The following is a 56,882-nucleotide window of genomic DNA, read 5'->3' as shown; positions in this document are numbered from 1 at the left end:
AGTGCTTATTTCAGAACTGTTTTTATATGATGTAATGACTTGTTGAGCAGAAGGTGTGGTATTAAATGCTGTGACAGGACGCCACAGGTCATCATCTTTTAGCGTAATTTTATCAGTATTTAGTGGGTATGCATGTACTAGCGGGCTAAACAAAATGCAAAAGAACAACACTGTTAATTTACCAATCCGCACCATACCTAAACTCACTTAAAAAAACCGCTAAGTGATTATAATCAAACTCTTAATAAATAGTATATAAATCAATCAAAATTAGTACCCTAAAGTAACTGGTTTATTTGGCATTAAAGAGCAAGCTGCATTAATTCATACGCAATACGGCGACATATATATTTAAACAATTTTATACTTACTGTAAGTATTTTTTCGAAGGGGGAGTAGTTTTGGTGCCATCGTTCTCGGTGTGGGTTACAGAGAATAAGTAGTGCTAACCAAATGAGCTACAGTCGTAAAAATATATATTTATTCAAAAGGAAGAATAGTTTTGGTACGACTGAGTGGATTCGAACCACCGACCTCTACCATGTCAAGGTAGCGCTCTAACCAACTGAGCTACAGTCGTATAAATAATAACTTAATTATATTTATTCATAGGGAAGAATAAATTTGGTACGACCGAGTGGATTCGAACCACCGACCTCTACCATGTCAAGGTAGCGCTCTAACCAACTGAGCTACGGTCGTATTACCTAATTAAGATGCGGTGAATATAATTTACCAGCGGCCGCTAATATATAGCGTGGTGAGTGGTGAATCAAGCAAGTTTGTTGCTTTTAGGTTTATTTGCCGTTTTTTTATTCATATTGGGCTGATTTCACACGTTTTATAAAAGTTTTGCCACCAGGTTACGTGTTTTTTGGCTGAGCCTTTAAGCTGGTTTAATAGATTATTTTGCGAATTCTGCGCTATCAAAATGTTTATTTGGCTATTTGTTATGGGTTCGTCAAGCCAAAGTTGGCTATACAGAGGTAATAGTGTTTCAAGGTAGCCTGCTAAATTAGCCTGATAAGGCTGTATTTCTTTGAGGTAAAACTTTTGGAAGACGTTGCTAACTATTGTCGCTACTTTTTTATTTTTTCCTGCTGGGCATATCTCATCAATTGATTGCGACTGAATAAATTGCGTTGCTGAATTATTAAATGCTATTTGCAAACGCGCAGAGTAAATAAGTAATTGGTTAAAACGGTACTTGTTAAGCTGCTCTAACGCGTTAAATATGTCTGCGGAGTTGATTTTTAAATAGTGTTTATTGAGTATGTGGCGCTTTAACTGTACAAGCTTCTGCATGGCCGCTACGGTGTCGCTATACCCAGCCGGCGCCACAGCAAGCTCTGCGCTGCTAGCTTGCCACGTGTTTTTAAGCTCTAATTCGTTATACAGCATTAAATTAAAGTAGTGGTTTAGTGTTTGCTCTTTTTGCGCTTTTGCATTTAATAGGGTTTTGTAAATGTTTGAGTCAGGCTTAAGTGTGCTTAAGCACTGCTGCGCATTTTGCACAAACTCTATTTGATACTTTAAAACACTGGCATAGCCTGCCGTTTTGCCTAGCTGATTATTATGCTCGCTAATAAGTAAGCTGAGTTTACAATGGCCTAGACTGGCAAGTTCGACCAAGCTGATAGTGCTGCCTTTAGTAAGCGTATTTGGGGGTAATAGCGGGCTAATTGGAGCAGGCTTACTTAAGCTTGGGGCCTGGATTTCAAGGGTATTACTTAAGCGTTCTGTGTATGTTTGATACGTGGTGCTGGGCGCTTTTGAACACCCAGCAAGCACGGCGCAACACACAGCTAATAAATAGCTTAACCATGTTTTGCTAGATAATAATGTAAGGGGTTTTTTATACAAATGGCGCCTGCTTTAATCGCTTATTAACGGTGAACATAAGCCACACAGCAGCAACGGTTAAACCAAAAATAATACCTATCCAAAAACCGTGCGGCCCCATGGCGGGCACAATTAAATCTGTTCTTCCTAATACGTAACCTAAAGCAAAACCGATTAACCAGTACGATATAAACGTTATATACGATATAGGCTGAGTATGCTTTAAACCCCTTAATATGCCATTGGCAGCGACTTGCAGTGCATCAGGAATTTGATAAATACAGGCTAAAATCATAATAGAGCTAGCTAAGGCAATAACAGCTGGGCTGTCGGTGTATAGTTGGCTTATTAAATTGCGGCCAATAAAGGTTATAAATGCTAAAAACAACGCTATAGCAATGGCTAATATGTAGCTGGTCGATATGGCAGTTTTTAATTGGCTTAAATGGTTTTGACCAAATAAATTACCAATACGAATACTAATGGCGATAGATAAGCTCAGTGGCATCATAAATAATAATGCAGTTACGCTTCCTGCAATTTGATGGCCCGACACTGCAACAGCACCTAAGTGTGCAATAAACAAAGGTATGCACGCAAATAGCGTAATTTCAAAGAAGGTGGCCAACGAAATGGGTATACCTAATTTGGTAATAATGCCAATGGTTTTAATATTGGGCTTTTCAAAATTTGCCAGCAGGGCTTTTGCATCTATTTTTTTACTAAACTGGCAATAGGTTACTTGTGCAGCAGCCATTACCGTTAGCACCAATGCTGTAGCAATGCCACACCCCGCACCGCCTAAAGCTGGTAAGCCAAATAAACCATTTATAAAAATATAGTTAGCCGGAATGTTAACGCCAAGGCCCAGCAAGCTGATATAAAAAGCCGGTTTTGTCATCCCCATGCCTTCGGTCATATTGCGATAAACGGTAAAAATTAAAAAACCAAAGGCGCCCCATTTCACAAAATGAATATAGTCATGCGCAAGGCTTGCAATAGCGGGGGTTGTATCGAGTTTTAAAATAACAATATCGGCTAGGTTGGCGATACCAAAACCAATTGTGCTTAAAATTGCGGTTAAATACAGTGCTTGCTGAAAATAATGGCTAATGCCTTTTTTATCATTAGCACCTGCAAATTGGGCAATAATCCCAGTTAACGCGAGCAAAATACCTTGCAGCGCTAGTAATAACGGGTTCCATATACCGGTTGCAATCGATAGTGCAGCTAAATCTGTGGGGCTTACTTGGCCTGCCATAATAGTGTCGACCACCGACATTAAAACGAGTGTTACTTGTGCTAAAAATACAGGTACGGCAAGGGTAATTAAACGTTTGGCTTCCCAGCTACTAAAGGTCATAAAAACAGCTATTTGATAAAACAGGGCGCAATTGTAATCGATTGTGTTTCAAATAAAAATCACTGTAGTGAATGATTTTACCCGTTGATACGTTAAACTAGCACTTTGTAATAATTTTAAGTGATTTTATGTTTACAGGAATCGTTCAAACTCAAGCCACTGTTGTATCTACCACACACACTGAAGGGGTTTTACGCTTGGTTGTATCGGTAGGTGATGAATACGTTAAACACCTTGATTTAGGGGCCAGTATTGCAATTAATGGCTGTTGCCTAACAGTGGTTAAAGTAGAATTAAGTAACCATGATGTAGTGGCACAAGTGCACTTTGATGTAATCGATGAAACATTATTACTTACCAATTTAGGCAAGCTTGCAGTAGGTAGTTTAGTCAATTACGAGCGTTCAGTCACTTTTGGTACTGAACTAGGTGGCCATATTGTATCTGGGCACATTCACTGTACTGCCCAAATCAAGCAAATAGTCAAAGAGCAAAACAACTGTAAAATTCAGTTAAGCCTACCGTCTAAATGGCAAAAGTATGTTTTATACAAAGGCTTTGTAGCAATAAATGGCGCAAGTTTAACCGTGGGCGAAATTGACGAGCAGGGGTTTTGGTTACACTTGATCCCCGAAACGCTGGCCATTACAAATTTAGGTAACGCACAAGAGGGTGATGAACTAAATATAGAAGTTGATCAACAAACTTATACCATTGTTAACACGGTAGAAAATTACTTACGCCACCAGGGCTAAAAAATTTGCTCATCGTCGCTGTCTATGTGTAACTCTAATTTTTTATGAGCATGGTCTATATGCATATTTAAATGAATAGGGTTACAACAGGCACTGCATTCTTCAATGTAGTCTTGATCTCCCATGCTTGCGTCGATATCTAGGTGTATGTGGTTGCCACAGTGAGGGCAGGTGATACGTTGTGATAAAAAATCTTTCATAATCACTCCAATAGTACCAAGGTAAGAATTAACTTGTTGATACGCATTAATTAAGTTGTGCGGTTATCCTAGCAACAACTTGATGGCTCAAAACTGAACTAAACAACAAGGTATTGAGCCTTAATTACATCCTTTTAACTATAGTGCTGAAGCGACGTTTATGACAGTAACTTTACGCCTTAGAGGCATTATTATTTAAAGCGATAGCAGCGTATCAATATGTTGCTTAGCTTGAGTAAGGTAATGCCCTGCAAAAATATTTGCGTGATTTAAAATAGGGTAAAGCTGGTATATCGCTTTACGCTTATTATAGTTATCGCTTAGTGGGTATTGCGCGTTATAGGCGTTATAAAAATCATCTGGTAAGGGGGCAAATAGCTCACTCATTGCGATATCGACCTCGCGGTCACCGTAATAGCATGCTGGGTTAAACAAGGTGGGTACATTTTTAATAAAACCCATATTTCCACGCCAAAAATCACCATGTACTAAAGAGGGCTGAACTACATGGCTATGTAGTTGCTCTTTTACCAAGTTAATTAATAGCTCAGGCTCTACAAGCTCAATACCTTTCTCGGCTAATAGTTGAAGTTGCCAGCCTATACGCTCTTCTGCGTAAAATAAATCCCACTTTTTATGCCATTGGTTTGGTTGCACGGTTGTGGCTAGGTAGTTATCTTCGTCAAATCCAAACATTGCTTGGTCGTGCTTTTGATGCAGCATAGCCAGTTGCTTACCCATATCGTGCCAATGAGTGTGGGGCTGTTTATCAAGTAGTAACCACTCAAGTACAATAAACGAAAATTCAATATTAGCACCTGTTACAATGCAGTCAGGCACCATAAAAACACTATTTTGTGTAAGCTGTTTAAGCCCAATCGCTTCGCTTTCTAGACGATCTAGCTCGTTTTTAAGGGCTATTTTAACCAGGTAATTGTGCTTACCATCAGTTAATTGATAGAGTTTATCGGTATTTGTACTTTGCAGCTGGCGTTTGTAAGTATGTTTAAAGTCATAATGAATGGCTTGGCTAATGTGCTCGTTTACTGTTTTCCACATATCAATTGCTCGCCTTTTAAACAGATACTTAAACTATGGCAAAAAAGTATTAATTAAACAAACTAATCGTTGTAAAATTAACGATATAAAAAATGCTAATGGAGTAACAATGAACAAAAGTTTTATCACCAATTTGCTTGCGGTTTTGTGTGTCGTGATAGGCTACTTTTTTAACCAGGCCATTGTATTATCGGTGGGGTTATTTGCGCTATCTGGTGCTGTCACAAACTTATTGGCTGTTCATATGTTATTTGAAAAGGTCCCTTTGTTATATGGCTCGGGCGTTATTGCTCTAAAATTTGAAAGTTTTAAAGTGGCTATTCGTAATTTAATTTTGACTGAGTTTTTCTCAGAGCAAAAAATTAATAATCTACTTAACAAAGCACAACCTAATATCGACTTTGAAGGCATTATTACTAAGGTTGATTTAAACCCTGCGTTCGACAACCTACTGCACGTGATAGAGCAATCACAGTTTGGTAGCATGCTAGGTATGTTTGGCGGCACAGAGGCAATAGAGCCAATGCGAGAAAAGTTTATTGAAAAAATGCAGCTATCACTTGCGCAAATTAGCCAAACAGACGATTTTAAAGCGCTAGTAAACGATACGTTGTCGCAAGGCAATAGCGCACAAAGCTTACATGCTACGGTACTTAAATTAGTTGATGAGCGTTTAAATGAACTCACCCCTAAAATGGTTAAAGACATTATTCAAACGATGATACGTGAGCATTTAGGTTGGCTAGTTGTGTGGGGCGGTGTGTTTGGCGGTTTATTTGGCTTAATTGCGGCCATTATTTAATAAACTAAGCCTGCTTGCAAAGCAGACTTAGTTTTGTGTTAACACCATACTATTTTGGCCCTGTGATGATGACTTTTTCTGGGTTGTACGATTTAGCTAAATCTTTAATTGATGTGCGCGTGCTGGTATCAATATTTAAATAATTAGCGCTTTTATCAAGGTTATACAAACTAACAAAGTCGCCCATTGATAAGTTATTACAGTGCAGTTTTTTGCTCATTACCGCTTTGCTTATATTTAAATCGCGTAACGCTTTACGCAAACTGTACGATTTATTCGCTGCAACAGCCATACAAGCCTGTGTACCTGGCGAAGAATCAGCCGCGATAAACTGCGTTGCTAATGCTGGTTTTGCGATTAATAAAGTTGCCCCTAGTACCATAGTTGTGCAAAAAGTCGCTTTTAACGTGTTCATAATTAGTCCTCATTGTTTGTGGTTCAGCTTCATTATTGAGCGATTTAAACTAAAAAGCTGTTAACCAAACGCAACAAGGTGTAAGCAGGTATGTTTAAAAATACACATTTAACCTAGGTGACTGAATTTAAGCCCTAATAAGTGTGTTTTTTGACACACTTAGGTAAAATTATTTTACAGCTACTGACATATTTTCTCAGCCTGCTATCATCGCCCCCAATATTTACGCGCTTAATTTTTAGGAGAACCAGTGAGCAAAACGTTAGCCAGCTATTACCAGCAAGCGTATGCCTGCGAGCACAAACATTTTAACCAATGTTTTTATTGTGGGTGCGAAGCCACAGAGCGCGACCATTGCCCGCCCCTGCACATGTTACAGAGCATTATTGATTTAGGCGAAGAGGCCGATTTTATATCAATTGCAGCATGTTACGAGTGCCATGCCTTATTACATAATGAAAGGCTAATGACAATAGATGAGCGCTTTACAAAACTTAAAAAAAAGCTCTCTAATAAGTATGCTAAAGCGCTGCGTGTTTATAACATGTGGGAAGAAAACGAATTAAGCGAAATGAGCGATGAATTTGCGCACAGCATTCAAGCGGGTATGAAATTAGGTAAAGAGGCATCTGAGCGTTTAGCATTTACAGGCTTTACATATGCCACCGAAGAAGCCCGTGTAACCGTACGCGAAAAAACCAAAGAGTTTGATGTAGAAGGCACCGTTTTTACCGACTTTAAAGAGGCATTAAATTACTGTATTAACGTGCTTAAAGTTCAAAAAAGTGATTTTTATAAAATACTGGTTGAGGATTATAATGGCGATTTTAACAGGGCGCTTAGCCAGTATCGTCATCGCCATAATAAAGTAACAACAGCAAGCGATGGCAATAGTTTAATTAAGGATTTTGCTAAGCAACATAAGCAAAATTCAGACTTTGTGACACGCACGGTTAAACACTTTATAAACAAAGATCCTTCCCTTACTACCGAAGCCGCGCTAGAAAAGTTGTATAACAATTATATAAAAAAATAATGACAGCCGTTTAACTCAATTAATCGCTTTTTTACCTGTTTTTTTAGCTTTATTACGCCGCTTTAGCTAAAGTAGCAAAAAAACAGGAGAACCTAACAACATGCAAAAATTTGCACCCTCTTTGTTAGCAGTTGGTTTAGCTGCTGCGCTTGTTGGTTGCCAAGAAAACGGCCCGCAAGATGCAAAAATCACCATTAATAAAAACCCATACCCAAGCACTTACACACCGCTGGCAAGTAAAAGCACTTTAATTACCAATGCAACCGTACTTACCGGTACAGGCGAGCGTTTAAATGATGCTGATGTACTACTTGTTGATGGTAAAGTACAACAAGTAGGTAAAGACTTATCGGCCAATGCAGATATAACCATTGATGCACAGGGTAAATGGGTTACCCCAGGTATTATTGATGTACACTCTCACTTAGGTGCCTACCCAAGCCCATCAGTTGAGTCTCATCAAGATGGTAACGAAATGACCAGCCCAAATACTGCCGAGGTGTGGGTAGAGCATTCTGTATGGCCTCAAGATCCAGGCTTTAACCGCGCCCGCGAAGGTGGTATTACTTCACTACAAATTTTACCAGGTTCAGCTAACCTATTTGGCGGGCGTGGCGTAACACTCAAAAACATTCCTGCGCATACAATGCAAGCAATGAAATTTCCTGATGCACCTAATGGCTTAAAAATGGCCTGTGGTGAAAACCCAAAACGCGTATATGGCCGCCAAGGTACTTTACCTTCAACCCGTATGGGTAACATGGCCGGCTACAGAATGGCATGGGCAGAAGCACAAGAGTACAAACGTGCATGGGACAAGTACGACGCTGATTACGAAGCAGGCTTAAACCCACAAGCACCGGCTCGCGACATTAAGCACGATACACTAAAAGCGGTTATTGAAGGTGAAGTGTTAATTCATAATCATTGTTATAAAGCTGAAGAAATGGCAATGATGATCGATCTGTCAAAAGAATTTGGCTATCACGCAGGTACTTTCCATCACGGTGTAGAAGCTTATAAAATTGCAGATTTACTGGCTGAAAATGGTTCGTGTGCTGCACTTTGGCCAGATTGGTGGGGCTTTAAAATGGAAGCCTACGACATGGTTCAAGAAAACGTAGCTATTGTTGATGCGGTAAAAAATTCGTGCGCTATTGTGCACTCTGACTCAGACACCACTATTCAGCGCTTAAACCAAGAAGCGGGTAAAGTAATGTACCGTGCAAACGAAAATGGTTTTGATATTTCGGAGCAGCACGCAATTAAGTGGATCACTTCTAACGCGGCTAAATCATTGGGTATTGAAGATAAAACGGGTTCGCTTGAAGCAGGTAAGCAAGGCGATGTTGTTATTTGGAACCAAAACCCATTTAGCGTTTACGCAAAAGCTGAACAAGTATTTATTGATGGCGCAAAAGTTTACGATAGAAACGACAGCGCATTTCAGGCACAAAGTGATTTTATGTTAGGCCAACAATAAGGAGCCCAGAATGAAAAATTTATCACGTTCGTTTTCGCTATCTCTGGTTGCTGCCGGATTGTTAGCCTCAGCTACAGTGGATGCTCGCTCGCTTGCCATTGTGAATGCAACGCTTCATACCGCTACTGAGCAAGGTGTGCTAGAGAACGCAAGTATTATAATGGATAACGGTAAAATTACCGCTATTAACCCGCAACAAGTATATGCAGACCAAGTTATCGATGCTCAAGGCCGCATTGTTACGCCAGGGTTTATTGCCAGTATTAACCAACTTGGCTTAGTAGAAGTCAGCGCGGTTGCAGGCTCACGTGATGCTGGCGAAGAAAAAGCAGGTATTGATTTTGACGTAAGCCTTGCTTACAACGCTCACTCAAGCCTTATCCCTTATGCACGTAAAGGTGGTGTAACTCGCGATGTTATTACCCCACATGGGGGCGATAGTATTTTTGCAGGCCTAGCAAGTGTTGTTGATTTAAGCGGAGATTTACAAAGCGATATACAAAAGCAAGCTGCTTTAGTGGTTTATTTGGGTGAGCGCAGCAAGGGGTCGCGCGCATTTACATTGCAAACCCTCATTAATAAGCTTGAAGAGCACCAAACAAAAGCAGCTAAAAAGCCTAAAAAAGACGACGACAGCAAGCCTAGCACTGAAGATAAAGTCATGCGTAAAGTACTTAGCGGCGATATGCCAATGGTAGTTGGCGTATCTCGTGCGGCCGATATTATTGAACTCCTTAAAGTTAAAGCGCAATTTGGTATTAATTTAGTGCTCAATGGCGCACAAGATGCGGTTGTTGTTAAAGAGCAGATTGCTAAAGCGCAAGTACCCGTAATTATGAGTGCTATGGATAGCTTACCCTCAAGCTTTGACTCGTTACATGCCAGTTTAGATAACGCAGCCGTGCTAGAAAAAGCAGGGGTTAAGGTTATTTTAACCGTGGGCGGCGATGCCAGTCATAATATTTACCAACTTCGTTTTGATGCAGGCAATGCTGTTTCATATGGCATGAGCCAACAAGGCGCATTAAAGGCCGTTACATCTAATGTAGCAAGTGTGTTTAATATTAATGCTGGCAGTATTGAAGTTGGAAAAGCCGCTGATGTAGTGATGTGGAGCAATGACCCGTTTGAGTTAAGCAGTCATGTAAGCAAAATGATTATTAATGGTGAAGAGGTATCTACACAGTCTCGCCAAGATAAACTACGTGAGCGCTACACTACTGAGTCACCTATGCCTAGAGCTTATACAAAGTAATTAAAATAGCTTTAATTGTTTACAGGCCGCTATTTTATAAATAGCGGATTTTTTATACAAAAGCTAGGCACAAAAAAAACCGCTTACTTTTTTCGTAAGCGGTTTTTTAATTTAATCTAAAATTATACTAATTTAGATAAAATTTCGTTAAAGGTTGCGCTTGGGCGCATTGCTTTAAACGCTGCCTCATCATTTGGTTGGAAGTAACCACCAATATCCATTGAAGGACCTTGCGCATCGTTAAGCTCGTTTACAATTTGCTCTTTTTGCGTTTCTAAATCGTTGGCAATTTGCGTAAATTGCGCTTTAAGCTCGCTGTCTTCGTCTTGCTTAGCCAGCTCTTGTGCCCAGAATAGAGATAAGAAGAAGTGAGAACCACGGTTATCAATTTCTTTTACTTTACGTGAAGGCGACTTGTTTTCAGCTAAGAACGTACCGGTTGCTTTATCTAGTGTGTCAGCAAGTACTTGGGCTTTTTTGTTGCCTGTATTCACACTTAGGTGCTCAAGCGAAGCCGCTAATGCTAAAAACTCGCCTAACGAATCCCAACGTAAGTGGTTTTCTTTTTCGAACTGTTGAACATGCTTAGGTGCTGAACCACCTGCACCAGTTTCAAATAAGCCACCGCCGTTCATAAGAGGTACAATTGAAAGCATTTTAGCACTAGTACCCAGCTCTAAAATTGGGAATAAATCTGTTAGGTAGTCACGTAATACGTTACCTGTTACAGAAATAGTGTCTTTACCTTCTTTAATACGCGCTAATGAGAATAAAGTTGCTTCAAGCGGCGCTAAAATTTGAATGTCTAGACCATCTGTATCGTGATCTGGTAAGTATTTGTTTACCTTTTTAATAAGCTGAGCATCGTGAGCGCGATTTTCATCTAACCAGAAAACAGCAGGTACGCCCGTTGCACGTGCACGGTTTACCGCCAGTTTAACCCAATCTTGGATTGGTGCGTCTTTAACCTGACACATTCTCCAAATATCGCCTTGCTCAACAGTGTGCTCAAGTAGCGTAGTGCCATTTGCATCAACAACACGGATTGAGCCATCCGCTTTTGCTTCAAACGTTTTATCGTGAGAACCGTATTCTTCTGCTTTTTGAGCCATTAAGCCTACGTTTGGAACGCTACCCATAGTGGTAGGATCAAATGCGCCATTTTCTTTACAAAAATCAATAGTCGCTTGGTAAACGCTTGAGTAGCTACGATCTGGGATCACAAAGCTAGTGTCTTGTAGTTTACCGTCGTTGTTCCACATTTGACCGCTTGAACGAATAGCAGCAGGCATAGATGCATCAATGATCACATCGCTTGGTACGTGTAAATTAGTAATACCACGGTCAGAGTCAACCATTGCAATGGCAGGACGATCAGCATAAACCGCTTGAATGTCTGCTTCAATTTCTTCGCGCTTAGCATCATCTAATGATTGAATTTTAGAATAAACGTCGCCTAAACCGTTATTTACATCAACACCTAGCTCTTCAAAAAGCTCGCCGTGTTTAGCAAATACGTCTTTGTAGAAAACTTTTACCGCGTGACCAAAAATAATAGGGTCAGATACTTTCATCATTGTCGCTTTCATGTGAAGCGAAAATAATACGCCTTTTTCTTTCGCGGCATCAATTTCTGCTGCTAAAAACGCTTGTAATTTAGCTGCGCTAATGCGTGACGCATCTATTACTTCGCCAGCGATTAGCGGAGTGCTTTGCTTAAGTACAGTTACTTCGCCATTAGTCGCTACGTGTTCAATACGTACATCAGTTGCTGCATCAACGGTTACTGATTGCTCAGAACCAAAGAAATCGCCTTCGCTCATGCTCGCAACGTATGATTGTGAATCTTTGCTCCACGCACCCATTGAATGCGGGTTATTACGTGCATATTCTTTAACAGAGCCAGGCGCACGACGATCTGAGTTACCTTCACGCAATACTGGGTTTACAGCGCTGCCTTTAATTTTGTCGTAAGTTGCTTTAATTTTAGCTTCTTCATCATTTTTAGGCTCAGCAGGGTATTCTGGTAGTGCGTAACCTTTTTCTTGAAGCTCTTTAATCACAGCGCGTAATTGCGGTACAGACGCACTGATATTTGGTAATTTGATGATGTTTGCTTCTGGTGTTTTTGCAAGTTCGCCAAGTTCTGCAAGCGCATCGCCAATGCGTTGCTCTTCAGTAAGGTAATCAGCGAAGTTTGCAATTACACGACCTGCTAATGAGATATCGCGAGTTTCAACTTCAACACCTGCCGCATTTGTATAGGCTTGGATAATTGGTAGCAACGAGTAGGTTGCTAGCGCCGGAGCTTCGTCCGTTTTAGTGTAGATAATTTTTGATGTCATCATCATTCCTAGATAGTAGGCCGCAGTGGCCGTATTCAACAATGCAAAAAAACTCATTAGCGCATGACTGCGTTAATAAGCAGTTTGTTAGGTGTCGGTACTCTTAATATGCCATAAGGCAGAATAGTCACACCTGACTAACTGATTTTTATAGGTTGCAAAGTACACGTATTTAGCAGCGTAAACGCATTAGCTAAAATGTAACCGCGTAATTTAGCAACAAGAGTGTAACAAGCTTGTTTAAAAAGGGCTAGGGCTTGCGCTTTTGTACAGCCTAAATTAGCAGGTAACTGTTATAACATTGGGGTATATAAAATAAAATCAAGGAAAAGGGTTGAATTTAGTGTGTATAGGAGCAATTTAGTAATAAGGAGAGTGTTGAATGGTAAGTGGGAAATTAAGCGAGGATCTAAATTAGGTCGCTCGCTTTAGTCGAACAAATTTTGTTCACTCTAAAATGTCGCCGTTAGGGGCTATGTTTTTAGCGTGTAAGCCCTTAGGGCCTTGTTCTAGCTCGAATGTTACATCTTGACCAGCTTTAAGTGTCTTATAACCGTCCATTACAATCGTTGAGTAATGAGCGAAAATATCATTCTCGCAGCCGTCTTCTACGATGAAACCAAAACCTTTGGCGTTGTTGAACCATTTGACTTTACCACAAGCCATACTTCTACATCCTTCTATAAGTTGACTAATTTAGTTATTCTAAACCGTATAATTTGCTAGACTGACTAAGGATTAATCAATCTACTTCTGACTGTAGTTTATTTGGCCAGTCAGTCAAGTGTTTTGTGTTATTTTTTTAACATTTAATTTATTTTTTATTCAAGTTTGCTTGAGTTCTAAAGACAAGACTATATTTAATTATGAGTGGTATGAAAGATTCAGGTGTCATAGACACAGTTCGCGATAGTGAAAAGCAAAAGCTGCAACCACCGCGAAAATACAAAGTTGTTTTAAATAACGACGACTACACGCCAATGGACTTTGTAATAGAAGTCCTGATGACGTTTTTCAATATGGATAGCGATAGAGCAACTGATGTGATGCTACAAGTTCACGAAAAAGGGAAGGGGATATGCGGTGTATTTAGCGCCGATGTAGCCCATACCAAAGCGGAACAAGTTAACCGTTATGCACGGGATAACGAGCATCCACTGCTTTGTAGTTGTGAGCAGGAATAAATACCAATTAGGTGATCAATCATCTCATTGTTGTGGTATAAAATAATTATCTCAGTAAGGGGTTGCCAATGCTAAACAAAGACTTAGAACTAACGTTAAACGCCGCGTTTCGTGAAGCGCGTACACGCCGCCATGAGTTTATGACGGTAGAACACCTTTTACTTGCGCTTTTAGATAATCCTTCAGCAGGCGAAGCGTTAAACGCCTGTGGGGTGGATATTTCAGGTTTAAAAACCGAGCTATTAGAATTTATAGACGAAACCACACCGGTTATTCCCGACTTAGAAGAAGAACGCGAAACCCAACCAACACTGGGCTTTCAGCGCGTGCTTCAGCGTGCAGTTTTTCATGTTCAATCATCAGGTAAAAACGAAGTGACGGGAGTAAACGTCCTTGTTGCTATTTTTTCTGAACAGGAAAGCCAAGCAGTTTATCTACTTAAGAAAAGCGATATTTCTCGCTTAGATATAGTGAATTTTATTTCTCATGGTATTTCTAAATCCGATGATGAGTTAGGTGATGACACTGACGATATTCATGAAGAAGTACAAGAGGTTCAAAACGAAGAAGCAAGTAAGTTAGATAGCTTTACCACTAACTTAAATGCGCAAGCTAAAGACGGCAACATAGACCCATTAGTAGGTCGCGACAGCGAAGTAGAGCGTACGGTGCAGGTTTTATGTCGCCGTAAAAAGAATAACCCATTGCTTGTTGGTGAAGCCGGCGTTGGTAAAACAGCCATTGCAGAGGGCCTTGCGTATCGTATTGTTAACGAGCAAGTGCCTGAAGTGATTGCCGATGCTGTTGTTTACTCGCTTGATATGGGCGCATTGCTTGCTGGCACTAAATACCGCGGCGACTTTGAAAAACGCTTTAAGAGCCTGTTAAAAGAGTTACAAGCTAAACCTAACTCAATATTATTTATTGATGAAATACACACTATTATTGGTGCAGGTGCTGCATCGGGTGGTGTTATGGATGCATCTAACTTACTTAAACCGCTACTTTCGAGCGGGCAGTTACGTTGTATGGGCTCAACCACTTACAATGAGTACAAAAATATTTTTGAAAAAGACCGTGCGTTAGTTCGCCGTTTCCAAAAAATTGATGTACTTGAACCGAGTGTGGCTGATACCACTAAAATTTTAAATGGTTTAAAAGAGCGTTATGAAGAACACCATGGCATTCGTTACACACAAAAAGCACTAAAAGCAGCTGCAGAGCTAAGTGCTAAATACATTAATGAGCGTCACTTACCTGATAAAGCCATTGATGTAATAGACGAAGCCGGTGCCAATCAACGTTTGCAGCCAAGCTCTAAGCGCAAAAAAACCATTGGTGTATCAGATATTGAATCGATTATTGCTAAAATGGCGCGTATCCCAGCTCAAAGCGTGTCATCGACCGATAAAGAAACGCTTAAAAATCTTGATCGTAATCTTAAAATGTTAGTGTTTGGGCAAGATCAGTCTATCGACGCGCTAACATCTGCGATTCGTTTATCTCGCTCGGGGCTTGCAAACGAAGACAAGCCAGTAGGCTCGTTCTTATTTGCTGGACCTACAGGTGTAGGTAAAACAGAGGTGACTAAACAGCTGGCTAAGTGTATGGGCGTAGAGTTTATTCGCTTTGATATGTCAGAGTACGTTGAGCGCCATGCAGTGAGCCGTCTAATTGGTGCGCCTCCTGGGTATGTTGGTTTTGAACAAGGCGGCTTACTTACCGAAGCTGTTATTAAAAACCCGCATGCAGTTGTATTATTGGATGAAATTGAAAAAGCTCATCCAGATATTTACAACATACTACTGCAAGTAATGGATCACGGTACGTTAACCGATAATAATGGTCGTAAAGCTGACTTTAGAAACGTCGTGGTGGTTATGACAACCAATGCCGGTGTGCAAGAAACCACACGTAAATCGATTGGCTTTACCGAGCAAGATCATACGCATGATGCAATGAGCGAAATTAACAAGGTATTTTCACCCGAATTTAGAAACCGCTTAGATAATATTATTTGGTTTAACCACCTTCAAAAAGACGTTATCTTGCAAGTGGTCGATAAATTTGTAGTTGAGCTGCAAGCTCAATTAGATAAGAAGTCAGTTAATCTTGAGCTGACCTCTAAGGCCCGAGAGTGGTTAGCAGACAAAGGCTACGATAAAGCAATGGGGGCGCGCCCAATGGCACGTGTTATTCAAGACGAGCTTAAAAAGCCATTGGCTAACGAAATACTCTTTGGTGAACTGGTTGATGGCGGTACTGTTAAAGTGTCAGTTAAAGATAAGAAAATTAACTTTGACTATGAAAGTAATTTAACACCCGCTTAAATCAGTGTATTTACTTATAATACCCATCCGCAAAATAGATAACTTAATTATGTGAATGGGTATATAAACTAGCCTGCGCCATACGCGTGGGCTTTTTTGTGCTTTTTTTAGGCAACAAAAAACCCAGCAAAAGCTGGGTTTTTTGTTTATTAAATGTAATTGCTAGTCAGCACCATCAATTACATTTAATAAACGCTTTAAGCTAGTTATTCACTAGCCAAAAACTAAATCTCGTTTACGCACTTAGCGAGCACGGAATACGATACGACCTTTCGATAAATCGTAAGGCGTCATTTCTACCGTTACTTTATCGCCGGTTAAAATACGGATGTAGTTTTTGCGCATTTTACCTGAAATATGAGCCACAACTACGTGACCATTTTCTAGCTCAACTCGGAACATTGTATTTGGTAAAGTATCAAGGACAGTCCCTTGCATTTCGATTACGTCTTCTTTCGCCATGTTTAGCGTAACACCTCTTTAATAGTTAAACGCTGCAGATTTTGCCCAAAATACGCCAATAAGTAAAGGCGCAGCGGGCATTTTTGCAAATTAAATAGCCAACCACTGGTCATTAACGTGTTTTTGCGCGGGTAAAAACTGAGTTTTGTATTTCATTTTGGTGCATTCATCGATTTGGTAGCCCAAATACACAAATTCTTTATTTTGTTGTTTGGCAAATTCGAGCTGCTGTAAAATCATCACAGTGCCTAAACTGTAGTGCTCAAAGTCGGGATCGAAAAACGTATAAATAGCTGAAACAGCATTATCCATACAATCGGTTACGGCTACTGCAACTAAAGTGTCTTGGTGCCAAAGTTCAATAAACGTTATTTCTAGCCAGCTACAAAATAAAAAACTTTGAAATTGCTCTATATTAGGGGGGAACATAGTGCCATCGCTGTGACGTAATGAAATGTATTTACTATAAAGCGGGTAATATTCTTCGCGCTTAGCCTGAGTGTATTTAACTTCAAAGTGTGCTTTTACTTTATTGAGTTTTCGTTTTTGGGATTTTGACGGGTCAAACTCTTGAGCTAACACGCGTACAGAATTACAGGCACTACACGACGGGCAATGAGGTCGGTAAATTTGGTTACCGCTACGCCTAAAGCCGAGCGATAAAAGCATCTCAAATTTTTGCGTGCTGTAACAGGTAGGGTCAAGTATTACCAATAATTGTTCTTGCCTGTCAGGTAAATAGCTACAAGCAAACTCTTGGCTAAGGCCTACGCGAGAAGGTATGTGCTCACTCATAAATTGCTATTAACTCCTGTGGCTGCCACATCATCGGGTTGAGGCTGTAAGAATCTGCTAATTTAAGTCTAGTCAAAAATTCTGAGCGAGGGATCACTTTTGCACCTAAAGAGCTTAAATAGGGGTTTTCTAGTTGGCAGTCAATAAAATGTGCGTTATGTCGTTTTAACCAATTTACTAACGCCCACATGGCGAGTTTTGAGCAATTAGTTTGGTGATGAAACATCGACTCGCCACAAAAAATGCCATTTTGCATAATGCCATAAAGCCCACCGGCAAGTTCGCCGTTTTGCCATACCTCAACACTATGCGCAATATTAGCGTCATGTGCAGCAATATAAGCGCTTAACATCTCGTTTGTTATCCACGTGCCTTCGGTGTCTATTCGTTGCTCACAGCACGCTTCTATCACCTCAGCAAAGGCATTGTTAACAGTTACTTTAACAGGGTGCTTTTTTAAATGTTTACGCAAGCTTTTACTTATATGAAAGTCATTTAGCTCTACAATGCCGCGTTCACTTGGCGACCACCACATAATGGGCTCACCATCGCTAAACCACGGAAAAATCCCCATTTTATAGGCGTTACTTAATCGCTTTACAGATAAATCCCCGCCTATGGCAAGCAGGCCATCGGGGGAGGTGAGTGCATATTCGGGGTTTGGAAATGCTATATCGGTTTCACTGAGTTGGTATAGCTGGTTTCTCATAGAGGGCTTAACTTATTAATTATCATAAAAGTGTAACTACATTTTAGGCATAAAAAAAGGCTGAATTATCAGCCTCTTTTAAAATATTTAGCGTGATTACAGATTATCTAAGAAACGCTCTGCATCTAGGGCTGCCATACAGCCGGTACCAGCAGATGTAATTGCTTGACGGTAAATGTGATCAGACACGTCACCTGCGGCAAATACGCCAGGTACGCTTGTTTGTGTAGCGTTACCGTTAAGACCAGACTCAACCACTAAATAGCCGTCTTTCATCTCTAGTTGGCCTTCAAACATGTCGGTATTTGGCTTATGGCCGATAGCAATAAACACACCGGCTAAGTCAAGCTCTTCGGTTGAATCAGATTGCGTATCTTTAATACGAACGCCAGTTACGCCCATGTCATCGCCAAGAACTTCGTCTAGCGTTCGGTTGTAATGCAATACTACGTTACCATTTTGCGCTTTTTCGTTAAGGCGATCAGCAAGAATTTTTTCACTGCGGAAGCTATCACGACGGTGAATAACGTGTACTTCATCGGCAATGTTAGATAAGTAAAGCGCTTCTTCTACTGCTGTGTTACCACCCCCTACAACGGCAACTTTACGCCCTTTATAGAAAAAACCATCACACGTAGCACACGCTGATACACCACGACCTTGAAAATTAGTTTCAGACTCTAAGCCTAAGTATTTAGCCGATGCACCTGTGGCAATAATTAATGCATCACACGTGTAAGTACCTTGGTCGCCAGTAAGCGTGAAAGGGCGCTTAGACACATCGACTTTATTAATGTGGTCAAACACAATTTCCGTTTCAAAGCGCTCAGCGTGCTCTTTCATACGATCCATTAATGCAGGGCCTGTTAAACCATGCGCATCGCCTGGCCAGTTTTCAACTTCAGTTGTGGTCGTTAATTGGCCACCTTGTTGAATACCAGTAATTAAAACCGGGTTTAAATTTGCACGCGCTGCGTAAACCGCGGCAGTGTAACCCGCAGGGCCTGAGCCTAAAATTAGTAACTTAGAGTGTTTTGCTTCAGTCATGATCTTTTCCTAAACGTTTAATACTGAACTTAATGGCTTCGATTCTAAGAAAAACAAGGCACAAGTAAACAAATTATGTGAATATTTTTTTCTGACAAAATTAAAAGCTGTGCAATATTATGTACTGACCTTGCAGTAAATGATAAAAAAGCCTGCATTGAGGTTAAAAAACAAACAGATGAGCAACAAAGCTTCGTTAATTCATGACCCGTTAGTATTTTTTTGATATGTTTTACTTAATTTTATTTGTCACTGATAGATTATGTGACCTTAGTGAATAGGCAACTATGTTATTTTGGCAGGAAAAACCCGCATTTGGGTTGACTTCAAAAGACGTTAACGTCTTAACCAACGCACAAGAGTACCGTACGCAATTGCTACGCTTAATTAGCAATGCAAAACAAAGAATCTACATTACGGCACTGTACTTACAAGATGATGAAGCAGGGCGTGAAATACTCGAAGCGCTGCATCGTGTGTCGTTGGCGAACCCCGACCTTGAAATAAAAGTGTTGGTTGATTTTCATCGTGCTCAACGTGGTCTTATTGGGGCAGCAAAATCAGACGGTAACGCAAGTTTATATTGTGACTATTTAGAAAAATTTAAATCAAACGTTCAAGTTTACGGTGTACCCGTTAAGGCAAAAGAGCTCTTTGGTGTATTACATTTAAAAGGCTTTGTGGTCGATAACACGCTTTTGTATAGCGGTGCTAGCTTAAATAATGTGTACTTACAATACAACGAACGCTACAGGCTCGACCGCTACTTTTTAATTAACCAAGCAGCGCTATGTGACTCTGTGGTTGATTTTATTGAGTCTAAGCTCATTGGCTCCCAAGCCGTACCACGCATTGATACACGCCCGCTTAAGCGCTTAATAGACTTTAAATTTGAACAAAAGCAATTAATGCGCGAGCTAAAGTCGGCCAGTTATGCAAACCCAACTACGCCCAATACCGACCCACTCGGTGTGCGTTTGTTTTTAGGTTTAGGGCGTCGTAATAATAGCCTTAACCGATTAATTAAAAATTTGTTTGATACCACAGAGCAAGAGCTTGTACTTTACACACCGTATTTTAATTTTCCGGCGCCGCTTATGCGCTCGCTTCGTAGATTATTAAAACAAGGTAAGCAGGTAACCATTGTAGTAGGTGATAAAACGGCGAACGATTTTTACCTGCCGCCAAATGAGCCGTTTAGTAAAATTGGTGCATTACCGTATTTATACGAAACCATTTTGCATAAATTTGTAAAATCGCAAAAGCGCCATATAGATAACGGCAATTTAAACGTGTACTTATGGAAGCACGATAGTAACTCGTTTCACTTAAAAGGTATTTGCGCAGACCGACAACGCCACTTATTAAGCGGCCACAATCTTAATCCGCGGGCGTGGGGGCTTGATATTGAAAACGGTATTTTAATTGAAGACCCACAGCAAAGTATTATGCAAGCCATAGATAACGAAAAGCAGGAAATTTTAAAACACTGCCGCCGTTTAACTGGTCCAAATGATTTAGAAACAGTAGAAGATTACCCACAGCCGGTTAAAAAGCTACTTGGTCAGGCTAAACGCGTAAAAGTGGATTTTATAATTAAGCGTTTTATATAAATTAATTCATATAGTCGAAATTTAGATAAAAAAAAGCAGCTAATTAGCTGCTTTTTTATTGTTTGTAGTTAGGTAACTATTTTATTCAATAACACCTAACAACTAAACGCAAAATTATGCGTTTTCTACTGCAGTACGTGGATCAACATATTCCATGTTGAACGCTTCTGCTACTTCTTTGTAAGTTACTTGGCCTTTAATTACGTTTAAGCCTTTTAAGAAGTGCGCGTCATCAAGTAGTGCCTTTTTGTAACCTTTGTTTGCAAGGTTAATAATAAACGGCAATGTTGCATTATTAAGTGCAAACGTAGAGGTGCGTGGTACTGCACCTGGCATGTTAGCTACACAGTAGTGCACAACGTCATCAACAATGTATGTTGGATCAGCGTGTGTAGTCGCTTTAGACGTTGCAATACAACCACCTTGGTCAATAGCAACATCCACAATTGCAGCGCCTGGCTTCATGGCTTTAATGTGTTCGGCTGTAACAAGCTTAGGTGCTGCTGCACCAGGAATTAGTACGCCACCAATTACTAGGTCTGCTTCTAGTACATGTTTTTCAAGTGCATCGGCAGTTGAGTAAATCGCTTTAACTTTGTTACCAAATTGCGCGTCTAGTGCACGAAGTACATCGATGTTGCGGTCAAGTACTACAACGTCTGCGCCCATGCCAACAGCCATTTGCGCTGCACTACGACCCACCATGCCGCCGCCAATAACAACAACTTTTGCAGCTTCAACACCTGGTACGCCGCCAAGTAGCATGCCACGGCCGTGGTTAGATTTTTCAAGCGCTTGTGCACCGGCCTGAATAGACATACGACCTGCTACTTCACTCATTGGTGCAAGAAGCGGTAAGCCGCCACGCGCATCAGTCACTGTTTCGTAAGCAATACAAATCGCTTTGCTTTTAACAAGGTCTTCAGTTTGTGGAAGATCAGGTGCAAGGTGAAGGTAAGTAAATAAAATTTGGTCTTCGCGTAGCATTGCACGCTCAACAGCTTGTGGCTCTTTTACTTTTACGATCATGTCTGCTTTTGCAAAAACATCAGCTGCAGTGGCTAAAATTTCAGCGCCAGCTTGAGTGTAATCTTCGTTAGTAAAACCAATGCCCATACCTGCATCTGTTTCAACAATCACTTGGTGGCCGTGATTTACTAATTCACGAACACTCGCAGGAACCATACCTACACGGTATTCATGGTTTTTAATTTCTTTAGGTACACCAATAATCATAAAATTTGCCTTATTAAGAACGGATTAACATTTTTCACTATTATATTCATCATAAGGCAGTGTGTCTCACCTTTTTTAAAAGGGTAACCAGTGTTATTATCTAAATAATAAAAATAAACAGAACATTAAACTAGTTGGGTGTATGCATCAGTTATTAGATAGAATTGACCGTAAAATTTTAATGGAATTACAGCACGATGGACGCCTTTCTAATGTAGAACTGGCCCGACGAGTTGGCCTGAGCGCCACGCCCTCTCTGGAACGCGTAAAAAAGTTAGAACGTGAAGGTTATATACTTGGCTACAAAGCGGTGGTAGATCCAGCAAAGCTTGGCCAAGGCTTATCTGTATATGTTGAGGTAACCATTACCAAAACATCGCCCGACGTATTTGATGAGTTTAGTGCGGCGGTTAAACAGCACGAAGAGATAATAGAGTGTCATTTGGTATCGGGTAATTTTGATTTTTTATTAAAAACACGCGTAAACGATATGTCAGAATACCGCGGAGTACTAGGCGACATTCTTTTAAAGCTGCCAAACGTGAGTGAAAGCCGCACCTATGTAGTAATGGAAGAAGTAAAAGGTGAAGACGGCGTAATTATTCGCCCTTACATAGCGTAAATTTAACCGCAAAAGATAAACACACTTTAATTTATAAAAACTTGTTCATAATCAGGCCATACACATTAAGATAAAGTGCATCAAATTGCATTTCCTGCTAAGGTATTTGATTGCAAGCAAGTGCCAATAGAACAATAAAGAGGGATAGGAAGTTATGCGCCTAAATGGTGTGCAAAGACTATTAGAAACAGGGCTGATCATCAGCACCTTTGCGGCAATATTCATTTTATGTGCTTTAATCAGCTTTGATCCTGCAGACCCCGCGTGGTCGCAAACGGGTGAATTTAGAAACGTAAAAAATATTACAGGCACTGCTGGTGCTTGGGTGGCCGATATATTATTACTTTCATTTGGCTGGCTTGCTTATTTAGTGCCGGCCGCTATTCAGCTATTTGGCTATTTATTATTTAAACAACCTCATCGTATTTTACAGCTCGACTACACCACACTTGCCTTGCGTGTTATTGGCTTTGCTTTGTTTATTACCTCAGCAACGGCAATCAGCAGCATTAACTTTGATGATATTTATAACTTTTCATCCGGCGGGGTAGTGGGTGATGTGATTGCATCGGCCATGATGCCAGCATTTAACTTTACCGGTACCTCTATTTTATTATTGTGCTTCTTTTTTGCTGGGCTTACTTTATTAACCGGCGTGTCATGGGTTGAATTTGTAGACTACCTCGGTGATTTAGTGGTTAGAGGCTACCGCTATGCTTTTAATTACGCCCAAGGTTGGATGCAACGAGAGCGCATTGCGGCAAGCCCTGTACAGGCCGATGCCCAATTTAATGATGACGCTGATAATTATGAGCAAAGCGATACCATACACGAGCAATCATCAGAATTTGAACAAGCGCCTGCAAAAAGTAAAAAACCAGCTAAACAAAAAGCCATTACTAAAGAGCAGCCAACCTTTAGCGAGCCGCAAATTAGTGATGACTACAGCCCATTTGATGAGCTAGACGATATACTCGACCAAGAAATTGGCTTTAGCGCCATAGACGATGAGCCTATGGATACAGCGGCCGCGTTAAATGCACTGGATCAAAGCCAAGTTGTTGAGCCTGAAAAACCGGTGACCACGGTGGTATCGCCAGCAAGGCCAATGCCTAAGCCAAAACCTGCGTATCAGCCACCGCCAACAGCTAAAGAAAAGTTTGAAGAGTTACTTGATAAAGAGCCACCACCAGGGCCATTACCGTCGCTTGATTTACTCGACAGACCCGACAAAGCAAAAAACCCGATATCACAAGAAGAGCTTGAAAGTGTATCGCGCCTTGTTGAAACAAAATTACTCGACTTTAACGTACAAGCCACTGTAGTAGGGGTGTACCCAGGGCCTGTAGTAACGCGTTTTGAGCTTGATTTAGCGCCAGGTATTAAGGTGTCTAAAATTACGGGCTTATCAAAAGATTTAGCCCGTTCGCTTTCTGCTATTAGCGTACGTGTGGTTGAGGTGATCCCAGGTAAAACATATATAGGGATAGAGCTGCCTAATAAATACCGCGAAATCGTACGTTTATCTGAGGTCATTAACGCCCCTAAATTTGAGCAAAATCCATCGCCTCTAACCATGGTATTAGGTAAAGATATTGCAGGGCAACCTGTGTGTGCCGATTTAGGTAAAATGCCCCATTTACTGGTAGCCGGTACCACAGGTTCAGGTAAGTCAGTGGGCGTTAATGTAATGATATTAAGCTTACTGTACAAATCGGGCCCTGATGATGTTCGTATGATCATGATTGACCCAAAAATGCTTGAGCTTTCGGTTTACGAAGGTATTCCGCACCTATTGTGTGAAGTTGTTACCGATATGAAAGAAGCGGCCAACGCGCTGCGTTGGTGTGTAGGCGAAATGGAGCGCCGTTATAAATTAATGTCGGCGTTGGGCGTGCGTAACTTAAAAGGTTACAACCAAAAAGTAATGGAAGCCAAAGAGGCGGGTTACCCAATTCTTGACCCATTATTTAAAGACACCGACGGCATGAGAGAAGGCCCCGATGAGCTAGACAAACTACCAAGCATAGTGGTAGTAATAGACGAATTTGCCGACATGATGATGATTGTAGGTAAAAAAGTTGAAGAGCTAATTGCCCGTATTGCGCAAAAAGCACGTGCCGCAGGTATACATTTAGTACTTGCAACACAGCGCCCATCGGTAGATGTAATTACCGGCTTAATTAAAGCCAATATACCTACGCGTATGGCGTTTCAGGTGTCGAGCAAAATAGACTCGCGTACCATATTGGATCAACAAGGCGCTGAAAACCTATTAGGTATGGGTGATATGCTTTACTTACCGCCAGGCACAAGCGTACCAGAGCGTGTGCATGGCGCATTTGTAGACGACCATGAAGTACATGCGGTAGTAAACGATTGGAAAGCACGCGGTAAACCTAATTACATTGATGAAATTTTAAATGGTGATGCAACAGAAGATGTTTTATTACCAGGTGAAACCAGTGAAAATGCAGATGAAGAGTCAGATCCGCTATACGACGAAGCCGTTGCGTTTGTAATCGAAACCGGCAAAGTATCGGTATCATCAGTACAACGTAAATTACGTGTTGGCTATAACCGCGCAGCACGACTAGTAGAACAAATGGAAACATCGGGTATCGTGAGTTCACCAGGCCATAACGGCGCTCGCGATGTATTAGTACCTAATGGAGCAAATTAATGAAAAAATTAAACAGTTTATTATTAGTGCTTGGCAGTTTAATTGCCACGCCTAGCTTTGCTGATGACAGCCAAGCACTGCAAGACAAACTCGCAACCCTTAAAAGTTTTAAAGCGCAGTTTTCTCAAAACGTAACCGATCCGCAAGGCCAAGCGGTTATGCAAGGCGAGGGCACAATTGCCCTTAAACAACCTATGATGATCCGCTGGCAGCAAACAAACCCAGACGATACCTTATTTGTATCCAATGGTGACAAAACCTATTACTTCGACAGCTTTGCTGAGCAAGTAACTATTATGGATACCCATAGCCTTATAGATTCAACACCGTTTGTACTGCTTACTTCAAAAGATCCCGCACAATGGGAAAAATACAGTGTTCAAGCCACAGACTCTGGCTTTAGTGTAACGCCAAATAAAGGCGTAGAAAGCCAAGTAGAGCAACTTGATATTACCTTTGCAGGTAACGAGCAAGGCCTTGCTAAGTTAGTTGTGACGGATAATTCTGGTCAGCTTTCGTCGTTTAGTTTTAACAATGCACAAGTAAATACCTCGCTTGATACAAGCACCTTTGAATTTACCCCACCAGAGGGTGTAGAAATAGACGATCAGAGTAACGGTGAATAATTTAGGCTTTAACTTTGGGCCCGATGTACGCCCACTTGCGGCGCGCATGCGCCCAACAACGCTTGACGAATACATAGGTCAGCAGCATTTACTAAGTAGCGACAAGCCCTTGCACCAAGCCATTGTTGCAGGGCGTTGCCACAGCTTAATTTTATGGGGGCCGCCTGGGGTAGGTAAAACCACTCTTGCGCAAATTATTGCAAATCACGCCGATGCCGAACTTATACAAATGTCGGCTGTGACTGCAGGCGTAAAAGATATTCGCGACAGCGTAACGCAAGCGCACGATAACCTACAAAGCCGCGGGCAACGCACTTTAATGTTTGTGGATGAAGTACACCGTTTTAATAAATCGCAGCAAGATGCATTTTTACCTCACATAGAAGACGGCACTTTTATATTTGTAGGTGCGACAACCGAAAACCCTTCATTTGCACTTAATAATGCGATTTTATCGCGTGCACGCGTGTATGTTTTAAAGTCGCTAGCCGATACCGACCTATACACAGTGATAGAGCGCGCACTTAAGCAAGATGAGCAACTAAACCAAAAAAATATTGTTATTGCCGATAACGCCAAACAGGCGCTTTGCCAAGCAAGCGGCGGCGATGCCCGTAAAGTGTTAAACCTGCTTGAGCAAGCGGTTGATTTAACGAGTGAGCAAAACGGCACATACAACGTAGATGAGCACGTATTAAGCCAAGTACTGCCAACCCATTTAGCTAAATACGATAAAGGCGGCGATGAATTTTACGATTTAATATCGGCTTTTCATAAATCAGTACGAGGCAGCTCACCCGATGGCGCGCTGTATTGGTATTGCCGTATTTTAGCCGGCGGCGGCGACCCACTTTATGTAGCAAGGCGTTTACTTGCCATTGCCACAGAAGACATAGGTAATGCCGACCCACGGGCAATGGAAGTGGCGTTAAACGCATGGGATATATTTCAGCGTGTAGGCCCAAGCGAGGGCGAACGCGCCATTGCTCAAGCCACTTTATATTTAGCCAGCGCACCTAAAAGTAATGCCGTTTATATGGCATTTAACCAAGCAAAGACTGATGCCAAAAACGAGCCAAGTTACCCAGTGCCAGAGCATTTACGAAACGCGCCTACAAACCTAATGAAAGATTTAGGCTATGGTGCCGAGTATCGCTACGCACATAACGAAGAGGGTGCCTTTGCCGCTGGTGAAAAATATTTACCGCCAGAAATTCAAGACAAACACTATTATTTACCGAGCGATCGTGGCCTTGAGCAAAAAATTAAGCAAAAGCTTGATTACTTAAAAGATCGCGACGCGCAAAGCCCACTTAAACGATACGAAAATGATTAAACTTTATATGATGATCGCCCTTGGCGGCGCCTCAGGGGCCTGTTTACGTTTTTTTATTAGCGAAACCATGCTAAAACTCCTTGGTAGGGGATTCCCTTTTGGTACGTTGACGGTTAATATTCTGGGTTCATTGTTAATGGGCATTTTGTACGGTTTGATAGAGAAAGAAATTATCGCCACAAGCCCCGCTAAAACCCTTATTGGTATTGGCTTTTTAGGTGCGTTAACCACCTTTTCAACATTCTCAATGGACTCGTTGTTGTTATTACAACAAGGTCACTTTATTAAAATGGCCCTCAATATCATCTTAAATGTGATGATCTGTATTTTTATGGCTTGGCTGGGCCTTCAGCTGGTAATGCAAAAAGGTTAAAAAACTAACATGTTAGATTCTAAATATTTACGACAAGACGTTGAGCAAACTGCAGCACGATTAGCGGCTCGTGGCTACGAGCTTGATGTTGCAAAAGTGACAGAACTTGAAGAACAACGCAAAACATTACAAGTAAAAACGCAAGAGCTTCAAAGTCAACGTAACGCCAGTGCTAAAGCCATTGGCCAAGCAAAAGCAAAAGGCGAAGACGCACAACCACTACTAGACGCAGTGGCAAATTTAGGCAGCGAATTAGACGCAACTAAAAAAGCGCAAGACGAAGTACTCAACGCCATTAACGACATTGCATTAGCAATTCCAAACTTGCCAGACGAATCAGTACCAGAAGGCGCTGATGAAGACGACAACGTTGAAATACTTACCTGGGGCACGCCTAAAAAGTACGACTTTGAAGTAAAAGATCACGTAGACGTAGGCCAAGACCTAAACGGCCTAGACTTTGAAATGGGCGTTAAAATTAGTGGCGCACGTTTTACAGTAATGCGCGGCCAAGTAGCGCGTATGCACCGTGCACTTACGCAATACATGCTAGATACCCACACAGATAAAAACGGCTATACAGAAATGTATGTACCGTACTTAGTAAATAGCGCAAGCCTTTACGGCACAAGCCAATTACCTAAGTTTGCAGGCGATTTATTCCATACATTAGGCCTAGTAAACGACGACGGTGAACAACAAGCTGGCTTTAGCTTAATCCCAACAGCAGAAGTACCGCTTACTAATAGCGCACGCGATGAGATTTACGAAGAAAGCGATTTACCGATTCGCTTAACTGCGCACACACCGTGTTTTAGAAGTGAAGCGGGCAGCTACGGTCGCGATACACGCGGCTTAATTCGCCAGCACCAGTTTGATAAAGTTGAACTAGTACAACTAGTAAAACCAGAAGATTCAATGCAAGCGCTTGAAGAGCTAACAGGCCACGCAGAGCAAATTTTACAAGCGCTAGAACTACCATACCGTAAAGTAATTTTATGTATGGGCGATATGGGCTTTGGCGCAGCTAAAACATACGACTTAGAAGTATGGTTACCGGCCCAAGATACCTACCGCGAAATTTCGTCTTGTTCAAATATGGTCGACTTCCAAGCGCGCCGTATGCAAGCACGCTTTCGCCGTGAAGGTGCTAAAAAGCCAGAGTTACTACATACATTGAATGGCTCAGGTTTAGCCGTTGGCCGTACACTCGTAGCCATACTAGAAAACTACCAACAAGCCGATGGTTCAGTAGTTGTACCAGAAGTATTACGCCCATACATGGGTGGACTTGAAGTGATTGGGAAAGTTTAAAGTACTAGCTGTCATTTTTTAGCTGTAAGCTTTAGAAAGAAAGCCGCTGTTTTAACGAACAGCGGTTTTTTTGTTTTAGGAAAAGGTTCGAGGTTAAAGGTAAAAGCTGAGATATTAATTCGCAGTGAAATTCATTGTGTAAGAATCGGCTTCATACATATCGGCGCTATTTTTGTATAAGGCGTACTTTAACGCGTGACACACAATTAAAAACTTTTGCTGGTTTTATAATCTCGAAAATGGGCTTACAACACCATTGGCTCCTTGTTGTAAAACATGAGTATATATTTGGGTTGTTCGCACATCACTATGGCCTAATTGTGCCTGTACCGTGCGAATATCAGCGCCACTTTGCAATAGGTGCGTTGCAAATGAATGGCGTAAGGTATGTGGTGTAACGTGTTTCCTAATTTTTGCATCGTCAGCAGCCTGTTTAACAGCGCGTTGTAATTGCTTTTCATCAATATGATGACGCCTCAGCTGCTTACTCTCAGGATCAATGCTTAATTTATGTGATGAAAATAAATATTGCCACCCTAATTGTTTGTTATGGTTTGGATATTTTTTACGTAACAAATGCGGCATGTAAGCGCCGCTATATAAGGGGTTTTTCAGATCTAATTGCAGGTAACTATCAACTAATTGTATTTGAGAACTTAATTGCGGCATGAGCTCTACTGCAAGCGTTACAACACGATTTTTACCTCCTTTGCCATCCCAAATTCGAATGCAGTTATAGTCAAAGTCAATATCGTGTACTCGTAAACGCAGTACCTCAATTAATCGCATACCACTGCCATAAAGTAGTCCACAGGGTAAATAATGCTTCGCAGAGCACACTTTAAAAAAATTATTTATTTCCTGCTGCGTTAAAACTACCGGTAGTTTAGTTGCTCGTTTGCTCTTAATAAAACCTAATGATAATGAGAGTGGCTTTTTAATCACTTCTTTAAATAAAAAGCTCAACGCATTTAAGGCTTGTGTTTGAGTATTAGGAGCAACATTTTGTTGGTTGACTAAATGATTTAAAAAAAGTTCGACCTCATTATCTCCCATCGTTGTTGGGTGCCTCATAGAGTTAAAACGAATAAACGAAGCTATCCAGTATAAATACGCTTTAATGGTACTTTTAGCATAACGCTTTAGATACATTTGTTCGGCTATCATAGTTAAAAAAGGTGATTTCATGATATGAATCTCTAGTAAAATTTAACTGTGTATATAGACAGTGCATATTGTTTTGTCCAATATTACTGATCTCCACCATTTCGGTGTATTTTCGCACTGATTAAAAATAATTTTCAGTTAACTAATTGTTTACAGGTGTTTATTTGATGGTTAAGATAAATGCATTGTAATATATGGACATTTGTCGGTTTATAAAACGACAAATGTCGTAGACAAAATTGTTAGCAGTACAAGGAAAGTTTCATGGATTCATCTTATTTCAGAGATAAAATGCTTTCTCAGATCATCATTGGATATGATTGGGATACATCGAATAACTTCGCTGAAATTACGCTTGTTTCAAACGATGGAATTATTTCTTCATTTAAAATTTGTCAGCTTGCTGAGTATTCACTTTACGAAGACTTTTCAGCTAGTTACATTAGTCAGTGTAAACTCATCGTAAATAACTCTATGGTTTATTTAAGTTTGGATCCATACGATGAATTATCTAACGAAATAGATTTAGACAATGATTGTTTATGGTTTAAGGGTAGTAACATTACTACAGTGTAATGTACTGCTAACAAGCTGTTCAAGCGGGACAAATTACAGTTGGCTGGTTCCACTCCGCTTCACATTTTAGCCAACTACAATTTGCCCCTTAACAGGGCGTTAGAGGCACTATGAAGTTAGCAACCATTTTTCTAGCCCTATTCTTGCTATCAGGATGTGGTACAGAAGGTGTTGATATGGAAATCAGTGATGTTGATGACTGGTTTAAGGTAAATGAAACTGAAATAACTTCTATCGTTGAATTATTTAAGAGCGACAAATGTTTACGTAGAGTTGAACTCGGCTCAATGAAATATATCAGTCAAAACTGTGAAAACAGTTCGTCTCAAGAAACCAAAATAAAAGAAATACAAAGTAAGATAACAAGCCTTGGTGTTGTTCTAGCTGTTGCGCATACATTCGATGATGGAAATTTTGTTGCGAGTATATTGATAAACAGGAGAGGTATTGCAGTATCTGGTGGAGGTCTTGAAATTAGTTACTGGGAAAAATTTCCTGTTTATTTAAATGATGAACTCGAGTGTGGTGCAATTGAAGCTCTCTACAAAGAAAAGTGGTACGCAGAGATTTTAAGCTCTGAAGATCCGTGCCTCTAACAAGTCAATTCAGCGGGACAAAAAACAGTTGGTTTTGCTCCTGCGTCGCTAATTTTAACCAACTATTTTTTGCCTTTGATTGAGGCGTTAAGCATCCAATATACCTAGTTTGAGTATTTTCCATGAAGATGAATTATTTTGTGTTTGGAACAAATGATAAAGAGAAGGCAGTAGCCTTTTATGATGAGTTGTTCGACGGATGTGGGCTAAATAAACTTCAAGGCGAGGGTCGAATGACTCTATGGGGAGGCGAAGAGTTTATGTTTGCCCTAGCAGAGCCATTCGATGAAAATCCAGCTTCAAACGGCAATGGGACTATGCTCGGCCTCCATGTGGATTCAATTAAAGAGGTTGATCGACTACATAAAAAGGCTCTTGATTTAGGCGGCGTGAGTGAAGGTGAGCCTAGAATACGTTCTAGTATGCATTCGGCCTACATAAGGGATTTAGATAACAATAAGATATGTTTCTATACGAGTAATGCTTAACAAGTTTATCCAGCCGACGTTTTGTTCTTCGCTCCTTTTTGTGCATGGCCTTTGGCCATTTTTGCACAAAAATCCACTACAACAAAAACGCGGCTGACAAAGGCGTTAGCATTCAAATTGAGCGTCAATGAGTTATTCGAAATTTAAAAAAGCCTGTATACGTAAAAATCCAGATTTTATGCGTATAGAGGATGATGCTTCAATCACAAGTGAAGTTCGAGATGAGTGGTTACATCAAGGAATGCTAAGTGAATTAGTTTCGTATGTGACTTCAAATTACGATACTGTTTCATCGAAGCCAATGGGGTTTATCGTCCCAATAAGGGAAAAGTTAGTAAACGACAATGAAACTGAGTTATTAATAAAACTCTTTAAAAAATTGATAAAGGTTCATACCGAAGACCTTTGGCTTTATTTACCTCAACTAAAAAATGTAGGCGGTACTTTAAATAGTGAGCAACTTGAAGACAGGCGGCAAAGAGTTAACGCAGCGCAATCTGGTGCTCTAACACTGTTGGGGCACTATGTTCATGACTTAAAGGCGCTTAGCTATAGTGATGTAGCGTACCTTGAGCTGCTGGATAATCTTTTAGCTCACCTCAAAGTGCCTAAAAAACCTAGACCTAAAATCACGGTTTAATGAATGCTAACAAGCTGTTTAACAAGGACAAAATACAGTTGGCTTTTGCTCCTTCGTCGCTTATTCTTGCCAACTATATTTTGCCCATTAACAGGGCGTTATGTTTCCGCTAGGAGAAGTTGTGGCTTTAGATGAAGAATATAAGGTAACAATCGCTAGTGATGTTGGTGATGGACGCGATGGTATTGGTATAGAAGTCTATTACAAAAATAGGTTACTTCTTGAGGTGTTTCGTGATGATTCAAAGAGAACTAAAGAGGTTACCCTGTTTGAAAAAGATGTACCTCTCGATATAGTTGAAGAGAGTATTAAAATTTTTAAAAAAGAGATTCCATCTGAGTACGAAGACTAATGTACTTGGAAACATAACAAGATGATAAAGGATAAGGACGTCTAAACGTTGGCTAGATGTTCGTTCCTCACAGATTTTAGCCAACATTAATACGCCTCTTATCATGGCGTTAGGTACAACGGAGGATTTGGTGTTTAAGGAAGAGCTAGCTGATCTATTTAACGAAGTAAAAGCGTCATTAATTGATGAAGGTGAAAAGAATTTTGCTAAGCAACTAGATACATGTGAAATTCTATCCTGTAGTTCATTTGCTTCGGACGACTCTGCATTTACAATTGAGTTTATGGGGTATAACTCCGAAGAAATCGAAGATACGTTTCCCACAGGCAATGCTGAATATACAGTTATGTTAACTTACTCAACTAAAAACAAAGTTATCGGGTTAGAAGTTATTGGTTGTGAAAATACAAAGTTACAACAGCAATTATTGGCAAGTTGTACCTAACAAGGCGCTCAAGAGGGAAAATTTACAGTTGGCTGTTTTCACTCCGTTCAACAACTTTAGCCAACTACAAATTTCCCCTTAGCGGGGCGTTAGCTTGAAGGGAGGCTTATGTTTTCAAATATGAAACTTAGTCATTTAGTATTGCTACTAAGTTCGACTTTCACAGCAGGGAGTTTCGCTAACGTATGCTCAAGTGATGAGCTTATTCAAATCAATAATTATATTTATGACGTTAAGAACCTATCAAAAAGTTATCACTCTGCTGATCGAATAGATGAATATTATGATTACTTAACTGCAATGGAAAGGTATAAGAAATCAATTCCAGAGTGGAATGGTAAACAAGCCTTAATTAACGCGTTCAGTTCTTCCTTAATTCTGTATCCTACTTTTTACCAAGTTTCTTCTGTTACACACGTTAAAATGCAACGCACAGAAAACCAAACCTCTTTAACTTTAAAAATCAATCGCAATGAAGCTAAGGGAGTTGATTCGTTAAGTGTTTATTTTAACCCAACAAATAATAAGATAATTGGTGCACTATTTTATTCTGATGAAAAGTTTGAGAGCGGAGATATATGCAAAAAAGAAATGGGAATAGAGTATATTCAAGCTAACAAGCAAATGCAGCCGACGCCAAACAACGGCTCGACTGATTAGCGCGTTAGCTATACAAGGAAAGTTATGACTCGTTTTCTGTTATTGTTGTTGAACATCCTGGCTTTTGAGGTTACAGCATGTTCCTTTGTACCAGCGTTTGATGATTTCGTAATATCTGAGAACTCTTCAGATGAAGTTACTAAACCAAGTTTTAAAGTTGATTCAATTCATAGGGGGACAGATGATGGAAATCATGGTTCATGTTCTGATGCAGGCTTTATCAATTTAAAACTTGATACTTTACCTTCACATGAACAAGGTTATATTTTTAAAATTATTGAAGGTAAATTTGAAGATAAGCTTTTTTACGAATCTCCTGTCGTACCATCGACGTTTATGGAAAATGAAAAGCTATTTAGCTTTCTTTGGTATCATGGAAGTTATGAAGAACAAGAACCCATAAATATCACAGTTCAGATTATCGCTGTATCTAGTTCTGGGAATAAAAGTGAACCTCAACTATTAACAATATTCACCCCGGTATAAAAAAACCTTGGTGGAAGGTTTGGTAGCAAAGTATAGCTAACAAACACATCAAGGCGCTTCGCTGGGACAGCAACACGTGGGCTCTGTCGCTTCGCTCGGATTTTAGCCCACGCGTTCCTGCCCCTTATGTGGGTGTTATATGCCTAGGAGCACCAATGTCAGTTATCGCGAATACGCCTAAACCACCATATTACGCTGTCATTTTCACCTCGACACGAACAGAAGATGACAATGGTTACGGTGAAATGGCCAATAGAATGGTTGAGTTAGCAGAGCAACAACCTGGCTTTCTTGGTGTAGAATCCGCTAGAGAAAATGTGGGAATAACAGTTTCTTACTGGGCAGATTTAGATTCCATTAAGAATTGGAAGGCAAACTCTGAGCATTTAGAAGCTCAAAAAACTGGACGTAAATCTTGGTATGCTTCCTTTAAAGTGCGTATATCTAAAGTAGAACGAGACTACGGCATATAACAAGTCAATTAAAAACGCTGGGGTCAAATCTTGACTTCAGACATCAAGTCGCAATTTGCTCAAAACACCTTTATTTAAGCTATTATATTTCTCTAAAAGCGAAGCGGCTGTAGCCCTCTTTGTGAATTAATTGGCTTTAAGAAAATTAGTTTTTGTATTTTTAGCTTCAGAAATATCAGCCATGTTTTAACTACAAAAGGGTGTAAGTGCAAGCTAGCGACTTAATATTTATAAGGTTGTGTTAGAAGGTAACTGTAGTAGAGTGTGTTTCAATTAACCTAAATAAGGAACATTCATGGAATTAGTTAAAACCACAAGTTTGAAATTTGAAGTAACAGAAACAGGTCATCAAATAATACAAGCTAAAATAAATGGATATACAGTACGTTTAATTTTAGATACAGCGGCGGGTGCATCTGTTTTGGATAGAACATGTATTAAAATGCTTGGAATACAAGAAGAAGTAAGTGAAGAAAATGCCGCAGGTTTAGGTACAGCCGAACACGAAATGGGCTTAATAAACGTTTTAAAATTTGAATTGGCAGGCCAATTGTATGAAAGTACACAGTTTGTATCACTCAACCTAGACCCTGTTCAGGCCGCTGGCGGTGGCGATACAATACATGGGTTATTAGGCTCTCCATTTTTTAGAAAATACCAAGCTATATTAGATTTTGGTACTAATACACTGACAATTAGTGAACCATTGTCTGATTGTGAGTGATTAAAGCGGCCACCTTAAGCCGCTATTATAGCGAAGCGCCTCTAATCCCCTTTGTGAACTACTCTGGCTTTACCAACATCAGCTCAGCATATTTCCCATCCATTAATATCGCTACATTACCCTCAGTGGTGACATACACATCCCTTAATCGTCCTGTTGTTTCTGGGAATACGTGTGATTGTGTGAATTTGCCATTAGCCAGATTAACGCTGTAGAGCTTTTTATCAACGAGGGTGGTAATGAGCACATGCTTTTGAAGTGAAGGGAATGCGGCGTGTTTAGAGCCGTAATATGCCATACCCGATGGGGCGATTGATGGCGTCCAATCTACGCTTGGCTTTTGCATGCCGGGGTAGTCTCTAAATGGAGAAATACGTGCTTGTGAGTAATCGTCACCGTAGGTGATCACCGGCCAGCCGTAGTTGGTAGCTGGCGTTAAGTAATTTAGCTCATCGCCACCGGCGGGGCCGTGCTCGTGGCTAATAATTTGCTCGGTATCGTAATCATACACTAAGCCCTGTGGGTTTCGGTGACCGAGCGAGTAAACAGCGTGTGCATTGGGGTTTTTGTGATTAATAAATGGGTTATCTTTTGGAATAGTGCCATCTAGGTTTATGCGTAATAGTTTGCCAAGTTGACTGGTTACAACTTGTGCTTGCTCTCTAAAATCAAAGCCATCACCAGTTGAAAAAAGTAGAGTGTTGTCGGGTAAAAAGAGGGCGCGGCCAGCGTAGTGTTGTGGGGTATTTTTATCAGTCGCTACTGTGTAAATAATAACAGGAGTTGAAAAGCCGGTACCATTAAACGTGGCTTTTGCAATTACTAGGCGATTAGCCTCAGCTGTGCCCTGTGCGTAGGTAAATATAACTTCTTTGCTGGTGTTAAAATTAGGCGAGAGCACTATATCAAGTAAGCCGCCTTGGCCTGCAACGTATAAGTCTTCAAGGTTTAAATTCACTCTAGTTTGCTGATTGTTTTTTACAATAACAACGTGGCCGTCGCGCTCTGTAATTAGCCATGACCCGTTTGGTAGCTTAACCATGCTCCACGGCGAATTTAATTTTGTAGCGACTGTGTGAGTACTGTATTGCTCTTTAGGTAATTCAGCAGCACTGGCGGTAGACACAAAAAGCCCTACAAACAGCCATAGCGCTAATTGAGAGAGTCGTTGTTTACATTGCAAGCCTTTGCTACTGTAAGAAAAAAGCTTTACTTTAAGTTGAGATAACCATGCCATTTTTAACACGTTTACTCCCTATATTTTTAGTTTCTTGGTTATTTACCTTTACGCTTGCTAGCTTGTTTCATAGCCAATACGTTGTCAATCAATTAGTTGATGTGGGCGTTGTGGTCAGCTTAAGCAACCGTATTGATTTAACGCTAGATGATTGGTTAGGGCTATTACCTACCTATGGCGCTATTATTGCCATTGCTTTAGCTATCGCTTTTTTTGCTGTTGTGTTACTTATTAAAAAGTTTGAAAAATACAGCATGGTGTTATTTGCGGCATCGGGTATCACTGCTTTTGCCGTGGTGCTAGTGGCCATTGAGTCGATTATGAATATTCATATTATAGCGGGCGCACGTGGATGGGGATTTTATTTTCAGTTACTAGCAGGTGCTTTAGGTGGCTTGCTGTTTGCCTTATTAACCAAGGCGTTAGCCCTTAAACAGTAGGTTAAATAAATAACACAGTGGCTAACGCTAAAAGTTAACCACCACGTTGAAATACGATGTAAAGCGTTATTAAAGCGCTACATAATAAGCGCTTTAATAGCCTCTAAGCCTTTTCTGAGAGTAGCTTCATCGTTAGCGTAGTTAATGCGTACGCACTGGTGTTTATGCTCCCAGCTATCTTCAATGCCAATAAAAAAGTTATGCCCAGGAATTATATATACATCTTGCTCTTTGAGTTTTTGATAAAGCATTTCGCTGGTTATTTTTGAGTCTTTAAACCATAGCCACATAAAAAACGCGCCTTCGAGTTTATGTAAATAAACAGGCAAGTCTGCAAAAATTTCATCAAACAGGTTTATGGCTATCTCTGCTTTATTTTTATAAAAAGGCAATACCGTATTTTTACACAAAGGCAGTAATTCGCCTTCGTTAATTAAGCGGGTTACTAAGCTTGGGCCAATAGCGTTAGGCGATAACACCATAGAGCCGTTAACACGGCCAATGGCTTTAATTATTTCGTTATTGGCAACCACAATACCAGTGCGCAGGCCTGGCAAGCCCAATTTTGAAAGCGACATACACAATATAATGTTTGAGTTCCACGTAAGGTTTGCATCGGTGTAAATACAGCCCGGGAAAGGGTCGCCGTAGGCGTTATCAATAATTAGGGGAATATTGTACTTGTGTGCAAGGGCGTCTAGATGGCGTACTTCCTCATCGGTAATGACATTACCAGTTGGGTTGGTAGGGCGCGATACGCACAGTGCACTAATACTGGTATCGTTGGCTAATACGTTTTCTACCGCGTCAAAATCAATGACATATTTAAACTGCTTAGAGCCACTGGGGGTATTTAAAATTTCGATGTCGGGTTTTATTGCCACAAACATATCATCAGATAAACCTTGGTCGGCGTAACCTACGTATTCAGGCGCAAGCGGAAACAATATACGCTTATTAGTGCCATCGCTCATTTTGCCCGCAAGCATATTAAACAATACAAAAAAGTTAGCTTGGCTGCCGTTACCCAGTGCTATGTTTTGTGGTGTTAAGCCCCAGTCAAACTCGCTATTGAGGTGTTTAGCAAGAGCCGCTCTAAATTCGTCATTGCCAGTTGGCCCGTCGTACAAACCAAATACTTGCGATACTTTATTACTGGCTACTAGCTTTTGTAATTCATCTAAAAATACAGCATTAACCTGTGGTACGTGTGCAGGGTTACCGCCACCTAGCATAACAATATTTGGATTATTGCTTGCGTTAGCGCTGCCTAAATCTTCCATAAGCTGCGTTATTCCGTTGGGTTGTGTAAATTTAGTACCAAAATTTGAGTAGTTCATAATACCTATGTGTGCGCTAATAACGAGGAGGGCAGTATAGCGTAAATAAAGGGCTTTATTTGCATGTTGAGAATAATTCACGGTTTAGAACTTTAAACCCTTTAGGGTATAATTAATGCACTTTTATTCGCTAGGCTATTGTTATCAGTAATTTTGAATCGACTTTACATCACACTACGCTTGAGGCTGAACTTGCCGCTGATTTAAACGAGCCTGTAGTAAAAAACACGCGATTTAAAATAGCCACGTTTAATTTATTTAACTACCTTGAGCCGCCTAATGCGTATTACGATTTTGAAAAAATTTATACCGCAGAGCAATGGGCACGCAAACAGCGTTGGATTGTAGATTATTTAAATGAGTACGCGCCTGATGTAGTAGGTTTTCAAGAAGTATTTAGTATTGAATCGCTAAAAGCGTTAATGGCGCAGCAAGGCTATACATATTTTGCTGTGGTTGATACACCAGAGGTGATTGATGATTTTATTTTTAAACGCCCGGTCGTGGCAATAGCGTCTAAATTTGAGATTGTTGATGTAGCAGCGGTTAAGCACAATACCGAGCTTGTTGAAATGCTTGGCCTTAATAGTAATTTTACGTTTAGCCGTAAGGTGTTAAGAGCAATCATTAAATTACCCCATGTAGGTAATACCGACTGTTATGTAGTGCATTTCAAGTCAAAACGAGCCATGATTGAAAGCGATGAAAGTACTACTAGCTCAGCCAAAACCGAGCCACCCTCAAGCGAAAAAAACATAATAGACGCTCTCAAAGCAAATGTGGCCGGCTCGTGGGGCTCAACCATTCAGCGCGGTAGTGAAGCTACTTTACTAATGATAGAAATGATTGCCCGACGCGAAGCTACACAACAGCCTATGGTGTTAATGGGCGATTTTAATAACGACCTTGCCGATGGTGTGTTGAGCCATTTACTAACGAATACATTGCGATTTGCCCCAGCGTTTGATGTTAAAACATACCTTGCAAAATATTGTTTAAATGACGCGTGGCAGTTATTTAAAACACTAAAAATGAGCCAATTTACGGCGCACAACACCCAGCAAAACGCTGCCAGCCATCCAGATGCTCAACAAAGTAATTCCCCCGCTGCGCCATTATTAAATCGAAGCCCTACCCATTACTATGGAACGAGTAGTACGATACTTGATTATATTTTACTCTCGTGTGAATTTGACCCAAGTTACGATGATAGCTTTTATGAAGTGAGTGATTATCATACATACGACAGGCATTTAATAAACCCAGAATACGAACGAGACGATTTAACAACCGATCACGCAGTGGTATCAATTACCCTAACGTTAAGGAGTTAATTCGTGGGTAACATTTATAAATAGGTTTGCAGCTTTTACATTATTATTGAACTTATAAATTACAAGTCATTAATTATAATGAACTTATTTTAGGCTTAAAACTTGCTGTAACTACTGAGTTAAAACAATTTTAAGGACATAAAAATGACTGAAGTTGCGCTTTCTGCCTATATGGCGTTTTACGTTTATTTAATAATGTTAGTGGTACAGTGGTCGGTAGCTACCTTTAGCAAAGCTAAACAACCTAATGCTGTACCGGGTAAAATTAGCGATGATTTATCGCACGACAGTTTTATATTTAGAGCCCACCGTACTTTTCATAACACACTAGAAAACAGCGCGTTGTTTATTGGTACTGTGTTGTTTGCATTTGTTATAAATTACCAAAGCCCTATATTTGCCATGTGCGTTTGGGTGTATGTAATAGCGCGATTAATTCATATGGCGCTGTATTACGTTATAGCCACAGAGAAAAACCCAAGCCCACGCACGTACTTCTTTTTAATCAGTTTTATAGCCAATATTGTTATGCTAATTTTAATTGGCTTAAGGTTAATGGCTTAATACCACGCGATTAAAGGCTATTAAACCGTTAGTATAAAAAAGCGAAAGGGCTGTAATTAGCCCTTTTGCTTTTTAGTTTTTAGCTGACACCAATAAACCCACCGGTTTGATGCGCCCAAAGCCCAGCATAAATACCATTTTGTGCAATGAGCGCTTCGTGGTTGCCTTGCTCTACAACGCGTCCTTCATCAAGTACAATAAGTCTGTCCATTTGCGCAATGGTCGATAGCCTGTGAGCAATGGCAATCACAGTTTTACCTGTCATTAAATCATCTAGGCTTGCTTGTATTGCGGCTTCTACTTCTGAGTCGAGCGCGCTGGTGGCTTCATCGAGTATTAAAATAGGTGCATTTTTCAGTAATACCCGCGCTATAGCGATACGCTGGCGTTGCCCACCGGAGAGGGTTACACCGCGCTCGCCTACTTGAGCATCAAACCCTTTATTGCCTTTGCTATCTTCTAAATCGCTTATAAACTCGAGTGCTTTAGCTTGCTTGGCAGCGCTGAGCATTTCGGCTTCTGAGGCATCGGGTCGGCCGTATAAAATATTATCTTTTACAGAGCGGTGAAGCAGGGAAGTGTCTTGCGTAACCATGGCTATATAGCGGCGAAGGCTTTCTTGGCTTACATCGGTAATGTTTTGGCCATCAATTTTAATCGTCCCCGAATCGGTATCGTAAAAGCGCAGCAGTAAATTAACTAATGTTGATTTACCAGCGCCAGAGCGACCCACTAAGCCAATTTTTTCACCGGGTTTGATATGTAGGTTTAGGCCGTTCATTACCGGGCCGCGATTGGTTTCATTAGCGGCTTTGCCGTAGTTAAAGTGAACATTTGAAAATTCAATATTGCCCTTAGTAACTTCAAGCGTGCTCGCATTGGGTTTGTCATCTACTTTAATGGGCGTAGATAAGGTTTTCATGCCATCGGTGGCGGTACCAATGTTTTCAAACAAGCTGCTTATTTCCCACATGATCCACTGCGCCATGCCATTTAATCTAAGCGATAAACTAACCGCAACTGCAATGGCGCCTGCGCTAATTGCACTTAACGACCATAAATAAAGGGATAGTGCGGCCACACTAAATACTAATAAGTAATTTAGGCTATTAATGGCAAAGTTAAGGCTGGTTACTAAACGCATTTGCTTATAAACAGGCTGTAAAAATACATCCATACTTTGTTTAGCGTATTGCTCTTCACGTTGTGTGTACGAAAAAAGCTTAATGGTCGATATATTTGTATAGCTGTCGACTATACGGCCGGTCATTTCAGAGCGCGCATCGGCCTGCGAGCTGGCAATTTTTTTAAGTTTTGGCACAAAATACATTTGAATGGCGGCATAAATAATTACCCACACTAAAAGCGGTAGCATTAAACGCCAGTCAGCTTCAGCAACTAAAAACACCATAGCGCCAAAATAAACCACAATATACATTAGTACATCGAGCAGTTTCATAACGGCTTCTCGTACCGCCAGTGATGTTTGCATTACTTTTGTGGCAATACGCCCTGCAAACTCGTTTTGATAAAAGCTAACACTTTGGCGTAATAAGTATCTATGCGCCGACCAACGAATCGACATAGGGTAATTACCCAGTAATGCTTGGTGTAAAATAGCCGAGTGAAAAAACACCACTATAGGCAATATCACTAAAAGCACTACCGCCATTTTTATAAGTTCGGTTTTTTGCTCTTCAAACAGGGTTTGCGGTGTGTAGGTGCCCAACCAATCAACTAATTGGCCCATATAGCTAAATAACGATACCTCTAAAATGGCAAGCAGGGCAGCACTAACAGACATTAAAACTAACGACAGCTCCATACCTTTAGTGTAATGACGACAAAACGCAAATAAGGTAGAGGGCGGCTGCGTTGGCTTTTGCTCAGGAAATGCGTTGGTCATTTTTTCGAATAATCGATACATTTTATAAACTTAAATGACAAATAATAGAAAAGGATCATACCATTTAAGTGGCGCGCTGTAGATCTTTAGCGACTAATTTACACTGCTACTTTTATCGAATAGGGTTTGTGAGGTTTACGCCTTTAATCATATAAATGTCGTCATAGCGTAAACCGCCATTTCCGTAGGGCTTTTTATGTGGGCCCGTATTACAGTTAGCTAAAAAATAGCTAAGTGGGCGTTCGCGTTTCATTCTAAAGGTGGCATTTTTATACACTAAGGTTTGGTTTTTAAATTCGCCGCCTTGTACATATACATTATATTGCTGGCCTTGCATTTTTACCGATGCATTATTAACAACGTACCAAATGTTGTACCAACTGTTTGTATCAAGTGGTTTAGCCGATTGCGCTTGTGCATAGTTTTGGATATTACTATAGCCCTTATCAGTTTTGACCATTAGCGCACCGGTATTAACTAAACCGTTTGATTCGGTTTTATCTGTAACCCGAAGAGTGGCTTCGAAGGCATCGTAGCCATGAACGTTTATTTGCTCTGGCTCTAAGTTACTTAAGCCAAAAGCATGGTTATTTGGAAAAGAGGCAACGTTAATACGTGTAAAAAAAGTGTAGGTTTCGCCAACTGGCACTGTTTTTGGCAGCTTTTTATAGCTAAGGGCTTTACGGTTTCCAACAATCCCCTTTTCGGCGGGCTTTTTAATTAAAAAATGGTTAATCCCTTTGGTTGTGTCCTCAACCTCTATTTTAGTTACTTGTGGGTTAGCGACATAAGGTTGAGTTTGATTGTCTGTGTCGGCCTTTGTCCAGCCTTTTAGTGGTTGTTCAAAGTTATCTACTAATAACCACTTTGCAGAGGGAGCGTTTTGATTGTTTTGGCTACAGGCTAATAATCCTGAGCAGGCCACTAACAGTAAGCTGTATTTAACGCGCATAATCCCTCTTTAACTAATGTAAGTATAAGTTTATAAATTGGTAAACCAATATGTAGCTTTTGATTTTTCAAACTTAAAATTTATATAACCAATTTAGTGTAAATTAGTCAACCAATATTGTATTTTATCTATTCTACTGACGTTTATATTTTAAACGCGTAGAATACCTAACTACACGCAATTAAAAATAATAAAAGGGATTATATGTATACTGGAACGTGCCTATGTAAAGCGGTAAGCATTGAAATTAAAGGGGCTATTTCTCAAATTATTCATTGTCACTGCTCACTATGCAGAAAAAACAGCGGGACTGCTTTTGCTACTAATGGTTTTGTAAACACTCACGAATTTACACTTACCAAAGGTGAAGATAATTTAACTGAATTTAATTTCAAACCTGGGCGTGCGCGCTTTTTTTGTAAAACATGTGGCTCACCTATTTACAGTGCTAATGCAGAGGATAAATCTCGCTTGCGAATACGCCTAGGGTTGATAGATGACGATATTACAGAACAGGTAATGTCGCATAATTTTGTTACCTCTAAAGCCAATTGGGAGCAATTAGAAACCCATTTGCCATGCTATGAAAAACACGAACCTGGGCGATAAATTACTCTATGTGATAAATGCTGTTTATGTCGGTGTGAAGGGTGGGCGCCCATGTTTTAAATAATAGCGAATGAGCTATTTCTTCTTTATTGATGTGCATTAAGCTTAGCTGAGAAAGTATCACGACAATATTTTTGTACTCGTTAAACTCTATAAGGGCGATGCAGCTAAAGTGTTGCCTAAACAGGACGAGTAAAGCTTGAAGCTCTTTTCCTGTTTTAGGGTTTAAATTTATAATAATTTGTGCGGTTTGCTCACTGCAGCGACGTATGTTTTGCCAAAATACACTATCTGATAAAAAGTCTTGGTGTACATCGCCACTAAAAATATCAATTGTGATGACATTGTATGTACGCGTGCACGTTGCAACAAACAACTCTGCATTTTGTACGTGCACCGTATGATTAGCGGGCAAACTAAAATGCTCCTTAGCAACGCTTATCATCGCGGGGTTTATTTCTACACTGTCAAACACAGCTACGTTATTTATATAAGCTGTTTTGTTATGTAAATAATGAATGGCTCGTTCAATGCCTGCAGTACCTAAACCTAAATTTAAAACCCGTAGTGGCTCAGCTGCTTTAAGTAAAAATAACAGCATACATTGATTAACCGCAATCAGTAATTGTTCATTCTTATTAAGGCTCATCACCCCTTGAATAGTGATATCGCTTTGTGCATTTTGGGCAAGTGTTAACCAGCGATAGGCCGTATTTTGATAAACACAAATAGGCCCATATTGGTTGTTACTAGAGGCTATTAAATTGGCAGAGACCGTATCGGCTTTAAGCTGGCGCATAGATTACATTTACAAATAAAACACCTTGTTAGTTTGCCACGAAAACACGCAATGTATATAACATATTTATGTAACAAGGTTTGTAATACGCTTGGTGCATAAACGAGGGAGGCGTGTGTAACTGTGGTTAATTTTTACAGTTGAGCTTACTTGTATAAAGCTTTAACTCAAAATAGTTGCACTAACTAGGTTGTTGAGTAAAGGTAAGGTAAAAAATAAGGAGCTTATAATGCGCAAAACCCCTTTTTCTATTACAACTAAACTTATTAAATTGAGTGCGTTAGCTTTTGCTTGTACGGCAGGGTTAATAGCACACGCTCATGCCAGCATAAAATATGAAGAACAACAAAAGCTACATGATATTGCAGCCGAGGTATCAGCTAAGCGTATTGGGAGTGATATACAAACGCTGGTGGATTTCGGAACTCGCCATACGCTTTCTGACACTAAGTCAGATACGCGGGGCATAGGCGCTGCAAGGCGTTGGATCAAAAAAGAGTTTGAGAAAATATCAGCGCAATGTGGTGGCTGCCTAGAAGTAATTGAAGTTAAAGACACCATATCAGGTGAAAAACGAATCCCTAATCCTGTTGAAGTAGTAAACATTGTTGCAATTCAGCGCGGCAGTACTGAGCCAAACCGAATGGTGATTATGTCGGGCGATATTGATTCGCGCGTGAGTGATGTTATGGACTTTACCAGTGATTCACCAGGTGCCAATGATAACGCCTCGGGCGTGGCAGGTGTTATTGAAGCTGCACGTGTACTTAGCAAATATAAATTTAATGGCTCAGTTGTATATGCGGCACTTTCGGGCGAAGAGCAAGGCTTGTTTGGTGGTAAAATACTCACAGCGTATGCGCAAAAGCATGATTGGCAAGTTCATGGCGTTTTAAATAACGATATGATTGGCAACATTACCGGTATTAATGGCGTTACCGACAATACAACGGCACGCATATTTTCTGAAGGAACACGTGTAGTAGAAACTAAAGAGCAGGCGCGTACGAGGCGATTTACCGGCGGTGAGGTAGACTCAGCGAGCCGTAATTTAGCCCGCTATATAGATACTATTGCTGATAGGTACATCCCAAATTTAGATACAATGTTAGTTTACCGGTTAGATAGATTTGGCCGAGGTGGGCACCATAGACCCTTTAACGATGCAGGTTTTGCTGCAGTCAGAATTATGGAAACTAACGAGCATTACGACCGACAGCATCAAGACTTGCGCACTGAAAATGGCGTGGTTTATGGCGATACAATAGATGGTGTTGATTTTGACTACACTGCAAAACTTACCTCGCTTAACGCTGTAACTATGGCTTCAATGGCGTGGGCCCCAGCACCCCCTAAGCAGGTGAAAATTGAAGGCGCGGTTAAGGCTAATACTACGCTTTCGTGGCAAAAGTCAGATGATGATAATATAGCCGGTTATCGTATTTATTGGCGCTATACCAGTGAGCCACAATGGCAATTTAGCCAAGATGTTGGGAAAGTTACAACGGCCACACTTAAAAATGTGGTTATTGATAACTACTATTTTGGTGTTGCAGCGATAAGTAATGACGGGATTGAATCGCCAGTGGTGTTCCCAGGAGATGTGGGCTCGTTTGATCACAATATAAGATAACAGCGATTTATTATTGTTTAAACGTAATTGTGGCTAAAAACAAATCAAATGATGTATTTAAGGTGCAAAGCAACTGTTTTATGCTTGCACCTTATTTGTTATGCACTTAGAGTGTAGAAAAAAGCAGTAAAGGTTAATAAAATGCAGCAAGAAGAAAAAAAACCATTAACAGCGCAAGAGCAAGCACAAATAGAGCAGCAACGTGTTGCTTGGCAACGCGAATGTTTTCAAAACGCTCAAAAATATTTAGCAGAAAAAGGCATTATGCCTAAATCAGTAATAGACAAAGATAGCCGTTTTTTAGCGCCACTGTGTGCTATGTGGAAATTTAAAGCACAAAACGGTAAGAGCTATTGGGTGATAACAGGGCGCTTACCAACAGATCATGCTGAAGTAAGTGCAGCAAAAGATGCACGCGATGCCATGCGTTATTTTTCGTTACAATGGCAGTTAAAAGCCGATCAAATAATGAGTGTGGGTGCTCGTGATAAAACCCAAGTAGATTTTGCTAACTTACTTATAAACCGTGCTCATGGTTTATACGAAATGCATGAAAACGAGCAACTTTGGGCCAATGAGCCAAAATAGAAAGACGCATGTATGAACATCTAAAAGGGCAATTTACGCCCTTTTTTAATGTACTAACGTAAAGGGTTTGGTAACAAACTGCGATACTTCACAGAGCATACGCTGTCTGGGTATGCCTGCTTCCATAAATACAGTGCCTTGCTGCTTGAACCCATTTTGCTTAAAACGCTCTACTTCATTTAATATGCAATTAATACTAATGGCTTTATGGCCGTCGTTTGCGGCTAGTTGAACAATAAAGGTCAGCAGCGATGTGTATACATGACGATTTCGGTGCTCTGGCAGTACAGCAATTCGGCCTATTAACCCGTCGGTACAAAGCCTGCCTGTAGCAACAGGCAATTTGCATTCATCAGTCACTAAAACGTGGTGAGCAATTTTATCGAGGCTATCAAATTCTATGCGTTTGGGGATGTGTAATTCGTATACAAAAACCTTTTCACGTATTTGTTGTAGCAGGTCTTTTTGTATATCCCACTCTACTTTATTAACTTGATAGCTCATAGAACACCCCTAGTTAAACCAAACTCCCTCATTAACTAGTGTAGTAAAAGTTTGAATAAAAACTAGGCTTGGTTGGGCTTGGTCTAAATCTTCAGTGTTAAAATAACTATTATCAGTTAAAAGTCTAACGGCTTTTAAATCCGAGAGGGGTAATAAATAGTTCTCACCATTAATGCTTAGCAGTAAGGTATCTTCACATTGCTGAAAAATAGCACGTGTGCCACCTAAACGCTCAAACTCATCGTTATTGCTGGCAATTAATTCACTCATTTGTTCGCAAGTTAAAGGGGCTTCAAGCGGTGCTAAGTCCATTTCATGCTTGGGCTGACTTAGAGTGTTACCCAGCCATTGTTTAAATAACTCATCGTTATTAAGAAGCGCTTGCATAAGGGTTTTAACTTTATTGGCTTCGCTATCTAAAAGCTCACCTTTAGCGTCTCTTAGCGTTAATGTGTGATCAGAATAGCGTTTTTGGCCGCTATCAGTATCAATAATATGATCGGCAAAACTCGAAAATAAGTCTTGTTGGTTAGGCGCTCTAAAACCCACTGAATAATTTAAGGCGTTTTCTATAGCATAGCCTTCATGTGGGCACCCAGGTGGTATATATAAAATATCGCCGGGTTCTAAAATACAATCTATTACCGCTTCAAATTGCTCAACCTGGAGTAGTTTTTTATTTTGTGTAAATTGCTTAAGAGTAGGGTCGGGCAAGCCAACACGCCAATGGCGCTTACCTTCACCTTGGATTATAAATACATCATACTGGTCTAAATGTGGGCCCACTCCACCTTTAGGGGTAGAGTAGCTGATCATTAAGTCATCTATTCGCCAGTTAGGTATAAACCTAAACGGCTCTAGCAGTTGTGCAGCATCGCTATGCCAATGATCAACCGCTTGTACCAGTAAAGTTGCGTGTTGCTCAGTGAGTTTTTCAAAGTCTTCAAATGGGCCTTGGTATGCTTGCCAATCGTTATTATGGTTAGTAACAATACGCGACTCTATGCTTTCTTCCATTGCAAGACCGGCAAGCTCTTCAGCCTCTATTGGGTCTTGAAAGTCTGTAAAACCTTGTTTAATCAATAGCGGCTTTTTTTGCCAATATTGGTTTAAAAATTCTTGTTCACTGAGGGTGTTTATTTTTAATTGGTACATAGAGTAGGCCTATAATTTTTAGTACAAAAAAAGCGAAAGGGATTATCCTTTCGCTTTTTATATTTGCAATTGACTACTTAAACTAAATCGTCAATAAACTCAACAGCGCGGCCAATGTAGTTGGCTGGTGTTAGTTTTTTCATTTCAACTTTTGCATGCTCTGGCAGGTCTAAACCATCAATAAAGTCGGCCATAATCTCTTGATTTACACGCTTACCACGCGTTAAATCTTTAAGTTTTTCGTATGGTTTTTCGATACCGTATTTACGCATAACCGTTTGAATTGGCTCTGCAAGTAATTCCCAGTTTTGATCAAGCTCTTCGAGTAAGCGTTGCTCATTTACTTCAAGTTTGCTTACGCCTTTAAGTGTCGATTGATAAGCAATAAGCGTGTAGCCCATGCCCACACCTAAGTTACGCAGTACCGTAGAGTCGGTAAGGTCACGTTGCCAACGAGAAACAGGCAGTTTTTGAGCAAGATGAGCAAATATAGCATTTGCGATGCCTAGGTTGCCTTCTGAGTTTTCAAAGTCGATAGGGTTTACTTTATGCGGCATCGTTGAAGAGCCGATTTCACCAGCAATGGTTTTTTGCTTGAAGTGGTTAAGGGCAATGTAACCCCAAACGTCACGATCAAAATCAAGTAAAATAGTGTTAAAGCGAGCAATAGCATCAAATAGTTCGGCAATGTAGTCATGCGGTTCTATTTGGGTAGTGAACGGGTTAAACGTTAAACCAAGGCTTGTTATAAAGTTACTTGCATGAGTGTGCCAATCGTAATCTGGGTAAGCACTTAAGTGGGCATTGTAGTTACCTACAGCACCGTTAATTTTACCTAGCATTTCTACCTGTGCGATTTGGTCGCGTTGGCGTTTTAAACGCATGTATACGTTAGCAAACTCTTTACCCATAGTTGAAGGCGTAGCTGGCTGGCCATGGGTACGCGTCATCATAGGCACTGCTTTGTACTCAATGGCTTTTTCTTTTATGGCGTTAAGTAATTGGTCACAGTATGGTAATAATACTTTATCGCGAGCTTCTGTAAGCATTAAACCATGAGATAGGTTATTAATATCTTCCGAGGTACAAGCAAAATGGATAAACTCGTTGATAGCGTTGATTTCGCTGTTATCGGCTACTTTTTCTTTTAGTAAGTATTCTACCGCTTTAACATCGTGGTTTGTGGTGCGTTCAATGTCTTTTACACGCTGTGCATCTGCTTCGCTGAAGTTATCAACAATGGCATTTAATAGTGCATTGGCTTGTTCGCTAAATGCAGGTACTTCTTTAATATCGCTTGCTGCAGCTAAGGCTTGCAACCAACGCACTTCAACGGTTACGCGGTATTTGATTAAGCCAAATTCGCTGAAAATACTGCGTAGTTCAGTGGTTTTGCTGCCGTAGCGACCATCCACTGGAGAGATAGCGGTTAACGCTGAAAGCTCCATAATAACTCCTAAATTTTAGTTTTGAACGATAATTAAATTTTTGTTTTTGCAATAGCGAGAATTTTTCTTTTTGCAAAGAAAAAGTGACGGCGTTTACCGCCCATTTGTCGCCATAATACAGCACTGCGAATTCCTGCTAATAAAAGTGCACGAATTTTATTTTGCGTTTGCTGCTGTTTTAATAACTCGGGTTTACCATAAACCTGAATTCGGTGCCCAAGGGGGCTTAGCACCGACGAGTATATATCTGCTAAACCGGCAACTACGGTGTCATCGGTTATGGCAAAGTGATCTAAGCGACGATGAATGTCGTCGATACGGCGGCCAAGTTCAGCTAAGCTTTTTGGCTCGTTATTTAAAATACGTTCAAGTTGCATTAAACCACCTACGTACTTAACTATTTCGACATCTTTTTGAGTGCCAGCAGTCAGCTGTGCCATTAATGTTTTATAGCCGTCGCGTAAGTTATGCGTACCTTGATAAACATCAACCGGTGATGCGGGAGATGTTTGTACAATACTTGTAAAAAGCACATCTAAATCTGAATCGTTTGCACTGCCGTACTGGGCAATTTTTTGTACTTGTTTAGCCACTTGGCACATGGCGGCAAGCGCCATGACTTGGTGTTCATTCATTACTTGATCACCGAATCAATAATACCACCACCTAAACACACCTCATCGGCATAAAATACAGCTGACTGACCCGGTGTAACGGCTTTTTGTGGCTCATCAAACAATACGCGTGCCATACCATCTTCGCCAACGAGAAGGGTACAATTAATATCTTCTTGGCGGTAACGAGTTTTAACGGTACAGCGCGTGGTGCCTTGCGGGCCAACACGGTCTACCCAATGTAATTGATTAGCGTTTAGGCCATTGCTGTAAAGGCGAGGGTGGTCTTTACCTTGCCCTACAACCAGTACATTGCGCTCAACGTCTTTATCTACAACATACCATGGCTCGCCAGAGCCTTCTTTCATGCCACCAATTAGTAACCCTTTACGCTGGCCTAGTGTATGATACATAAGCCCTTCGTGTTCACCTACGTTGTTGCCATCTGTGTCTTCGATCACACCTGGTTGAGCAGGTAAAAACTTTTGTAAAAAGTCTTTAAATTTGCGCTCCCCAATAAAACAAATACCGGTGCTGTCTTTTTTATCGTGGGTGATTAAGTCTTGCTCTTCTGCGATACGGCGTACTTCAGGTTTAGCTATATCACCTACTGGGAAAAGGGTTTGGCCTATATGCTCATGGCTTAAAGTGTATAAGAAATAGCTTTGATCTTTGTTATCGTCTAAGCCTCGGCACATAACGTACTTGTCGTCGCGTAATTCACGACGAACATAATGGCCTGTAGCAATAAAATCGGCGCCAAGTGCTTGGGCAGCAAATTCTAAAAACGCTTTAAACTTAATTTCTTTGTTACACATAATATCAGGGTTTGGCGTTCGGCCCGCTTTATACTCTTCTAAAAAGTACTCAAAAACGTTATCCCAATACTCTGCTGCAAAGTTAACGGTATGAAGCTCGATGCCTAATTTGTCACACACTGCTTGCGCATCTTTTAAATCTTCAGCGGCTGCACAGTATTCGTCATTGTCGTCTTCTTCCCAGTTCTTCATAAACAGGCCTTCTACTTGGTAGCCCTGTTGCTGTAATAAATATGCAGATACAGAAGAATCAACACCGCCGGACATACCAACGATGACTTTAATGTGACTATTTTCGCTCATGAATAATTTCGCTTATACAGTTTGCTGTTAACTTGGAAAGGCCGCGATTATAGCACGCATTTTGTTTTTGCTTAAAGGGAGGAGTAGCGCAAACGCACGTTTTTGTCGTTATTTTATTCATATAACCAATAGCAAATAAGACTGAATCGCATTTGAAATAAAAAATGATGAAAAATTTAAATAAGCCATTGTAAAAAGTTATTTCGGTGCCATTATTGTCCGAGCACATAATAATGTTGAGCATATTACCTTGTGTTTGCAGAATAATTTAAGAGGCAAGCAGGATTTTTGTATTAACTCTGCATTTATAGCCTTAATATTTTCAATGGAATGAATATATGAACTACGCCTTTCAGGTAAAAAAACTTTCGACTTTAATAACATTTTATACCACAAATTCTAGTTTTCACGTGAAGCAGTTACTAGAAAACCCGACGAGTGAGTTTAAGCAATCAGCCTATAAACTTTTTCATGAAATTTTTAAACATACCTTACCTGTAGATTTTCAACACGCTTGCCCAGTTGATGATATTTTTAATTCTGTCTCCAGTTCTCTAGATTTAATAAACCAATCTGAAGTAGCTTTAATTGAAGCAACACAAAAGTGGTGGAAAGAGTGGTACTTTGTATTAACAATGGAACATTCACTTTCGCACGAAAAAGAAGATGCGCCGTACAGTTTCTTATCTAAAAAAATGCATCATCCTATGAAGCGCCACGAGATGAGCCACTACGCCCATTTATTTACTATTTTGCCTATGCCTATCTCTAATGTATGTGCGAAAACAGGTGATATTATTAGGGTTAATCAACGCTTTATAGATGTATTTGGTTATACCGTCGATGACTTACCTAACTTAGAGCAATGGTGGGTTAATGCATACCCAGACCCTCACTATCGAGAATCTGTGAAAAAAACGTGGCAAGCGGCGTTAGAAGTGGGCAATGAAACAGGGCAAGACATCCCCGCGCATGATTATCATGTTACATGTAAAAACGGTAATACGATTACGATGGAAGTATCTGGCATTAACTTAGGGGATGAATATATTGCCGTATTTAACGATGCGACCAAACGTTTGGAAGATCAAAATATTTTACGCGATATGGCGTTTTTAGATTCACTAACGCAAATAGCAAATAGACGTCGTTTTGATGAAAAGCTAAGTAAAGAGTTTGAAAAAGCTGTTGAATGTGGTGACGATTTAGCGATTATTTTAATTGATATTGATCACTTTAAACTATTTAACGACCGCTACGGACATGTTGAAGGTGATTTATGTTTGTATAACGTGGCGCAAGCAATAGCGTGTACGGTAAGCCGTACCGAAGATTTTGTAGCGCGTTATGGCGGTGAAGAGTTTGTTGTATTGCTACCACAAACAGATAAACAAGGGGCTTTGTTTATAGCTGAGCATATTCAAAAGGCAATTGAAGAGCTCCGTATCCCTCATGAAGATAGTTTTACCGGTTACTTAACCCTTAGTATGGGTATTAACGCGATTGGTGAAGATGATAATTGCGATCAAAAAGAGTTTGTTAAGGCCGCCGATAGCGCACTTTATTATTCAAAAAGGCAGGGACGAAATTGTTTAGCATTAAGTTAATTTATAGCGTTGGACTATTTATATAGATTTGAGAATTATACAAAGTGAAAATGTTTAATTATCGTCATAAATAAAGCTAACGTCCTGAATAGGGCGATTCAGGCTGTCTTCAATGCATTTTAAAACGAGATGGCTTCTGAGAGGCAGCGTTTTTATGTCCTCTAAAGTGTGCCAGTCAGCACTCATTATATCTGCATCTTTTGGGCAGGGCTCAGTAGTGATTTGAGCGCCATCAAACAGAAAACAAAAGCGCAAATAATGTATTCCGTTTGCTGCATGTAAGTTGTAAATACCGACTAAACCAATTGGGGTTAAGGTTAAACCTGTCTCTTCAAAAAGCTCTCTGCTGGCTGCTTGAGCCAGTGTTTCGTCTAGTTCTAAATGGCCGGCAGGTTGGTTATAGCAAATAGTAGCAGTAAATTTATCTCGCTCTTTTACTAGTAAAAAGCGGTCTCCTTTTTTTACTACAGCAGCAACCGTCACATGGGGCTTATGCATTTTTACCACCTTTGATAACACTGTACTGAGCGCTCTCAATGCCATCAAGCGTATAATTACCAATGCTGTAGCGAATAAGCCTTAATGTGGGGTGCCCAACATGCGCAGTCATACGACGAACTTGCCTATTACGTCCTTCGTTAATTGTAATGCTTAACCACGTTGTAGGAATCGATTTTCGCTCTCTAACCGGTGGCACGCGAGGCCAAACTTCAGGCTCATCAATAATTTTTACATTTGCGGGTAAGGTAATACCATCTTTTAGTTCAACACCTTTACATAGGGCATTAATAGCGTCTGCACTTGGCTCGCCTTCAACTTGCACCCAATAGGTTTTATTGGTTTTTTTACTTGGTGCGGTAAGGGTATTTTGAAGCTTTCCGCAGTTTGTTAAAAGTAATAACCCTTCACTGTCGCGGTCGAGTCTGCCTGCTGCGTATACATCTTTAATGGGAATAAATTCAGCTAACGTTTTTCTATTGGCATCATCTGTAAATTGACAAAGCACATCGTATGGTTTGTTAAATAAAACAATTTTTCTATCTTTAGCTGCTATCGCGGGTTTAACTTCACGCGAAGTTGTGCTTTTTTTAGTGAATGCACTGCGTGAGTAAGTTCTACCTGTAGTGCGTTTGTTAGTGCTTTTAGTTGCGCGGTTATGCATTGGTTTATTCACCATTAAATACACCTAGCGGGCTTAGGTAATCCGGCAATTTTAGTCGCTTGTTTTGCAGGCCCCTTCGGGAATAATTTATACAAATAAATACTATTGCCTTTGTCCTCGCCAAGTGCTTTAGCCATGGCTTTAACAAGCATTCTTATCGCTGGGCTGGTGTTATATTCTAAATAAAAATCGCGAACAAAATTAATCACTTCCCAGTGTTGTTCGCTCAAGATAATGTTTTCTTGCTCGGCAATAATAGGGGCCAACTCTTTTGTCCACATGGTGTAATCGAGCAAGTAGCCTTGTTTATCTGTATCGATTTGTTGATTATTAAATTCAAGCATAGGTTACCAGGTAATAGATTGGTTAGTAGATAGTGTCAGGGCAACAAACTCATCGTAATTAATAATTGATTGGCCAGGACTTAGTTTAACCCCGCGTGCATGCGCATCCTCTAAAAGCAACAATAGCGAATCGTTTAATTGAAAATATTGCTTAGCGGCGTAACAGGCATCACCAACAAGGAGTACTTTATCAGTGTCTTTGATTAAGTTTTCAAGCTGGGTTGAGTCGTAATAAGCCAGTGGCTTAGAAAAAATATGTAATGTACTCATAGGTTCACCACAAAATCTTGCTGGCAGATCAACTGTTGTTGCTCAGTGTAATTGAGGCTGATTGAATCAATAATTAATTGAGATTTGTTTAAGTTGTAATCAAGTAATGATTTTTCACATACGTATATGTTTTCTACTTCATAGATTTCAAGCGTTTTGATGTTTTTAAAAAAATCTTTTACACCCAGTTGCTCTGTTGATTGATTATGTTTTAAAGCAAGCACGGCGGGGCCGCTAAATAGCCAGCTAATATTTTGATCAACTGCGGCAAATATAAGCGACATGTCTAGGGCATCGCGGGTATTAAGTTCATCAAAGGGACTGGATTGGCTCATGACTAAAACATTTTTCATTTAAACTGTATCCATTTATCTGCATCACTGGCTAGCATGGCAAATTCTGCAAGCCCAGCAACTGTAAACACACCGGTTTGGCTTGTACTTAAACCGCGTTTTTCTGCTGCAGTAACGCAAAGCATTAAATTAATATTTTTGTCTGCAAGTTGTTGCCAGTGCATAGGGATTTGCAGCTCGTCAGAGGCCAGCTCAAAATGAGTTGATGCGTGATAAATACCATTTTGATACAAAAAAAGTGCATCTATGGTGTGGCCTTGTGCTAAACATGCATGTGCAAACTTTATAATACGTTGCGTTGAGTCATGATCTGAAGGAGGAGTATGTAAAGAAAGAACAAATCGCGCCAAAACAATTCCAATAAAAAAGCCCCAATAAAGGGGCTATTTTAACAGAACTATTTAATTAGTCATCACTTGCGCCAAGAAGGTGCAGTAAAGAAGTAAATAAGTTGTACACGTTTAAGTATAAAGCCACTGTAGCGCGAATGTAGTTAGTTTCGCCGCCATTAATAATACGGCTAGTATCAAATAAGATTAAGCCAGACATAATTAACACAACAGCTGCGTTAAGCACCATAAACATTAGCGAGCTGCCAATGAATATGTTAACTATGCTTGCGACAATAACCACTAATAAACCTACTGTTAAAAAACCACCCATAAATGAGAAGTCTTTTTTAGTGTTTAATGCATAAGCCGATAGTCCAAAAAATATTAATGCAGTAGAACCAAGCGCCTGCATAATAAGCATTGGGCCATTAGGCATAGCCGCATAATAGTTAAGAAGTGGGCCAAGGCCTGCGCCCATACAGCCTGTAAAAGCAAACACCCAAAATACGCCTGAAGCTGAGTCTGCTTTTTTGTTTACAACAAATAATAAACCAAACGAAACCAGTGTGAACACAATTCCCATAAAGTAAGGTAATTGTAATGCCATTGAAATACCCGCCGTAACAGCACTAAATGCTAATGTCATGGCCAGTAAGAAATAGGTGTTTTTAAGTACCTTGTTTGTTTCAATGGTCGACATTACCGGTTTAGCGGTATTGTACGAATGATTAAATGCCATTGTAGAGCTCCTTTAAGTGAAACATGTTTGTTTCGATAATTTAACTAAAATTAGATTACCAACTCTTATATGTTTGGGCAAACCTTTGTAGATCAATAGAGTGTTATTTTTTAATTAAAGTTCATTTAACCACCAAAAATGAGTTTTTTGTTTTATCTTTAAACAAATTAATTGTTTTTTAAGCACTTAAACAATTTTTTTAAAAAAAAGCTTCACAAAGCCAATGGGTTTCCCTATTATGCAGGCCGTGCGGAGAGATGGCAGAGTGGTCGAATGCACCGGTCTTGAAAACCGGCATAGGTTTGTAGCCTATCTAGGGTTCAAATCCCTATCTCTCCA

62 protein-coding genes and 3 tRNA genes (1 of these 65 running past the window's edge) are annotated in these 56,882 nt (G+C 40.3%); 32 read left to right on the top strand and 33 right to left on the bottom strand.

Translation table 11 applies throughout. From position 1 onward, the window contains the following. The 5 genes from AN393_RS14720 to AN393_RS14700 form a co-directional block, all read right to left on the bottom strand. Positions 1-207: the 5' portion of a diguanylate cyclase gene (locus tag AN393_RS14720; protein WP_152968287.1), read on the bottom strand. Its footprint begins 1,443 nt before the window's first position; the window shows 207 of its 1,650 coding nt (coding positions 1-207); the start codon lies at positions 205-207; the stop codon falls past the left edge of the window. 296 nt (positions 208-503) lie between these two features. Then, positions 504-580 (bottom strand) — tRNA-Val (locus tag AN393_RS14715). Positions 581-625: 45 nt separating this feature from the next. Further along, positions 626-702: transfer RNA gene (locus AN393_RS14710), tRNA-Val, on the bottom strand. Positions 703-816: 114 nt separating this feature from the next. Continuing rightward, the gene (locus AN393_RS14705; protein WP_055018497.1) at positions 817-1,863 is read right to left on the bottom strand and encodes a DUF3080 family protein; all 1,047 of its coding nucleotides are present in this window, start codon (positions 1,861-1,863) and stop codon (positions 817-819) included. Beyond that, complete coding sequence (locus AN393_RS14700; protein ID WP_055018496.1) at positions 1,856-3,205, bottom strand: MATE family efflux transporter; 1,350 nt, start codon at positions 3,203-3,205, stop codon at positions 1,856-1,858. Before AN393_RS14700 ends, AN393_RS14705 begins: the two co-directional genes overlap by 8 nt. 128 nt (positions 3,206-3,333) lie before the next feature. Between AN393_RS14700 and AN393_RS14695 the strand changes: the two genes are divergently transcribed. Further along, positions 3,334-3,960, top strand: a complete 627-nt coding sequence (locus AN393_RS14695; RefSeq protein WP_055014324.1) for a riboflavin synthase — start codon at positions 3,334-3,336, stop codon at positions 3,958-3,960. Here the strand turns inward: AN393_RS14695 and AN393_RS14690 are convergent. Together AN393_RS14690 and AN393_RS14685 are read right to left on the bottom strand one after the other, a co-directional pair. Beyond that, positions 3,957-4,160 (bottom strand): CPXCG motif-containing cysteine-rich protein, encoded by a 204-nt coding sequence (locus AN393_RS14690; protein ID WP_055014323.1) that lies wholly within the window; start codon positions 4,158-4,160, stop codon positions 3,957-3,959. The genes AN393_RS14695 and AN393_RS14690 overlap by 4 nt on opposite strands. A gap of 195 nt (positions 4,161-4,355) precedes the next feature. Beyond that, positions 4,356-5,219 (bottom strand): fructosamine kinase family protein, encoded by an 864-nt coding sequence (locus AN393_RS14685; protein WP_055014322.1) that lies wholly within the window; start codon positions 5,217-5,219, stop codon positions 4,356-4,358. 109 nt (positions 5,220-5,328) lie between these two features. On the opposite strand from AN393_RS14685, the gene AN393_RS14680 reads away from it, so the two are divergent. Continuing rightward, complete coding sequence (locus AN393_RS14680; protein ID WP_055014321.1) at positions 5,329-6,021, top strand: hypothetical protein; 693 nt, start codon at positions 5,329-5,331, stop codon at positions 6,019-6,021. Positions 6,022-6,070: 49 nt separating this feature from the next. Here AN393_RS14680 and AN393_RS14675 read toward each other — a convergent pair whose 3' ends face one another. Next, on the bottom strand, positions 6,071-6,436 hold the full coding sequence (locus AN393_RS14675; RefSeq protein WP_055018495.1) for a DUF3718 domain-containing protein: 366 nt from the start codon (positions 6,434-6,436) through the stop codon (positions 6,071-6,073). A 250-nt stretch (positions 6,437-6,686) separates the two neighbouring features. On the opposite strand from AN393_RS14675, the gene AN393_RS14670 reads away from it, so the two are divergent. From AN393_RS14670 to AN393_RS14660, 3 genes are all read left to right on the top strand, one after another. After that, entirely contained in the window at positions 6,687-7,472 is a 786-nt protein-coding gene (locus tag AN393_RS14670) for a hypothetical protein (protein ID WP_055014319.1), read from the top strand. 100 nt (positions 7,473-7,572) lie between these two features. Beyond that, positions 7,573-8,955: an amidohydrolase gene (locus AN393_RS14665; protein WP_055018494.1), complete on the top strand. Its 1,383-nt coding sequence runs from the start codon at positions 7,573-7,575 to the stop codon at positions 8,953-8,955. Positions 8,956-8,965: 10 nt separating this feature from the next. Beyond that, positions 8,966-10,210, top strand: coding sequence for an amidohydrolase family protein (locus AN393_RS14660; protein ID WP_055018493.1), 1,245 nt, complete (start codon positions 8,966-8,968; stop codon positions 10,208-10,210). Positions 10,211-10,332: 122 nt separating this feature from the next. Here the strand turns inward: AN393_RS14660 and AN393_RS14655 are convergent, their stop codons facing one another. Together AN393_RS14655 and cspD are read right to left on the bottom strand one after the other, a co-directional pair. Next, positions 10,333-12,555 (bottom strand): NADP-dependent isocitrate dehydrogenase, encoded by a 2,223-nt coding sequence (locus AN393_RS14655; RefSeq protein ID WP_055018492.1) that lies wholly within the window; start codon positions 12,553-12,555, stop codon positions 10,333-10,335. Between the two features lie 447 nt (positions 12,556-13,002). After that, positions 13,003-13,221, bottom strand: a complete 219-nt coding sequence (gene cspD / locus AN393_RS14650; RefSeq protein WP_004586755.1) for a cold shock domain-containing protein CspD — start codon at positions 13,219-13,221, stop codon at positions 13,003-13,005. Between the two features lie 209 nt (positions 13,222-13,430). On the opposite strand from cspD, the gene clpS reads away from it, so the two are divergent. Both clpS and clpA read left to right on the top strand, forming a co-directional pair. After that, on the top strand, positions 13,431-13,739 hold the full coding sequence (gene clpS / locus AN393_RS14645) for an ATP-dependent Clp protease adapter ClpS (protein ID WP_004586754.1): 309 nt from the start codon (positions 13,431-13,433) through the stop codon (positions 13,737-13,739). A 68-nt stretch (positions 13,740-13,807) separates the two neighbouring features. Next, positions 13,808-16,069: an ATP-dependent Clp protease ATP-binding subunit ClpA gene (gene clpA, locus AN393_RS14640; RefSeq protein ID WP_055018491.1), complete on the top strand. Its 2,262-nt coding sequence runs from the start codon at positions 13,808-13,810 to the stop codon at positions 16,067-16,069. 243 nt (positions 16,070-16,312) lie between these two features. Here the strand turns inward: clpA and infA are convergent, their stop codons facing one another. From infA to trxB, 4 genes are all read right to left on the bottom strand, one after another. After that, positions 16,313-16,531 carry a translation initiation factor IF-1 gene (gene infA / locus AN393_RS14635; RefSeq protein ID WP_002962494.1) on the bottom strand — a complete coding sequence of 73 codons (219 nt, stop codon included), beginning with the start codon at positions 16,529-16,531 and terminating at the stop codon, positions 16,313-16,315. Positions 16,532-16,621: 90 nt separating this feature from the next. Continuing rightward, entirely contained in the window at positions 16,622-17,326 is a 705-nt protein-coding gene (locus AN393_RS14630; protein WP_055018490.1) for an arginyltransferase, read from the bottom strand. After that, on the bottom strand, positions 17,319-18,035 hold the full coding sequence (gene aat, locus AN393_RS14625) for a leucyl/phenylalanyl-tRNA--protein transferase (protein WP_055018489.1): 717 nt from the start codon (positions 18,033-18,035) through the stop codon (positions 17,319-17,321). The genes AN393_RS14630 and aat overlap by 8 nt, the downstream gene beginning before the upstream one ends. Before the next feature lie 96 nt (positions 18,036-18,131). Continuing rightward, a complete protein-coding gene (gene trxB / locus AN393_RS14620) occupies positions 18,132-19,082 on the bottom strand; it encodes a thioredoxin-disulfide reductase (protein WP_055018488.1) in 951 nt (316 codons plus the stop codon). 287 nt (positions 19,083-19,369) lie between these two features. Here trxB and pssA point away from each other — a divergent pair, with 287 nt between their 5' ends. Beyond that, positions 19,370-20,695: a CDP-diacylglycerol--serine O-phosphatidyltransferase gene (gene pssA, locus AN393_RS14615; RefSeq protein ID WP_055018487.1), complete on the top strand. Its 1,326-nt coding sequence runs from the start codon at positions 19,370-19,372 to the stop codon at positions 20,693-20,695. A 114-nt stretch (positions 20,696-20,809) separates the two neighbouring features. Here pssA and ald read toward each other — a convergent pair whose 3' ends face one another. Beyond that, complete coding sequence (gene ald, locus AN393_RS14610; protein WP_055018486.1) at positions 20,810-21,931, bottom strand: alanine dehydrogenase; 1,122 nt, start codon at positions 21,929-21,931, stop codon at positions 20,810-20,812. Positions 21,932-22,073: 142 nt separating this feature from the next. On the opposite strand from ald, the gene lrp reads away from it, so the two are divergent. From lrp to serS, 6 genes are all read left to right on the top strand, one after another. Continuing rightward, the gene (gene lrp, locus AN393_RS14605) at positions 22,074-22,553 is read left to right on the top strand and encodes a leucine-responsive transcriptional regulator Lrp (RefSeq protein ID WP_055018485.1); all 480 of its coding nucleotides are present in this window, start codon (positions 22,074-22,076) and stop codon (positions 22,551-22,553) included. Positions 22,554-22,707: 154 nt separating this feature from the next. Then, positions 22,708-25,236 carry a DNA translocase FtsK gene (locus tag AN393_RS14600; protein ID WP_055018484.1) on the top strand — a complete coding sequence of 843 codons (2,529 nt, stop codon included), beginning with the start codon at positions 22,708-22,710 and terminating at the stop codon, positions 25,234-25,236. Next, complete coding sequence (gene lolA, locus AN393_RS14595) at positions 25,236-25,862, top strand: outer membrane lipoprotein chaperone LolA (protein WP_029773538.1); 627 nt, start codon at positions 25,236-25,238, stop codon at positions 25,860-25,862. Before AN393_RS14600 ends, lolA begins: the two co-directional genes overlap by 1 nt. Then, positions 25,855-27,198 (top strand): replication-associated recombination protein A, encoded by a 1,344-nt coding sequence (locus AN393_RS14590; protein WP_055018483.1) that lies wholly within the window; start codon positions 25,855-25,857, stop codon positions 27,196-27,198. Before lolA ends, AN393_RS14590 begins: the two co-directional genes overlap by 8 nt. After that, the gene (gene crcB / locus AN393_RS14585; RefSeq protein WP_004586743.1) at positions 27,191-27,571 is read left to right on the top strand and encodes a fluoride efflux transporter CrcB; all 381 of its coding nucleotides are present in this window, start codon (positions 27,191-27,193) and stop codon (positions 27,569-27,571) included. Before AN393_RS14590 ends, crcB begins: the two co-directional genes overlap by 8 nt. Positions 27,572-27,580: 9 nt before the next feature. After that, positions 27,581-28,885 (top strand): serine--tRNA ligase, encoded by a 1,305-nt coding sequence (gene serS / locus AN393_RS14580; RefSeq protein ID WP_055018482.1) that lies wholly within the window; start codon positions 27,581-27,583, stop codon positions 28,883-28,885. A gap of 225 nt (positions 28,886-29,110) precedes the next feature. On the opposite strand, the gene AN393_RS14575 is transcribed toward serS, so the two are convergent. Further along, a complete protein-coding gene (locus AN393_RS14575; RefSeq protein WP_055018481.1) occupies positions 29,111-30,073 on the bottom strand; it encodes an integron integrase in 963 nt (320 codons plus the stop codon). 243 nt (positions 30,074-30,316) lie between these two features. Between AN393_RS14575 and AN393_RS14570 the strand changes: the two genes are divergently transcribed. From AN393_RS14570 to AN393_RS14525, 10 genes are all read left to right on the top strand, one after another. Beyond that, the gene (locus AN393_RS14570) at positions 30,317-30,628 is read left to right on the top strand and encodes a hypothetical protein (protein WP_055018480.1); all 312 of its coding nucleotides are present in this window, start codon (positions 30,317-30,319) and stop codon (positions 30,626-30,628) included. Positions 30,629-30,738: 110 nt separating this feature from the next. Next, complete coding sequence (locus AN393_RS14565) at positions 30,739-31,224, top strand: hypothetical protein (protein WP_029772839.1); 486 nt, start codon at positions 30,739-30,741, stop codon at positions 31,222-31,224. Positions 31,225-31,346: 122 nt separating this feature from the next. Then, entirely contained in the window at positions 31,347-31,712 is a 366-nt protein-coding gene (locus tag AN393_RS14560; RefSeq protein ID WP_055018479.1) for a VOC family protein, read from the top strand. A gap of 127 nt (positions 31,713-31,839) precedes the next feature. Next, positions 31,840-32,352 carry a hypothetical protein gene (locus tag AN393_RS14555; protein ID WP_055018478.1) on the top strand — a complete coding sequence of 171 codons (513 nt, stop codon included), beginning with the start codon at positions 31,840-31,842 and terminating at the stop codon, positions 32,350-32,352. A gap of 121 nt (positions 32,353-32,473) precedes the next feature. Then, positions 32,474-32,704 carry a hypothetical protein gene (locus tag AN393_RS14550; protein WP_235576209.1) on the top strand — a complete coding sequence of 77 codons (231 nt, stop codon included), beginning with the start codon at positions 32,474-32,476 and terminating at the stop codon, positions 32,702-32,704. Positions 32,705-32,807: 103 nt separating this feature from the next. Further along, complete coding sequence (locus AN393_RS14545) at positions 32,808-33,149, top strand: hypothetical protein (RefSeq protein WP_235576208.1); 342 nt, start codon at positions 32,808-32,810, stop codon at positions 33,147-33,149. Between the two features lie 108 nt (positions 33,150-33,257). Continuing rightward, the gene (locus AN393_RS14540; protein WP_055018476.1) at positions 33,258-33,809 is read left to right on the top strand and encodes a hypothetical protein; all 552 of its coding nucleotides are present in this window, start codon (positions 33,258-33,260) and stop codon (positions 33,807-33,809) included. Positions 33,810-33,833: 24 nt separating this feature from the next. Continuing rightward, the gene (locus tag AN393_RS14535; RefSeq protein WP_055018475.1) at positions 33,834-34,295 is read left to right on the top strand and encodes a hypothetical protein; all 462 of its coding nucleotides are present in this window, start codon (positions 33,834-33,836) and stop codon (positions 34,293-34,295) included. Positions 34,296-34,450: 155 nt separating this feature from the next. Beyond that, positions 34,451-34,768 (top strand): antibiotic biosynthesis monooxygenase, encoded by a 318-nt coding sequence (locus AN393_RS14530; protein ID WP_055018474.1) that lies wholly within the window; start codon positions 34,451-34,453, stop codon positions 34,766-34,768. Positions 34,769-35,063: 295 nt separating this feature from the next. Next, entirely contained in the window at positions 35,064-35,492 is a 429-nt protein-coding gene (locus AN393_RS14525; RefSeq protein WP_055018473.1) for a retropepsin-like aspartic protease, read from the top strand. A 58-nt stretch (positions 35,493-35,550) separates the two neighbouring features. Here AN393_RS14525 and AN393_RS14520 read toward each other — a convergent pair whose 3' ends face one another. Then, positions 35,551-36,738 (bottom strand): PQQ-dependent sugar dehydrogenase, encoded by a 1,188-nt coding sequence (locus AN393_RS14520; protein ID WP_055018472.1) that lies wholly within the window; start codon positions 36,736-36,738, stop codon positions 35,551-35,553. Here AN393_RS14520 and AN393_RS14515 point away from each other — a divergent pair. Then, on the top strand, positions 36,723-37,169 hold the full coding sequence (locus tag AN393_RS14515; RefSeq protein WP_055018471.1) for a hypothetical protein: 447 nt from the start codon (positions 36,723-36,725) through the stop codon (positions 37,167-37,169). The genes AN393_RS14520 and AN393_RS14515 overlap by 16 nt on opposite strands. A gap of 77 nt (positions 37,170-37,246) precedes the next feature. On the opposite strand, the gene AN393_RS14510 is transcribed toward AN393_RS14515, so the two are convergent. Beyond that, a complete protein-coding gene (locus AN393_RS14510; RefSeq protein ID WP_055018505.1) occupies positions 37,247-38,509 on the bottom strand; it encodes a valine--pyruvate transaminase in 1,263 nt (420 codons plus the stop codon). Positions 38,510-38,748: 239 nt separating this feature from the next. On the opposite strand from AN393_RS14510, the gene AN393_RS14505 reads away from it, so the two are divergent. After that, on the top strand, positions 38,749-39,843 hold the full coding sequence (locus AN393_RS14505; protein WP_055018470.1) for an endonuclease/exonuclease/phosphatase family protein: 1,095 nt from the start codon (positions 38,749-38,751) through the stop codon (positions 39,841-39,843). Positions 39,844-39,987: 144 nt separating this feature from the next. Next, entirely contained in the window at positions 39,988-40,407 is a 420-nt protein-coding gene (locus AN393_RS14500; protein ID WP_029772660.1) for an MAPEG family protein, read from the top strand. A gap of 79 nt (positions 40,408-40,486) precedes the next feature. Here the strand turns inward: AN393_RS14500 and AN393_RS14495 are convergent, their stop codons facing one another. Further along, positions 40,487-42,334 (bottom strand): ABC transporter ATP-binding protein, encoded by a 1,848-nt coding sequence (locus AN393_RS14495; RefSeq protein ID WP_055018469.1) that lies wholly within the window; start codon positions 42,332-42,334, stop codon positions 40,487-40,489. Positions 42,335-42,425: 91 nt separating this feature from the next. Further along, positions 42,426-43,265, bottom strand: coding sequence for a hypothetical protein (locus AN393_RS14490; protein ID WP_055018468.1), 840 nt, complete (start codon positions 43,263-43,265; stop codon positions 42,426-42,428). A 204-nt stretch (positions 43,266-43,469) separates the two neighbouring features. On the opposite strand from AN393_RS14490, the gene AN393_RS14485 reads away from it, so the two are divergent. Then, a complete protein-coding gene (locus AN393_RS14485; protein WP_055018467.1) occupies positions 43,470-43,874 on the top strand; it encodes a GFA family protein in 405 nt (134 codons plus the stop codon). Position 43,875: 1 nt separating this feature from the next. Here AN393_RS14485 and AN393_RS14480 read toward each other — a convergent pair whose 3' ends face one another. Then, a complete protein-coding gene (locus tag AN393_RS14480; protein WP_055018466.1) occupies positions 43,876-44,673 on the bottom strand; it encodes a hypothetical protein in 798 nt (265 codons plus the stop codon). 229 nt (positions 44,674-44,902) lie between these two features. Between AN393_RS14480 and AN393_RS14475 the strand changes: the two genes are divergently transcribed. Continuing rightward, positions 44,903-46,306 (top strand): M28 family metallopeptidase, encoded by a 1,404-nt coding sequence (locus tag AN393_RS14475; RefSeq protein ID WP_055018465.1) that lies wholly within the window; start codon positions 44,903-44,905, stop codon positions 46,304-46,306. A 141-nt stretch (positions 46,307-46,447) separates the two neighbouring features. Next, positions 46,448-46,894, top strand: coding sequence for a DUF4826 family protein (locus AN393_RS14470; RefSeq protein WP_029772653.1), 447 nt, complete (start codon positions 46,448-46,450; stop codon positions 46,892-46,894). Between the two features lie 45 nt (positions 46,895-46,939). Here AN393_RS14470 and AN393_RS14465 read toward each other — a convergent pair whose 3' ends face one another. The 5 genes from AN393_RS14465 to mnmA all read right to left on the bottom strand — a co-directional run bounded on the left by AN393_RS14465 (position 46,940) and on the right by mnmA (position 51,736). Beyond that, positions 46,940-47,398, bottom strand: a complete 459-nt coding sequence (locus AN393_RS14465) for a GNAT family N-acetyltransferase (protein WP_055014291.1) — start codon at positions 47,396-47,398, stop codon at positions 46,940-46,942. Between the two features lie 9 nt (positions 47,399-47,407). Next, a complete protein-coding gene (locus tag AN393_RS14460; RefSeq protein ID WP_055018464.1) occupies positions 47,408-48,553 on the bottom strand; it encodes a cupin domain-containing protein in 1,146 nt (381 codons plus the stop codon). A 77-nt stretch (positions 48,554-48,630) separates the two neighbouring features. Then, entirely contained in the window at positions 48,631-50,001 is a 1,371-nt protein-coding gene (purB, locus tag AN393_RS14455; protein ID WP_055014289.1) for an adenylosuccinate lyase, read from the bottom strand. Between the two features lie 32 nt (positions 50,002-50,033). After that, positions 50,034-50,636 carry a high frequency lysogenization protein HflD gene (gene hflD, locus AN393_RS14450; protein ID WP_055014288.1) on the bottom strand — a complete coding sequence of 201 codons (603 nt, stop codon included), beginning with the start codon at positions 50,634-50,636 and terminating at the stop codon, positions 50,034-50,036. Continuing rightward, positions 50,636-51,736 (bottom strand): tRNA 2-thiouridine(34) synthase MnmA, encoded by a 1,101-nt coding sequence (mnmA, locus tag AN393_RS14445; protein WP_055014287.1) that lies wholly within the window; start codon positions 51,734-51,736, stop codon positions 50,636-50,638. Before mnmA ends, hflD begins: the two co-directional genes overlap by 1 nt. Before the next feature lie 338 nt (positions 51,737-52,074). On the opposite strand from mnmA, the gene AN393_RS14435 reads away from it, so the two are divergent. Next, positions 52,075-53,343: a sensor domain-containing diguanylate cyclase gene (locus AN393_RS14435; protein ID WP_055018462.1), complete on the top strand. Its 1,269-nt coding sequence runs from the start codon at positions 52,075-52,077 to the stop codon at positions 53,341-53,343. Between the two features lie 54 nt (positions 53,344-53,397). On the opposite strand, the gene AN393_RS14430 is transcribed toward AN393_RS14435, so the two are convergent. Genes AN393_RS14430 through AN393_RS14400 form a run of 7 tightly spaced genes read right to left on the bottom strand, consistent with a single transcriptional unit; the run spans position 53,398 to position 56,543 of the window. Further along, entirely contained in the window at positions 53,398-53,841 is a 444-nt protein-coding gene (locus tag AN393_RS14430; protein WP_055014285.1) for an NUDIX domain-containing protein, read from the bottom strand. Continuing rightward, positions 53,834-54,520 carry a pseudouridine synthase gene (locus AN393_RS14425; RefSeq protein WP_055014284.1) on the bottom strand — a complete coding sequence of 229 codons (687 nt, stop codon included), beginning with the start codon at positions 54,518-54,520 and terminating at the stop codon, positions 53,834-53,836. The genes AN393_RS14430 and AN393_RS14425 overlap by 8 nt, the downstream gene beginning before the upstream one ends. Next, entirely contained in the window at positions 54,520-54,849 is a 330-nt protein-coding gene (locus AN393_RS14420) for a TusE/DsrC/DsvC family sulfur relay protein (protein WP_055018461.1), read from the bottom strand. The genes AN393_RS14425 and AN393_RS14420 overlap by 1 nt, the downstream gene beginning before the upstream one ends. 3 nt (positions 54,850-54,852) lie before the next feature. Then, a complete protein-coding gene (tusB, locus tag AN393_RS14415; protein ID WP_055014282.1) occupies positions 54,853-55,119 on the bottom strand; it encodes a sulfurtransferase complex subunit TusB in 267 nt (88 codons plus the stop codon). After that, a complete protein-coding gene (locus AN393_RS14410) occupies positions 55,116-55,472 on the bottom strand; it encodes a DsrE family protein (RefSeq protein ID WP_055014281.1) in 357 nt (118 codons plus the stop codon). Before AN393_RS14410 ends, tusB begins: the two co-directional genes overlap by 4 nt. Further along, positions 55,469-55,822 carry a sulfurtransferase complex subunit TusD gene (tusD, locus tag AN393_RS14405; RefSeq protein WP_055014280.1) on the bottom strand — a complete coding sequence of 118 codons (354 nt, stop codon included), beginning with the start codon at positions 55,820-55,822 and terminating at the stop codon, positions 55,469-55,471. The genes AN393_RS14410 and tusD overlap by 4 nt, the downstream gene beginning before the upstream one ends. 55 nt (positions 55,823-55,877) lie before the next feature. Then, entirely contained in the window at positions 55,878-56,543 is a 666-nt protein-coding gene (locus tag AN393_RS14400) for a Bax inhibitor-1/YccA family protein (RefSeq protein WP_004586716.1), read from the bottom strand. Between the two features lie 251 nt (positions 56,544-56,794). Between AN393_RS14400 and AN393_RS14395 the strand changes: the two genes are divergently transcribed. Beyond that, positions 56,795-56,882 (top strand) — tRNA-Ser (locus AN393_RS14395).

This window comes from Pseudoalteromonas sp. P1-25 (assembly GCF_001401805.1).
Taxonomy (GTDB): domain Bacteria; phylum Pseudomonadota; class Gammaproteobacteria; order Enterobacterales; family Alteromonadaceae; genus Pseudoalteromonas.
Note: the sequence above shows the minus strand (reverse complement) of the source record. Positions and strands in the feature narration are given on the sequence as shown.

Bases quoted from the DNA above. Each gene is read 5' to 3' on its own strand.
- AN393_RS14700 (WP_055018496.1), bottom strand. From the start codon at position 3,205: ATGACCTTTAGTAGCTGGGAAGCCAAACGTTTAATTACCCTTGCCGTA.
- AN393_RS14695 (WP_055014324.1), top strand. From the start codon at position 3,334: ATGTTTACAGGAATCGTTCAAACTCAAGCCACTGTTGTATCTACCACA.
- AN393_RS14690 (WP_055014323.1), bottom strand. From the start codon at position 4,160: ATGAAAGATTTTTTATCACAACGTATCACCTGCCCTCACTGTGGCAAC.
- AN393_RS14685 (WP_055014322.1), bottom strand. From the start codon at position 5,219: ATGTGGAAAACAGTAAACGAGCACATTAGCCAAGCCATTCATTATGAC.
- AN393_RS14680 (WP_055014321.1), top strand. From the start codon at position 5,329: ATGAACAAAAGTTTTATCACCAATTTGCTTGCGGTTTTGTGTGTCGTG.
- AN393_RS14675 (WP_055018495.1), bottom strand. From the start codon at position 6,436: ATGAACACGTTAAAAGCGACTTTTTGCACAACTATGGTACTAGGGGCA.
- AN393_RS14665 (WP_055018494.1), top strand. From the start codon at position 7,573: ATGCAAAAATTTGCACCCTCTTTGTTAGCAGTTGGTTTAGCTGCTGCG.
- AN393_RS14660 (WP_055018493.1), top strand. From the start codon at position 8,966: ATGAAAAATTTATCACGTTCGTTTTCGCTATCTCTGGTTGCTGCCGGA.
- AN393_RS14655 (WP_055018492.1), bottom strand. From the start codon at position 12,555: ATGACATCAAAAATTATCTACACTAAAACGGACGAAGCTCCGGCGCTA.
- cspD (WP_004586755.1), bottom strand. From the start codon at position 13,221: ATGGCTTGTGGTAAAGTCAAATGGTTCAACAACGCCAAAGGTTTTGGT.
- clpS (WP_004586754.1), top strand. From the start codon at position 13,431: ATGAAAGATTCAGGTGTCATAGACACAGTTCGCGATAGTGAAAAGCAA.
- clpA (WP_055018491.1), top strand. From the start codon at position 13,808: ATGCTAAACAAAGACTTAGAACTAACGTTAAACGCCGCGTTTCGTGAA.
- infA (WP_002962494.1), bottom strand. From the start codon at position 16,531: ATGGCGAAAGAAGACGTAATCGAAATGCAAGGGACTGTCCTTGATACT.
- AN393_RS14630 (WP_055018490.1), bottom strand. From the start codon at position 17,326: ATGAGTGAGCACATACCTTCTCGCGTAGGCCTTAGCCAAGAGTTTGCT.
- aat (WP_055018489.1), bottom strand. From the start codon at position 18,035: ATGAGAAACCAGCTATACCAACTCAGTGAAACCGATATAGCATTTCCA.
- trxB (WP_055018488.1), bottom strand. From the start codon at position 19,082: ATGACTGAAGCAAAACACTCTAAGTTACTAATTTTAGGCTCAGGCCCT.
- pssA (WP_055018487.1), top strand. From the start codon at position 19,370: ATGTTATTTTGGCAGGAAAAACCCGCATTTGGGTTGACTTCAAAAGAC.
- ald (WP_055018486.1), bottom strand. From the start codon at position 21,931: ATGATTATTGGTGTACCTAAAGAAATTAAAAACCATGAATACCGTGTA.
- lrp (WP_055018485.1), top strand. From the start codon at position 22,074: ATGCATCAGTTATTAGATAGAATTGACCGTAAAATTTTAATGGAATTA.
- AN393_RS14600 (WP_055018484.1), top strand. From the start codon at position 22,708: ATGCGCCTAAATGGTGTGCAAAGACTATTAGAAACAGGGCTGATCATC.
- lolA (WP_029773538.1), top strand. From the start codon at position 25,236: ATGAAAAAATTAAACAGTTTATTATTAGTGCTTGGCAGTTTAATTGCC.
- crcB (WP_004586743.1), top strand. From the start codon at position 27,191: ATGATTAAACTTTATATGATGATCGCCCTTGGCGGCGCCTCAGGGGCC.
- serS (WP_055018482.1), top strand. From the start codon at position 27,581: ATGTTAGATTCTAAATATTTACGACAAGACGTTGAGCAAACTGCAGCA.
- AN393_RS14575 (WP_055018481.1), bottom strand. From the start codon at position 30,073: ATGAAATCACCTTTTTTAACTATGATAGCCGAACAAATGTATCTAAAG.
- AN393_RS14570 (WP_055018480.1), top strand. From the start codon at position 30,317: ATGGATTCATCTTATTTCAGAGATAAAATGCTTTCTCAGATCATCATT.
- AN393_RS14565 (WP_029772839.1), top strand. From the start codon at position 30,739: ATGAAGTTAGCAACCATTTTTCTAGCCCTATTCTTGCTATCAGGATGT.
- AN393_RS14560 (WP_055018479.1), top strand. From the start codon at position 31,347: ATGAAGATGAATTATTTTGTGTTTGGAACAAATGATAAAGAGAAGGCA.
- AN393_RS14555 (WP_055018478.1), top strand. From the start codon at position 31,840: ATGAGTTATTCGAAATTTAAAAAAGCCTGTATACGTAAAAATCCAGAT.
- AN393_RS14545 (WP_235576208.1), top strand. From the start codon at position 32,808: ATGGCGTTAGGTACAACGGAGGATTTGGTGTTTAAGGAAGAGCTAGCT.
- AN393_RS14540 (WP_055018476.1), top strand. From the start codon at position 33,258: ATGTTTTCAAATATGAAACTTAGTCATTTAGTATTGCTACTAAGTTCG.
- AN393_RS14535 (WP_055018475.1), top strand. From the start codon at position 33,834: ATGACTCGTTTTCTGTTATTGTTGTTGAACATCCTGGCTTTTGAGGTT.
- AN393_RS14530 (WP_055018474.1), top strand. From the start codon at position 34,451: ATGTCAGTTATCGCGAATACGCCTAAACCACCATATTACGCTGTCATT.
- AN393_RS14525 (WP_055018473.1), top strand. From the start codon at position 35,064: ATGGAATTAGTTAAAACCACAAGTTTGAAATTTGAAGTAACAGAAACA.
- AN393_RS14515 (WP_055018471.1), top strand. From the start codon at position 36,723: ATGCCATTTTTAACACGTTTACTCCCTATATTTTTAGTTTCTTGGTTA.
- AN393_RS14510 (WP_055018505.1), bottom strand. From the start codon at position 38,509: ATGAACTACTCAAATTTTGGTACTAAATTTACACAACCCAACGGAATA.
- AN393_RS14500 (WP_029772660.1), top strand. From the start codon at position 39,988: ATGACTGAAGTTGCGCTTTCTGCCTATATGGCGTTTTACGTTTATTTA.
- AN393_RS14495 (WP_055018469.1), bottom strand. From the start codon at position 42,334: ATGTATCGATTATTCGAAAAAATGACCAACGCATTTCCTGAGCAAAAG.
- AN393_RS14490 (WP_055018468.1), bottom strand. From the start codon at position 43,265: ATGCGCGTTAAATACAGCTTACTGTTAGTGGCCTGCTCAGGATTATTA.
- AN393_RS14485 (WP_055018467.1), top strand. From the start codon at position 43,470: ATGTATACTGGAACGTGCCTATGTAAAGCGGTAAGCATTGAAATTAAA.
- AN393_RS14480 (WP_055018466.1), bottom strand. From the start codon at position 44,673: ATGCGCCAGCTTAAAGCCGATACGGTCTCTGCCAATTTAATAGCCTCT.
- AN393_RS14475 (WP_055018465.1), top strand. From the start codon at position 44,903: ATGCGCAAAACCCCTTTTTCTATTACAACTAAACTTATTAAATTGAGT.
- AN393_RS14470 (WP_029772653.1), top strand. From the start codon at position 46,448: ATGCAGCAAGAAGAAAAAAAACCATTAACAGCGCAAGAGCAAGCACAA.
- AN393_RS14465 (WP_055014291.1), bottom strand. From the start codon at position 47,398: ATGAGCTATCAAGTTAATAAAGTAGAGTGGGATATACAAAAAGACCTG.
- AN393_RS14460 (WP_055018464.1), bottom strand. From the start codon at position 48,553: ATGTACCAATTAAAAATAAACACCCTCAGTGAACAAGAATTTTTAAAC.
- purB (WP_055014289.1), bottom strand. From the start codon at position 50,001: ATGGAGCTTTCAGCGTTAACCGCTATCTCTCCAGTGGATGGTCGCTAC.
- hflD (WP_055014288.1), bottom strand. From the start codon at position 50,636: ATGAATGAACACCAAGTCATGGCGCTTGCCGCCATGTGCCAAGTGGCT.
- mnmA (WP_055014287.1), bottom strand. From the start codon at position 51,736: ATGAGCGAAAATAGTCACATTAAAGTCATCGTTGGTATGTCCGGCGGT.
- AN393_RS14435 (WP_055018462.1), top strand. From the start codon at position 52,075: ATGAACTACGCCTTTCAGGTAAAAAAACTTTCGACTTTAATAACATTT.
- AN393_RS14430 (WP_055014285.1), bottom strand. From the start codon at position 53,841: ATGCATAAGCCCCATGTGACGGTTGCTGCTGTAGTAAAAAAAGGAGAC.
- AN393_RS14425 (WP_055014284.1), bottom strand. From the start codon at position 54,520: ATGGTGAATAAACCAATGCATAACCGCGCAACTAAAAGCACTAACAAA.
- AN393_RS14420 (WP_055018461.1), bottom strand. From the start codon at position 54,849: ATGCTTGAATTTAATAATCAACAAATCGATACAGATAAACAAGGCTAC.
- tusB (WP_055014282.1), bottom strand. From the start codon at position 55,119: ATGAGTACATTACATATTTTTTCTAAGCCACTGGCTTATTACGACTCA.
- AN393_RS14410 (WP_055014281.1), bottom strand. From the start codon at position 55,472: ATGAAAAATGTTTTAGTCATGAGCCAATCCAGTCCCTTTGATGAACTT.
- AN393_RS14400 (WP_004586716.1), bottom strand. From the start codon at position 56,543: ATGGCATTTAATCATTCGTACAATACCGCTAAACCGGTAATGTCGACC.